The sequence below is a fragment of the Streptomyces sp. NPDC057424 genome (assembly GCF_042803315.1).
Taxonomy (GTDB): domain Bacteria; phylum Actinomycetota; class Actinomycetes; order Streptomycetales; family Streptomycetaceae; genus Streptomyces.
Genome location: NZ_JBHVCP010000028.1, coordinates 54664 through 97486, shown reverse-complemented (window position 1 = coordinate 97486; position 42823 = coordinate 54664). Strand labels below are relative to the sequence as shown.

Sequence of the window (42823 nt, the reverse complement as noted above, 5' to 3'; positions counted from 1 at the left end):
CCCGCAGCGGATGCCGGCCCAGGACCTCGTCCACCTCCGGCGTCAACGCCGCCGCGAACCGGGCCGCGGTGGGCAGCGAGTCGTCGCGCAGGGTCTTCGCCGCGGCGAGCAGCACACTGCGGCCGGCTTCCTTCGGCACGCCGGCCGCTGCCCGCTCGTACAGTTCCGCGCCCTCTTCCAGGACCAGGCCCGGATCGATGCCCGCCGGAATCTTTATGCCCGCCGTGTGGCGCCAGGTGGCCACCGGATCGCTCCAGGCCTCCACCCGGTACGACCAGTGGCCGACGGCGTTCGCGGTGACCTCGGCGCCCCAGCGGTCGCTGCCGGGAGCGAGCTCGCGCATCGGTGTCCACGGGCCGGGGCGGCCCTCCGGATCCTTCAGGACGACATGGGCGGCCACCGCGTCGTGCCCCTCCCGGAACACGGTGGCGGTGACCTCGAACGTCTCGCCCACGACCGCCTTCGCCGGCCGGTTGCCGCTCTCCACGGCCGGGCGGACGTCCCGTACCGGGATACGGCCGATGGCCCGGGTCCTCCTCATGGTCCTCACCTCCACCGTGCTCGAAAGCCGGGCCACGAGGCCCGGTTCAGGGGAATGGACAGGCGGGAAGGGCGCTACCTTCCCGCCGTTGATCTCCGCTCGGTGCCGGGGGATCTGCGCTCCGCCGCCGGTGGTCTTCGTCTGACCGCCGCGGCCGGACGAGGCCGCTCGTTCGGTTCCTGCACACAGGTGATGTGCTGCTCCTGCAGGCAGGTGATCTGCTGTTCCTGCAGATAGGCGACCTGGTTCGTGCGCAGGTACCGCTCGGCCGCGTCCGCCGCCTCCCGCGCGCACCGCTTGCCCATCAGCACGCAGAGCGTGTAGCCCGAGTCCTCGAACGTGGTCCGCACCGTGTGGTCGTTCGGCGCCGCGAGCATCACGCGTTCCCAGGCCCGGTAACGCCGCAACTGCCGGGCGACTTCGGCTTTGGCGGGTAGCAGCATGGCGCCGATCACCTTTCGGGGCTCGAGGGGCACGGTCTCCCGACGGTCGGACGGCGGCCGTGCGCACAGCGGCACGGACCCGTAACGGCGATCGAGTTCTTCACACATGGTGCACGCGCGGCGACCCAGCGTCCTGTTGGATCTTCAACCAGCGGCGGCTCTCCTGGGTCGTTCGGGCCACCTCTGCCCGCTCACTTGCGTGCTCCCCCACCTCAACCGTGCGCTCGTGTTGCACGAACGGGCTAGCGCCCTCAGGCTGAGGGTGACTCAGAAGCGATAGGCGCTCACGTTCCGTGTTCGGGGCTCGTCCCGCAGGACCGCGGGAGCGAGAAGGAGCTGAGCTTCGCGGTGAGGAGCCGACCGATGAAGACCGCAGTGCCCTGCTACTACCACCTCGACGTGGAAGTCAGCCCGGAACGGGTGGGACAGGTCAGCCGCATTCTGGCCGCTCACCTGAAGTTCTGGGACCTGGACAACCTGGTCCAGCCCGTCTGCGGCGGTGCCGAGATGCTGCTCAAGGCCATCGACGAGCACGCCACGGACAAGAACACGTCGATCGAGATGTGGTGGAACCGGCAGCACCTGATCACCGCCATCGGGGACAACGACCGTGCCCTGCGCCCCGACCAGGAGCTGCGAGGCTGCCTGGAGCACCTCGCGGCCATGAGCGACGGCTGGGGCTGTTGCGCGACCGAGACCGGCAGCAAGGTCATCTGGTTCTCGCAGCGCGCCCGTGCCGGCGAACGGGTCCCGCTGGTCCCGACCGCGCCCGCGCCGCGGGAGAGCGAGGGTCTCGAGGTGCCCCGCGAGGTACCCGTCACGCAGCTGGCCGGCCCGGCCGTCATTCCGGACGAGGTCCTGGAGGACGCCCGGTGACCCGCCGGCAGACTCGGAAAGGGGTGTCCGCCTGGAGCGGGCGCCCCTACCCGCTGGGTGCGGCCTATGACGGGGAGGGCACCAACTTCGCGCTCTTCAGCGAGGTCGCCGAACGTGTCGAGCTGGTCCTCGTCGACGACGACGGCACGCACACCCAGGTGCCGCTGAACGAGGTCGACGGCTTCGTGTGGCACGGCTACCTCCCCGGCGTCGGGCCCGGCCAGCGCTATGGCTACCGGGTGCACGGGCCATGGGCCCCGGCCGCGGGGCACCGCTGCAACCCGGCGAAACTGCTGCTCGACCCGTACGCCCGTGCGGTGGAGGGGCAGATCGACAACCACCCCTCGCTCTACGAGCGCAACCCCGACGGCCCCGACCCCGCCGACAGCGCCGGGCACACCATGCTCGGCGTGGTGACCGACCCGGCCTTCGACTGGGGCGACGACGCCCGGCCCTGCCGGCCCTACGCCGACACGGTGATCTACGAGGCGCACGTGAAGGGCATGAGCCGCACCCATCCCGAGGTGCCCGAGGAACTCCGGGGCACCTACGCCGGGCTGGCGCACCCCGCGGTCGTCGAGCACCTGACCTCCCTCGGTGTCACGGCCGTGGAGCTCATGCCGGTCCACCAGTTCGTCCACGACGGGGTGCTGCACGACCGGGGCCTGGCCAACTACTGGGGCTACAACACCATCGGCTTCTTCGCGCCGCACAACGGCTACGCCGCCCACGGCACGCGCGGGGGGCAGGTCGCCGAGTTCAAGCAGATGGTGAAGACCCTGCACGCGGCCGGCCTCGAAGTGATCCTCGACGTGGTCTACAACCACACCGCCGAGGGCAACGAGAGGGGCCCCACCCTGTCCTTCCGCGGCATCGACAACTCCTCGTACTACCGCCTGGTCGACGGCGACTGGGAGCACTACTACGACACCACCGGCACCGGCAACAGCCTGCTGATGCGGCACCCCTACGTCCTTCAGCTGATCATGGACTCGCTGCGGTACTGGGTGACCGAGATGCACGTCGACGGCTTCCGTTTCGACCTCGCGGCGACGCTCGCCCGGCAGTTCCACGAGGTGGACCGGCTGTCGGCGTTCTTCGACCTCATCCAGCAGGACCCGGTGATCAGCCGCGTCAAGCTGATCGCCGAGCCGTGGGACGTCGGGGAGGGCGGCTACCAGGTGGGCAACTTCCCGCCGCTGTGGTCGGAGTGGAACGGCATGTACCGCGACGCGGTCCGCGACTTCTGGCGCGGCGAGGACCACACGCTCGGCGAGCTCGCCTCCCGGCTCACGGGTTCCTCCGACCTGTACCAGCACAGCAGGCGCCGGCCCCGCGCCAGCGTCAACTTCGTCACCGCGCACGACGGCTTCACCCTGCGCGACCTCGTCTCGTACAACGACAAGCACAACGAGGACAACGGCGAGGACAACCAGGACGGCGAGAGCACCAACCGGTCCTGGAACTGCGGCGCCGAGGGCGCGACCCGCGACCCGGCGGTGCGGGAGCTGCGCATGCGTCAGCAGCGCAACCTCCTCGCCACGCTGCTGCTGTCCCAGGGCATCCCGATGCTCTCGCACGGCGACGAACTCGGCCGCACCCAGGGCGGCAACAACAACGCCTACTGCCAGGACAACGACATCTCCTGGATCGACTGGCGGCTCACCGAGGAACAGCGCGACCTGCTGGAGTTCACCCGGTACGTCATCCGGCTGCGCACGGGGCACCCCGTGCTGCGCCGGCGCCGCTTCTTCCTCGGCGAGACCCCGACCCGGGCGGACCAGCCGCTGCCCGACCTGGTGTGGCTGGCGCCAGACGCCCGCGAGATGACCGACGACGACTGGCAGCGCGGCGACGCGCACTCCGTCGGGGTCTTCCTCAACGGCGACGCCATCGCCGAACCCGACCCGTGGGGCCGCCCGGTCGTCGACGACTCGTTCCTGCTGCTCCTCAACAGCCACTGGGAGCCGGTCGACTTCCGCCTGCCGAAGGCCTCCTACGGCGAACGCTGGACGGCGCTCATCGACACGGCCGACCCGGAGGGCACGCCCGACGAGTCGGAGCACAAGGCCGGGACGGTGCTCACCGTCGGGTCCCGCAGCCTGGTCCTGCTGTCCCGGCCGTCACGGGCACCGCGCGAGAAGGGCTGACCCGGTCAGTGGTCGCGGCGCGCGGTCACCGTGAACTGCGCGCCGTCGTGGTCCCGCAGCACCGCCTCGTCGCCGCCCTTGGACAGGACGCTGCCGCCGTGGAGTTCCGCCGCGCGGGCGCAGGCCTCCACGTCGTCGACGGAGAAGTGCACCTGCCAGTGCGGCCGGATCGCGGGGTCGGGGGCCGCCCCCAGGGCGCCCGACTCGATCCGGGCCACCACATCCCCGCGGCTGCGCAGCACGACCTCGCCGCCCTCGTAGTGGACCTCGCAGCAGCCCGGCCGCTGCGTCGCCCAGTCGAGGACCTCGCCGTAGAAGATCGCCGCGTCGAAGGCGTCACGGGTGTGGAGCGTGATGAAGGCCGGTTGCGCGTTGCGCCAGGTCTCCCAGTCGGTGAAGAGGTCGCCCTCCCAGATGCCGAAGGTCGCACCGTCCCGGTCGGCCAGCAGCGCCGCCCGTCCCGGCGGCAGCGAGATCGGCCCGACCGCGACCGTGCCCATGCGCTCCTGCACCCGCGCCACCGCGTCGTCCGCGCTGCGCACCGCGAAGTACGGCGTCCACGCCACCGCCATCTGCCACATGGTCGCCACCCCCGCGATCCCGGCCACCGGCGATCCGTCCGCCAGCGCGATCCGGAACCGGTCGCCGAGCTTGGCCGGCCGCCACTGCCAGCCCAGCACGGCCCCGTAGAACTCCTCGGTCGCCTTGACGTCCCGGCTGGTCAGGCTCACCCAGCAGGGTGCGCCGAACACGGAGTGTGATGAGATGACGTCCTTCGTGCCGGAGGGGCTGGGCATGTCGTGGTTCATGGCAGTCGCGTCCTGATCTCGTCGGCCTGGCAGCCACCGGAGGATTGACACCAGTGTCCGGCCGGAACCGCTGTGGGCGCCTGCCGAGTACCCCGGCGGGGGCGCCGAAACGGCGTCGGGCCTGGTCCGCCCCGGTGGCACCGGGCGGGCCGAGTGACGACGATGGATGGGTCGGACACTGCGTCAAGGTACTCAAGCACCCGGTGGGACCTTGGCGGCAGCGGCGCACCGGACCCGGAGGTGACCATGCCCACGGACGGGGGCTCGGATCGGATCTTCGAGCTGCAGGAAGAGGTCCAGCAGCTGAAGGAGGCGGTTGTCTCCCATGCGGTTGTGGACCAGGCGATCGGGATGGTAGTGGCGCTCGGCCGGATCTCCCCCGACCAGGGGTGGGCCGTGCTGAAGGAGGTCTCCCAGCACACCAACATCAAGCTGCGCAACGTCGCGGATCTGATCCTCGTCTGGGGCCGCACGGGCGTGATGCCCGAGGAGATCCGGGCGGTCCTGGAAGACGCCCTCGACCGTGCCGGCCCTACGCAGATCCCCGGTTCGCCGCCGGAGGCGTGAGCCCCGGCGGCACCGGGAACCGGCTCTGCCGGCCTCACCGGGCCTCGGCCAGCAGCTCCTCACGCAGATGGGCGAAGCAGCTGCTGAGCAACCGGGAGACGTGCATCTGCGAGATACCGAGCTGCTCGGCGATGCGGCTCTGCGTCATGCCCTTGAAGAACCGCAGGTAGAGGATGATCCGTTCGCGCTCCGGCAGCGCCTCCAGGCAGGGCCTGACGGCCACGCGGTTGACGACGATGTCGAAGGCCGGGTCGGGCCCGCCCAGCGCGTCCCCCAGGGCGTAGCCGTCGGTTCCGGGCATCTCCGCCTCCAGCGACAGTGCGGAGAAGCACTCGAGAGCCTCCATGCCGGTACGCACCTCACCCTCGGTGAGCTGGGCGTACTCGGCGATCTCGGCGACCGTGGGGGAGCGGCCCGGGGTGGTCTGCGACAGTTCCTTGGCGGCGTGCCGCACCCGGTTGCGCAGGTCCTGGACCCGGCGGGGCACGTGCAGCGTCCACATGTGGTCACGGAAGTGGCGCTTGATCTCGCCGGTGACCGTCGGTACCGCATACGCCTCGAAGGCGTTGCCGCGGGCCGGGTCGTAGTGGTCGACGGCCTTCACGAGGCCGAGAGCCGCCACCTGGTACAGATCCTCGAGGGCCTCGCCACGGCCGCGGAAGCGGACGGCGATCCGTTCGGCCATGGGAAGCCAGGCCTCGACCAGCTCGTCCCGCAGGGCCTTGCGTTCGGGACCCTCGGACAGCCGCGCGAGACGTGCGAACGCCGCGGCGGTGTCGGGGGCGTCGTCGTGGGGGTGCGTTCGGGTGCTGCCGGCGATACGCATGGTGCGCACCTCCCTGAGCAGGTGCTGAGTAGGGACAGACACCGTGGGAAGCGCGGCCTCGGACTTCACGGGAAGCATCAGGGGTCCGGGCGGCCGGCTCCCCACACGCGTGCCTCCTGTCCGAAGCACTGACAATTCAGACAATACGGCATTTGGGGGACGTGGGCGCTCTCAAGGTCGCTGTCATTTCGAGTGCACGCCTTTGACCTCTCTTGACCCCCTCGACCTCGCCTTGGATCGATCAGCTCTGCTGCGGAGGTGATCTCGGCCGCATGGAGCCGGAGACCTCCCCCGAAGAGCCGGCCGACACACCCGTCGGCGTCCAGCGGCTGATCCGGAGGCGCCTGCGGCGGCAGATGCCCGACCCGCGGCTGCGCGGCACCGAGGCGGAGCTGCTGCGGCGGGTCGTGGCCCGGCACTGGCGCCTCCGACGCGGCCGAGGGTCTGGGCCTGGCCGCCAAGCCGGTGTCCACCCTGGTCAATCAGCCGGCAGGGGTGGGCTGCCTGGTCCGCGAGCACCGCCCGGCCGCCCGGTTGCTGCCCATCCCGGCCGCCCGGACGCGGTTGCGTGAAAGGCGCCGAGGCCGCGCCGAACTCGTATCGCCGCCCTGCCCGGCGTGGCTCCGCGGTGGAACCCGCTCGAACTGCTCGCCGTCGCCGCGGTCGTGGTCGCCGCCGCCTCGGCCCTGCCGAGGCGGCCGACCCGTTGATCTTCACTCGTGGAAGTGATGTGCGGCACGCCCGGGCAAGCGCTTTCTCCGACTGAATCCGGATAACTGCTGGGCACGGCTTGATCACCGATCAAAAAGGATGAACTGCCTGGCCACAGCGCATTCTGCTCATTTGACAGTGCGCTGAGACCACAGATAGGAAGCAGCTTCCAGAGGTCGAGAGGTGCAGCGTGTACGAGCCGAACGTGGTCGGGGACTGGCAGGAGTACGACGAGCATGCCGGTCTGCGCGTCCGCGTCCACCGTCTGGAACTGGCCGAGCCGCCCCGCGGCCGTGACGACGCCGCCGACGGGCTGACGTACTTCTGCCTCCGTGTGACGGTCGAGAACCGCGGCAGCCGCCATCTCGGCGTCCATCTCGAGGACGGCCAGATCGACGTCCGGCTCGGACCGGACGGGGAGAGCGCCTTCATCGACTGGCGCAACTCCCAGTTCATCGAGGGCTTCGACGTCTACCCGCTGCGCCGGGCCACCGCCGTGCTGTACGGGGCCGGCGCAGAGGCGGCCCTGAGCCTCGTGGACGTCCAGGTGCAGCTGCGCGTCGAGGAGGAGTGGACCGACCGCCGCCTGTGGTCGGGCGGCATCGGGGCGCACGAGGGTCCCGCAGGCGGCCAGCAGGGCGCGGTGCGGGACAGCCTGGCGTACCAGGTGAGCGTCTTCCTGAGGGATCAGGCGGAGGAAGGCACCGCCTGATCCGGCGTCAGGGCGTCGCGGAGGTCAGTGCGGGATGCCGTCGATGATCTCGCGGGCTCCCTGGCGCAGCAGGGCCACGGCGACCGAGGTGCCGAGCGTGGCGGGGTCGAGCCGGCCCGCCCACTCGTGGGCGTTGAGGCGCGTCTTGCCGTCCGGGGTGAACACACAGGCCCGCAGGGACAGTTCGCCACTGCGGTCCACCCGTGCGAACCCGGCGATGGGGCTGTTGCAGTGCCCCTGCAGCACATGCAGGAACATGCGCTCCGCGGTGGTCTCACGGTAGGTGTCCGGGTCGCCCAGACCGCTCACCGCGTCGATCAGCGCGGCGTCGTCCTCGCGGCACTGCAGCGCCAGCACGCCCGCGCCGATGGGCGGCATCATCGTCTCGGTCGAGAGGATCTCGCTGATCACGTCCTCGCGGCCGATGCGCTCCAGGCCGGAGACCGCGAGCAGCAGGGCGTCCGCCTCACCGGCGGCCAGCTTCGCCAAGCGGCGGTTGGCGTTGCCGCGGAACGGTACGCACTCCAAGTGGGGATGCGTCGCGGCCAGTTGCGCGACGCGGCGCACCGAGGAGGTGCCGATCCGGGTCCCGGCCGGCAGCTCGTCCAGGGTGAGCCCGCCCGGGTGGATCAGGGCGTCCCGGATGTCGTCCCGCTTCAGGAAGGCCGCGAACACCGTGCCCGCCGGGAGCGGCCGGTCGGCCGGCACGTCCTTCACGCAGTGCACGGCGAGGTCGGCCTCGCCGGCCAGCAGCGCCGCGTCGACCTCTTTGGTGAACGCGCCCTTGCCCTCGACCTGGGACAGATCGCCCATCCACTTGTCGCCGGTGGTCTTCACCGGCACGACCTCGGTGCGTACTCCAGGATGGGCGGCGGCCAACTCGGCCCGGACGCGCTCCACCTGGGCGAGCGCCATGGGAGAGTCGCGGGAGACGATGCGAATCAGTTCGGGGACGGACATGCGGACACGATAGACCCTCCCGAGGGATCGTTCGGCCCGTACCTCCTCCAACCGCCGGGCGTCGGACGTCAGTTCGGGACGAATGGATCGCTCTGTTCCGCCGCCCGCAGGGCCGCGGCGAGGGCCCGCCCGTCGCCGACGTCGAGGGCGGTGCCGGTGAGTTTGACGACGTGCTCGTCGCCGTGCGCGAGGGCGCGCTCCAGAGAACCTCCTGCGCGGTGGCGCGGGGGCGGGGGCGATGGCGGGGGCGACGGGCTCGGCGGTGGCGTACACGGCGGTGACCGCAGCGGACGCGGTCCATGCCGCGCGTAGGCTCGGCACCCACAGCGCGCGGGGGAGTGAACAGAGGGCGCGCAGGACGGCGTTGGGCGCGGTCGCCGCGTGGACCAGCATGGTCGCCTCGCCGTGGCCGTGGGGGCGTGACCGGTGAGCCGGCCTAGCCGCTCCGGCCTCGAGGCGTGGAGCCGTCCGAGGACTTTTTCGAGGGCCCCTGTCGTGTCGTGCGTGTCCATGCCGGGACGCTATGCGGCCGCCCCGCGCCGGGGGATCGGGCGCGGGGCGGAAACGGGACCCGGCCGGAGGCTCAGGGCCCTTGTGGCGGATCTCCGCGGCGTCGCGACGCCCGGCACGCACTCTTGTCCGGCACGCCGGGAGCACGCTCCCCCAAGCTCTCGGCTCCGCTCTGCCAAGGGGACCCCCATGGCAGAGCGGAGCCCGCCCGCCGGGCGGACGACGGGACTTCGCGCACACGACCTGCGCCCCGCGACCCGGTCCGGTGTCGTCAGGCGTACGGGTCGAAGGCGATGCCGGAGGGCTTGGCCGACGCCAGGTGGTCGGCGAAGCCGGTGTCCTTCAGGCCGAAGTTGGCGCTGCCGAAGTTGTACGAGGTCAGCTTGTCGCGCACCCCGGTGGGGTAGCCGTTCCAGCCGACCAGCGCCGGGTACTGCCAGGTGCCCTTGTGGTTCTCCGGTGGCTCGTCGCCCGAGTTCGCGAGGCGGAAGCAGTGGGTGCCGACCCCGTCCTTGTGGTAGACGATCTTCGGATGCGTGCCGTCGAAGCGGACCGAGGACGCCGCGTGCACGGAGAACGAGCCGTGGGCGGACGTCGAGACGTACTTGACCTGGCTGTCCTGCACGAACACCGCGACGTGCTCGAAGTCGTGCCGGTGGCCGCCGATGCTGCTCCCGGCCACGGCCTGGTCCTTCTCGAAGTACAGCGCGTACAGGATGGCGCACCAGCCGTTGTTGCACTTGGAGCGCGCGTAGCCGTTGGTGTTGTCGAGGTCCGAGGCGTCCCGGCAGTTGCCGTTCAGGGCGCCGGTCGGGTTCAGCCCGCCGTTCACGGTGCCGTCCGGCCCGATCGCGGGCGTGGAGTAGCAGCCGTCGGTGTCGTAGTCGTAGGCGGGCTGGTACGTCTGTTCCAGCGCGTCCGCGTTGGCGGGCAGCGCCGACGGCGGGGCGGCGAAGGCCGTGGCGGGGAAGGCGAGGACGAGGGCGGCGGCACCGGCCGCTCCGGTGAGCCATCTCCTGCGGTGCGTGAACGGGCGTGACGACACTGCGTCCTCCTTGGTCCGGGCGCAGCCCAACGGCTGTGGGGGAAAGGGAGGTTCAGCTTCCAGGTTGAACGCGTCCATGCCAAGAGGGGGGAAGGGTCCCAGGAGTGAATCACAGCCCAACAGTGGGGACCGGCAGCCGTTTCAGACCAGGTCGTCCGGGATGTCGGCCGCCGCCTCCTCGGGCACGAGGTCGGGCCGCAGCCGCAGCCAGGACGGCTGCCGCAGCAGCCCCTCCCGGGTCCGGGTGCTGTAACGGACCTCGCCGACCAGACGGGGTACGACCCAGTGCGCACCCGGAGCGCGCGGAGCGGGATCGAACGGGCAGATGCCGGTCGCGGCGGCCCGCAGCAGCCCTGCCAGCTCCGTGCGTTCGGCCTCGCTCCAGCCGGTGCCCACACTGCCGACGTAGCGCAGCCGCCCCGCGGCACGCTGCCCGACCAGCACCGCGCCGGGCAGGCCGGTGAGCCGTCCCCTGCCGGGCTGCCAGCCGCCGACCAGCACGTCCTCGGTGCGCATGTTGCGGATCTTGATCCAGGACCGGGAGCGCACTCCCGGTTCGTACACCGAGTCCAGCCGCTTGCAGACCAGGCCCTCCAGACCGTGCTCCCGGGTGGCGCGCAGGGCCTCGGCGCCGTGGCCGACGAGCGCGCGCGGGGTCGACCAGAAGGGCCCGGCGAGGCCGAGACCCTCGAGCGCCGCGCGGCGTCGTGTGTAGGGCAGCCGGACGAGGGAGTCGCCCTCCAGGTGCATCAGGTCGAACAGCACGAGATGGACCGGGACCTCCGCCGCCCGCCGCGCGGCCCGGGCGGGTGCGTGGGCCAGGCCCATCCGGGACTGCAGCAACTGGAAGCTGGCGCGGCCCTGGTGGTCCAGGGCCATGATCTCGCCGTCCAGTACGGCGGGTGCGGTGCCGAGGGCCGTGCCCAGCGGGAGCAGTTCGGGGTAGGCGGCCGTGATGTCGTCCCCCGAGCGGGCGCGCAGCAGTACACTGCCGTCCCCCGGCAGATAGACCACCACGCGCTGGCCGTCCTGTTTGGTCTCGTAGGCCCAGCGCGCGTCCTGTGCGGCGGGCGGCAGGGTGCCGGACGTGGCGAGCATGGGCGGGATCAGCGGCAGGTCCACGGGGGAGGTGTCGACGAGCCGACGGGCCGTCACGCGTGTTTTCCGCCCGTTTCCCCTGAACGGCGTCCAGGCCGGACCGGAACCCCGCTCCTGCCGGGGCCGGGCGGCATCGCGGTCGACGGAACGAATCGCCGATTCCCGAGCGGCACGCCCGCCAGGGCCATCGGCCGGCCTCGCCCGCACCGTCGAAGAGGAACACGAACCCCGGTCCGCCCCGGCCCGGCGAAGCCTGATCCCGGGTCACCGTGCGGCCGGATCGTGCGGATCCGCCCGCTCGACGACCGGCGCCGGCGGGGCTGCCGGCTCGAGCAGACCGCACAGCAGCAGTCGGCCCAGCGCGGGCAGTGCGATGAGGGGCAGCAGGGCCGTTCCCAGGGACGTCGCGTCGGCCAGCGCTCCGAGCGCGGGGGCCGCGAGCCCGCCGACGCTCACGGTCAGGCCCGGCGTGACCCCGCTCGCGGTTCCCGCGCGCCGGGGCAGAAGGTCCTGGCCCAGGGTGATGTGCAGCGAGAACGGCACATACAGGCCCGCCGACGTCAGCGCCACGAACAGGTACACCGGCGGCCCGGGCACCAGGACGAGACCGGCCACGGCCAGGACCGTCAGGGCGTACGACCGGCGCACCACCGCCATCCGCCCGTACCGCTCGGCCAGCCGGCCCTCGGCCAGCGTGCCGACCGCGCCGCCGGCGCAGAGCACGAACAGGGCCGCCGTACCGGCCGCCGCACCGTCACCGGTGCGCTCCCGCGCGTACAGCGAGACGAACGTGCTCAGGCCCGACGAACACCACGGACCGGCAGACCACGGCCCCGGACAGCCGCAGGAAGGACCCCCAGTCGTCCTCGCCGACGGCGGTGGGCGTACCGGCACTGCTGGCGCCGGACCCCGCCGAGCGCACCGCCGCAGCACACAGAGCCGCCCCTGCCAGGGCCGGGACGACCAGCAGCGGCGAGGCCCGCAGCCCGCCCGTGGTCACCACGGCGAAGACCAGCAGGGGCGCCAGGACGAAGCCGGCGTTGCCGCCGAAGGAGAACCAGCCCATGCCCGTGTGCCGGCCCTGCGCGACGGCCCGCGCCACCCGGGCGGCACGCCCATCGCGCCCACGGCCGGCTCGACCTGCGCCTGGTCGGCCTGCCCGCCGACGACAACCCCCTCGGCCTGGACCACCCGGCCGTCCTCGCCGTCAGCCCCCTGCTGCGCGAGCTGATCCTCGCCTACACCCCCGGCCCCGGCGACGACAGCCCCGAGCGCCGCCGGCTGCGCGCCGTCCTGCGCGACCAGCTGCCCCTCTCGCCCCAGCAGCCGCTGCGTCTGCCCACCCCCGCCGACCCGCGCCTGGCCGCCGTGTGCGCGCTCGTGCACGCCGACCCGGCCGACACGCGCACCCTCGCCGAACTCGGGGCGGCGACCGGGGTGGGGGAGCGGACCCTCAGCCGGCTCTTCCGCGGCGAGCTCGGGATGACCTTCCCCCAGTGGCGCACTCAGTCAGGCTCTACCACGCCCTGCGGATGCCGGCCGACGGCCTGCCCGTCACGACCGTGGCCCACCGCTGCGGCTGGTCCTCCGCCAGCGCGTTCATCGACGTCTTCCGCCGCTCCTTCGGCTACACACCCGGCAGCCGTCACCGCCGCTTCCGGGACCCGGTGAACTGACCCGTCTACCGTCCGGTAATAATGCGCGGCAGGCCTTCAGAGGAGGAACCGTGCCCCGGTCCGAACGCTCGCCCCTGCTGCTCGCCGGCCTGCTGGCCGCCGCGGGGGTCGCCCACTTCGCCACCCCACGCCCGTTCGACGCGACCATCCCGCGCGGTCTGCCCGGCACCCCGAGAACCTGGACCCACGCGAGCGGCGCCGCCGAGCTCGCGCTGGCCGCCGGCCTGGCGCTGCCGCGCACCCGCAGGCTCGCCGCGCTGGCCACGGCGGCCTTCTTCGTCGGGGTGTTCCCCGCCAACGTCAAGATGGCCGCCGACTGGCGCCACCGCCCCACCCCGCAGAAAGCCGCCGCCTTCGGGCGCCTGCCCCTGCAGGTGCCCCTCGTGCTCTGGGCCCGCGGCGTCGCCCGGAACGCGGGGGGCAGGTCATGAGCGCACGCGTGGAGACCGGGGACAAGGTCGAGGACTTCGCCCTGCCCGACGAGACCGGCACCGCCCGCAGCCTGTCCGGGCTGCTCGCGGAGGGCCCGGTCGTGCTCTTCTTCTACCCGGCCGCCCTGACCCCCGGCTGCACCGCCCAGGCCTGCCACTTCCGCGACCTCGCTGCCGAGTTCGCCGCCGTCGGAGCCCGCCCCGTCGGCATCAGCGGCGACGCCGTCGAGCGGCAGCAGGAGTTCGCCGGACGGCACGGCCTCGGCATGCCGTTGCTGTCCGACGCCGACGGCGCGGTCCGCGAGCGATTCGGGGTGAAGCGCGGCTTCTCCCTGGCGCCCACCAAGCGCACCACGTTCGTCATAGCGCAGGACCGCACCGTCCTCGACGTCGTACGCAGTGAGCTGCGCATGAACGCGCACGCCGACCGGGCACTCGCGGCACTGCGCGCCCACCGCGCCTGACACTGTCACGAATGCTGCGCTGCGGTTGATACAGGGCGGCACAGGGATGATCCTGGACGATATGGAGGATGCCTCCGCTGCTGCGATCATCGACGCCCGCGGCATTCTGACGGGGTGGAGCCAGGGTGCCCGGCAGCTGACCGGCTATCCGGCCGACGAGGTCGTGGGCCGGGCCGCACGGGAACTGCTCGCCGAGGACGTGCCCCCCGAGACGGTGTCCGCGCGGTCGGGCACCGTCATGGTGCGGCACCGCGACGGCTATCTCGTCGGGCTCCGTGTCAGAGCCTGCGCCGTGACGGGCCGGGACGGGGAAGCCGGCGGATACGTGATCACCGCCGCATCGCCCGGCCACGGGGAGACGTCCCTCGCGGGCCGCGCCTTCCAGCAGGCGTCCATGTCGATGTCCGTCTTCGACACCGGCCAGCGCTATCTGCGGCTCAACGACGCCGCCTGCCATGTGATGGGCGTGTCCGAGGAGACCCTGCTCGGCCGGCACTTCCCGGAGACCGTGGAAGAGGCCGAGCACGTGCGTGGCTTCAACTGGCATCTCCGGCATGTCGTGGAGACGGGCCGTCCGGTGCGCTACGAGAGCTACACCGGTGCGCCGGCCATGAACCGGGAGCACGCCTGGGTCACCGAGATGTGGCCGGTCCGGGACGCCGCCGGCGAGCTCGTCGGCACCGCCCTGGCCGCGTTCGACAGCACCGAGCAGTACTGGGCCCGCCAGCGGCTGGCCCTGCTCAACGAGGCCGCGGCCGCCATCGGCACCACCCTGGACGTGGTGCGCACGGCCGAGGAGCTCATCGGGGTCGTGGTGCCCCGGTTCGCGGACTTCGCGAGCGTGGACCTCTTCGACTGGGTCCTCGGCGCGGACGAGCAGCCGGCGGTCCCGGCCGACGAGGTCACCCTCAGGCGGGTCGCGCACGGTTCCGTCACCGAGGGCACCCCCGAAGCGGCCGTGCATCTGGGAGAAGTCGACGTCTACACCGCGTTCTCGCCGATCGCCCGGGCCATGCGGGAAGGCGGGGCCATCCTCAGCCAGGCAGGAGAGCCGGCGTTCATGCGCTGGGTCGCCGAGCGCAATTCCCGCGCCCCGGAAGGACGCCCCTACCGCTCAGGCGCCCATTCGATGCTGGCCGTACCGCTGCGGGCCCGCGGCACCACGCTGGGTGTCGCCGTGGCCGTCCGCGTGGCGCAGGCCGACGACTACGGCGCCGACGACGCCGTGTTCGCCGAGGAACTCGCCAGCCGGGCCGCGGTCTGCGTCGACAACGCCCGCCGCTTCGCCCGCGAACGCACCACCGCCCTCGCCCTCCAGCACAGCCTGCTGCCGAGGGGGCTGCCCGGCCAGGCCGCCGTCCAGGTCGCCCACCGCTATCTGCCCTCCGGCTCCGCGGCGGGCATCGGCGGCGACTGGTTCGACGTGATCCCGCTGTCCGGCAGCCGCGTCGCGCTGGTCGTCGGGGACGTCGTGGGGCACGGCATCCCCTCCACGGCGACCATGGGCCGGCTGGTCACGGCCGTCCGCACCCTCGCCGACGTGGACCTGCCCCCGGACGAGCTCCTGACCCACCTCGACGACCTGGTCACCCATCTCGCCTCGGACGACCAGGGTGGCGAGGTCGCCGAGCTCGGCGCGACCTGCCTGTACGCGGTCTACGACCCCGTCACACGCCGTCTGAACCTGGCCGCCGCCGGGCACCCCGCGCCGGCCCTGGTGCTGCCCGACGGATCGGCCCGGCTGATCCCCATGAGCGCGGGACCCCCGCTGGGTGTGGGAGGGCTGCCGTTCGAGGCGACGGAGCTCCAACTGCCCGAGGGCTCCGTCGTCGCCCTCTACACCGACGGGCTCATCGAGGACCGCGACCGTGACGTCGACCTCGCCACCGACGAGCTGTGCCGGGCTCTGACCGTGCCCGCCGAATCACTGGACGCCCTGTGCGACACCGTGCTGAAGGCCGTACTGCCGGAAGAGCCCAGCGACGACGTGGCCCTGCTGCTGGCCCGTACCCGGGCGCTGGGCGCCGATCAGGTCGCCACCTGGGACGTCACCCCCGACCCCGAGGAGGTGGCCGCCACGAGGCAGGCCGCCACCGATCAGCTCACCGCGTGGGGCCTGGACGAGACGGCCTTTGTCACCGAACTCGTCGTCAGTGAACTGGTCACCAACGCCATCCGGTACGGCGCCCCGCCCATCCAGCTCCGCCTGATCCGGGACCAGACCCTCATCTGCGAGGTGTCCGACGGCAGTTCGACCTCCCCGCACCTGCGGCGGGCGCACCAGGACGACGAGGGCGGCCGCGGTCTGCTGCTGGTCGCCCAGCTCACCCAGCGCTGGGGCAGCCGGCAGACCACACGGGGCAAGACCATCTGGTGCGAACAGTCGCTCACGCCGCTGTTCTGACGACCGCCCGGCCGAGCACGATCAGCGCGGGGCCCTGCGCGGCCAGGCGCGGGCAGCACCCTCTGAGCGAGCGGCCCCGTCCCCGCCTCGGGCCCGAGACCGTTCGGGGCCGGCCGGCGGCGGCCGGGCCACCCGGGCATCGTGCCGCGAGGGGACCCGCCATCACCCGCTCATTGCCCGGCCGCGTCCGAGGCGACCTGGGCGAGAGTCCGGCCGGACCTGGCCGAACGCGCCCGGCGCGGATCGGGAGCCCCGTGCGTACGGGCCGTGCCCCCGGCCCGCTTCACGAGCAGCCAGGCCTCCTCGCCGTCGCCGCCCTGACCGCCGCGGAACCGGGTCAGGGCGTACTCGCCGCGCAGTTTGGAGCCCCTCAGCCGGAACGTGGCGTGCCCGCGCTCCAGCGACCGCGCGAAGTCGACGGGACGGCCCTGGCGGTCATGGCTCAGCGGCTCGTACGTGCCGTGGTCCCAGACGATCACCGTGCCGCCGCCGTACTCGCCGCGGGGGATCACGCCCTCGAACTCCTCGTACTCCAGCGGATGGTCCTCCGTGGGCACGGCCAGCCGCTTGTCCTTCGGGTCCGCCGAGGGCCCCTTCGGGATCGACCAGGACTTCAGCACGTCGTCCACCTGCAACCGGAAGTCGAAGTGCATCGTGCTCGCGTCATGGATCTGCACCACGAACCGGGGCGTGTCCGCGGTGGACGCCCCGCGTCCCCGGGGCTCGGCGGTCCGGTCGAAGTCGCGCTTGCCGCGGTAGTCCCGCAGCCGGTCCCGCTCGGCCACCTGCGGCTCCTTCCCACGTCGGGCGCCCCGGGTACCCGTCAGAACTCCTCGTGCACCTCGGGATCCCCGCCGACCCGCCGGTGCCGCCGGTCCGAGACGGCCCGCATCTCGTCCTCGCTCAGCTCGAAGCCGAAGACGTCGAGGTTGGCGCGCTGCCGCTCCGGGTTCGCCGACTTCGGGATGGGCACCGCGCCCAGTTGCGTGTGCCAGCGCAGTACGACCTGCCCGGGCGACACCCCGTGCGTCTCGGCGATCCGCGTCACGGCCGGGTCCTGCAGCAGGGGCGTGCCCCGGCCCAGCGGGCTCCAGCTCTCCGTGACGATGTTCCTGCCCGCGTGGAAGGCGCGCAGGTCTTCCTGCGGCAGCAGAGGGTGCAGCTCGATCTGGTTGACCGAGGGCAGCACCCCGGTCTCCTTCTCCAGCCGCTCGATGTGCCCGGCCGTGAAGTTCGAAACGCCGATCGACCGGACGAGCCCCTCCTCGCGCAGCTTGATCATGGCCTTCCACGCGTCGACGTACCGGTCCACGCGCGGCAGCGGCCAGTGGATCAGGTACAGATCGACGTACTCCAGGCCGAGGCGGGCCCGGGACTCCTCGAACGAGGCGAGGGTCTCCTCGTAGCCGTGGTGCCGGCCCGGGAGCTTCGTCGTCACGACGATCTCCTCGCGCGGCACGATGCCGGAGGTCACACCGCGGCCGACCCCGGTCTCGTTGCGGTAGTTCGTCGCCGTGTCGATCAGACGGTAGCCCGCCTCCAGGGCCGAGAGAACGGCCTGCTGCGCCTCGTCGTCACCGAGCGGCCAGGTGCCCAGGCCCAGGGCGGGGAGCGTCGTACCGTCGTTGAGTGTGTGCGTCGGGATGCTGATCACCGTCGGACCTCCCGTTGACTGTGTCGTCTCTCCAGCGTCAGGGATGGGACGACCAATGATCAACCTGACAGGCGGGGATGAGGGCGGCGGACGGCGTGGGCAGCGCCGAGGAGAAGCCGGCGACGGGGTCGGCGCGTCCCGCCTCGCGGGTCGTCGCGCGGCTCGCCGCGCGGCGCACTCGGCCGTGTCTGTCGTGTTCAGCGGCCGCGCCGCCGGCGACCTCTCGCCCGCGGCCTGTGCCGCAGCGGTCCGGCCGTGATCGGCCTGGTCACCGACGAGATCGCCTCCTCACCGTTCGCGGGTCGAAGCATCGTCTGCGCCGCCATGTCCCTGCGCAGCGTCCGTGTCCCCGAGGAGCTGCGCAGCGCGCCGAGGGCATCACCGTCCCCCGGGACCGGGTCGTCGCATCGACGTGCGTCCTGAGCCGGTCGAGTGCCACCCCTGGTGGGGCATGCCCCCGCGCATGGCTCGTGAGGCGTGGTCGCCCTCTCCGGAGATCACTGTCACGATCTTCGGGAAGGAAGGACCACACCCACGACCAGCGGAGCACGCATGACGACGGACAGCCGGATGACGGACGAGGCGGTGCGGAAGGCCGGGGTGGAGGTGAAACCCGTCGCCGGGCACATCGGCGCCGAGATCAGCGGGCTCGACCTGGCGGCGGATCTCGATGACATCGTGGTCGCCGCGATCAGGGCGGCGGTGCTGCGGTGGAAGGTGGTGTTCTTCCGGGGGCAGCGGCTGGACCACGCCGGGCATGTGGCGTTCGCCCGCCGGTTCGGCGAGACCGTGGTGCTGCCCCGGCGGGGCAAGGCCTCACCCCCTGACTTCCCCGAGATCGAGACGACCGCCGACCGGCTGGAGCTGGGCGGGCGGTTCGGGATGGAGCACGACGAGTGGCTGCGGCGCCGACGCCACACCCTGCTGCGCGGCTGGCACTGCGACCACGGTGCCCGCGTGGACCCGCCCGCCGCGACGATCCTGCGCGCCGAGACCGTACCGCCCTACGGCGGCGACACCACCTGGTCGAACCTGGCGGCGGCGTACGCCGGACTCTCCGCGCCGCTGCGGGAGTTCGCCGACGGGCTGCGGGCCGAGCACCGGCTCGGCGTCGGTTACCAGCCCCGGCCCGGCGACGACGCGTACGTCCGGCACCTGCTGGACCGTCAGGTCGCCTCGCTGCACCCCCTGGTGCGCGTCCACCCCGAGACGGGGGAGCGGATCCTGTACGTCAACGGCTACTACGTCGAGCAGATCGCCGGCCTCTCTCGGCCCGAGAGCGGCGCCGTCCTGGAGATGCTGCTGGAGCAGGCGGTGCGGCCCGAGTACACGGTGCGCTTTCGCTGGGAGCCCGGCAGCGTGGCGTTCTGGGACAACCGGGCCACCATGCACCTGGCCCCCGGCGACACCGCCCACCTCGACCGTCCGCGGATCATGCACCGCGTGATGCTCGCGGGGGACGTGCCGGTCGGGGTGGACGGCACGGCGTCGGAACCGATCACCGGGACCGCGCCGGGCCGCTGGTGACACACGCCGGCCGGAGCCGGGCTGCGAGCGCTCTCGTCGGGTGACTCGGGCGGGACGGGGCGTGCTGGTGCCGCTCACCCAGGGGGAGCTGGGAAGGGGGCACCGTAGGCCGGCGCCGCCCCGGCCCGGGCCGGGGATGTGGCGGGTCACCGGGAGTGCCGGCTGTCCGGGGGCCGGACGGGTGCCGGGCCGTGCCGCGGATCCGGTGTGGCCGGCCAACGCGCCGGCGTCGTCGGTCAGCGACGCCAAGTCGGCGGCAGGCCGCATTCCCCGACTGGCTGGACTGGTACAACTACCACCGAACCCACACCGGAATCAGCGGCCACACCCCAGCCAGCCGCGTCACCAACCTGTCCGGACAGCACACCTAGGCCGGTCCGCCGTCACCGGTGGGGGCGCCTGACGGGCACGTGTCCTGGTCGGACTCCCTTCTCTCGGGCCGCCCAGCCGCCCGGAGCATCTGGCTCGCGGCCAGTTCGCGGTAGAGGGCGCTGCTGACCAGCAGTTCCTCGTGACGTCCGCCGGCGACCGTGCGGCCGTCCCGGAGCACCACGATGTGGTCGGCGTGCTGCACGGTGGACAGACGATGGGCGATGACCAGCAGGGCGCACTCCTGGGCGACGTCCTTCATGACGGTGGTGAGCGCAGACTCGTTGATCGCGTCGAGGTGCGAGGTCGGCTCGTCCAGCAGCAGCAGTGCGGGCCGGGCCAGCAACGCCCTTGCGAGGGCGACACGTTGGCGTTCGCCACCGGAGAGGTTGCAGCCGTGTTCACCGATGACGGCGGCCAGCCCCCCGGGCAGCCGGTCGACGACCTCTTCGAGCCGGGCCAGTTCGACGACGCGCCGGATCTCCGCCTCCGTGGCGTCGGGCACGGCGTAGGTGATGTTGTCACGCAGGGTGCCGTGCACCACATGGGTGTTCTGGTCGACCACGGCGATGCCTCGGCGGCAGTCCCCGCGAGTGAGTTCGGTCGCCGGCCGCCCCCTGAAGAGCAAGGTGCCCGCATCCGGTTCGTAGAACCTCGCGACCAGGGCGAACACCGTGCTCTTGCCGGCTCCGGACGGCCCGACCAGAGCCACGTGCCGACGCTGCGGGACGGCGAACGAAACACCGCGCAGGACCGGCAGCTCCGGTTCGTAGCCGAAGTGGACGTCGCGCAGGGCGAGGACGGGCTGTTCGCGGGTGCCGGACGGTCCGGCCGGCGGCGGTGCGGGGGCGCGGTCTGTCGCGCTCCGGGGTGCGGTGGGTTCCACAGGAAGGCGGAGCGCCTCGTCGATGCGCTGGTAGGCCCCCATCCCGCGCTGGACGAGGCCCACCGCGCGGAAGACGGAGGACAACGGCAGGACCAGGTACGAGGCGTACAGCAGGAACGCGACGAGGTCGCCGAGGGAGCCGGCGTGACCGCCGACGCGCAGGCCGCCGACGACCAGGACGATGAGGAAGGAGCCCTGCACGGCGAGTTCGACGGCGGAGCTCATCACGGAGGCGAGCTTCGCGGTGCGCACGCCCGCGCCGTAGGCCGCGTCCACGCGGGTGCCGATCCCGGCCGCCTCCCGCTCCTCGGCCCGGTGCACACGGACCATCGGCAGGGCGGACAGGGCGCGTTCGAGATCGGCGGCGACGGCACCGACCGAGCCCTGCATGTGTTCGGACGCGTTCCTGATGCCCGTGAGCAGTGAGGCGACCACAACGGCCGACGCCGCCACGGTCACGACGACAAGAAGCAGCAACAGGGGGTCCAGCCACGCCATGAGGGCGAGCGCCCCGGCCGCGACCAGGCTTCCCGTCACGAGATCGACCAGGGCCTGTGAGACGACCTCCCGCAGCAGGGTGGTGTCGGCGGTCACCCGGGAGATGAGGTCGCCGCTGCGGTGGCGGTCGTATTCCCTCATCTCCAGCCGGAGCAGCCGGCCCACCAGCCCGTGCCGGAGTTGGCGTACGACGCCTTCGCCCATCCGTTCCAGCAGGAAGCGCCCCGCCGCCCCCGTCGCCGCCTCGACGACGAACAGCGTGCCCAGGAGGGCCAGCAGCGGCCAGATGACCTGTCCGTGGCCACTGGCGTCCACGATCTGCTTGGCGACGAGCGGCTGGGCAAGTCCCAGGGCGGAGCCGACGAGGGTCAGCACGCTGGCGACGGCGATGGCGCTGCGATGCCCGGCGGTGAGCCGGTACATCGTGGCCACCGCCGCCAGGGTGGACTTGCCGGCTTCGGTCCCGGCGGCCGGGGCCCGGCCGCCGCGCGCAACCGCCGCGCCGGTCATCGGTCGGCAGGCCCCGGCAGCGGGGCCACGGTCACCAGGCGGGCGAAGTAGCCCTGCGGAACGCCCTCGCCCACGGGTCGGCCGTCAGCCTCGACCCAGGCGTGCGCGGTGAAGGGCGGGGTGACCCGTACGCCGGTGCACCAGGTCGGCCATGTTCCGCCGAGCCTGCACAGCAGTGCCGCTCCCAGGGAGCGCGGCAGGCACCCCTTCGGCCCGGCGCAGCGCAGGCTGACGACGCACATGGCGTCGCGTGCGCTCTGGGCCTGCCAGGTGGTCGCCGGTGCGGCGCCGCGCCGCAGGACGCCGAGCACGGTGCGGATGTGGCGGGGTGGCAGCAGAGCGAGGGCGACGGCGGGCAGCAGGACGAGGCGGGCCGTCAGGCGCCGGCCCAGGGGCACCCCGGTGGGCCGCTCCAGTGCGCTGGGCGTCGTCATGAGGCGAGCCCCGACTCGCGCAGGTCGCGGACGAGCGTCTCGACGTCCTGGAGGGCTTGCGCCTGGTCGATGTCGAACTCCCGGACCAGGGCGGCGGCCGCGTCCGCCTCCTCGCCGCCGTCCAGCAGCGTTCGCACCACCAGGGTGGCGGTCGGGTTCAACTCCCAGTAGGAGCCGATCCGTTCGTCCAGCAGGACGGTGCCGTAGTCGGTCTCGGCCGTGGAGACCTCGTCGCCGAACCGCAGGGGCATGTGGGGGCCTTTCTGACGTGTCTGACGGGGGTGCGGTCAGGGTTGTGGGACGTGGGCGCGGCGGCGGGTGAGCCCGCGCAGCCACACCTCCGCGGCGATCGTGGAGTAGAGGATGGCGTCGGAGAGCCCCGGGGAGGCGGGCCGCCGGGCGAGGCGGCGCAGCTCGGCGCCGTCCACCAGGCCCAGCTCCGCCAGCCGTGAGTCCTCCCACAGGGCCAGCAGGTCGGCTCGGTGTTCACGCAGCCCGTTGGAGGCATCCATGGAGGCCGTGGCCTTGTTGCTGCGTCGCAGGCACTCCTCGGGCACGATCCCGCGCATCGCGGTGCTCAGGACGGGCTTGTACCGCCAGGGTGTGACGCGCTCGCTCGGACGTACGGACAGGCACGCCTCGATGACGCGGTCGTCCAGGAAGGGGGAGGCCATCGGCAGGCCGGCGTGGGCCGCCATCCGGTCCCACTGCCGGATGACGCGGGCGCAGGAGCGGATCTGCTCCAGGTCGGTGTGCAGCCCACGGTCCGGATGCAGCGGCAAGGCCGTTGCCGCGGCATCGAGCAGTCCCCGGCGGGCCAGCCGCTCGGCCTCGGGAGTCACCCAGCCGAAGAGGCGCGGGGTCATCCCCCAGCCCAGGCCCGTCGTCACGGACTGGGGCAACGGGCCGCGCAGGTCACCGGCGGCGTCGGTGAGCCACCTCCGGTACGGCCGGGAGTCGGTGAGAGCGCGGAGTGTGCCGCCGAGCGGCCATTGCCACAGCGCCCTGAACCCGCGCAACTGGCGCAGGGCGAACAGCGGACGGGTGCGCAGCAGCCGGTGGTAGTACGCCTCGGAGCACCATGCCACGTGGTCGCCGCCGATGCCGGTCAGGTGCAACCGGCTGCCGCGCGCGGCGAGGCCGGGCAGGTGGTGCAGCACCCGGGAACGGTCCATGACGCCGATGGTGGGTTCGTCGAGGAGGTCGTCGATGCCGAGCAGATCCTCGTAGACCAGCGGAGAGGCGTCGGCGTCCCAGACCACGTGCTCGACGTCCGGCAGGTACCGCATCGCCCGCTCGGCCCAGGCCAGGTCGGTGTCCGCCGGATCCCGCCCGGGCCACGTACTGGCCACCACGCGGGCGGGGGAGCGGTCGGCCAGGAAGCAGACGGAGGTCGAGTCCAGGCCACCGGACAGATCGCAGCTCACCACGCCGCCCTGACGGGTACGCGCGCCGACGGCTTCCTCCAGTGCCGTCCGGATCAGGGGAGCCGCGTCGGCAAGCGGCCGGACGGGCTCCGGCGGCCTCCACCACCGGGTGTGCCGTACGGTGCGCCCGTCCGGGGCGACCACGACGGCGCTCTGTGGGGGCACGGCGGTGACCGCACGCCACATCGAGGTCTCGAACAGCGGGTACGGGGCTGGCCACAGCAGCCTGACGGCCAGTTCCCCCACGTCGGGCTCCGAGCCCAGGACGGTGGCCAGGGTGTCGGCGCGGGTCGCGGCCACGCGTACACCGTCGATCTCCGCGTGGAAGACGAGCCGCAGTCCGCAGGCCGTTCCCTGCACCCTGATCCGGCCGTCGAGGGCGCCGACGAGGTGGAAACTGCCGGGGAGGGACCGGGCCAGCGCGTCGAGCTCCGCGAGGTCACGCAACCGTTCGGCCCGGCGCCGCAGTTCGTCGGCGTCGATCGGGCAGCAGCCGACGACGGCGAGTGAGGCGCCGCGGACCCTCGCGCTGACGATCTCGTCGTCGTGCCAGTGGCCGACCAGCCAGGGCCGGCCCGACGCGTGCGCGAGGGTCCGGCTTCCGGGGCGGGCGAAGGAGCGGGCCGCGGCGGCCGCGTCCGCACGGTCCGTGAAGACCGCGAAGTGCGCGTCGCCGGGGCCCGTCCCCGCACTTTCGTGCAGTTCAGTCATGACGTCGGGTCAAGGACCGTCGGTCGTCAGTTCTTGCTCAGGATCAGCCGGTCGTTGCCGGAGCGCTGGAGCAGCCCCGTCTCCTTCCGGAACGTACCGAGCCGGACGAGCGTCGGTGCCTCGTATGCCTTCTTCATGACCACTCCTCACGTGCAGGTGTGCCGGCCGCCTCCCTGACCGGCGGCCCTGGGGACCAGCCCAGATGCCGCCGGTCGGCGCCGGGCTCATCGGGAACCCGGGCCGGGAAGCGGACACAGCAATAGCTAGCTGCAGAGCGTGAGATCGAGGCAAGAGCCTCTGAGAAGCTCGGATAATATGCAAAATCCGCAGCTATCGGGTTGTCCGCCGGCTCCCGTGCGGCCCGTGCGGGCGCGGACGGATGGCGCGGCTTGGGTGCGCAAGAGTTCGAAGGAGCGTTTTGACATGCGCCTCCGGCAGATGCTCGCAGCACCAGCCCGGACGGGTCCGGCGACGGTCCGGGTGGGCGCCGCCGGGGCGCGCTCCGCGCCTGCGACGTGCACCCCTCGGCCTGGAAGACCCCGAGCTCCTTCGCCGAATACGACAGACCTCAGACGCCCGGTCGCCACCCCAGGGCCGGGCCCAGCCTGGTCGCCATGTCGGTGAGGATCTGCACATGGTCCTCGTGCTCAGAGGTGAAGGGCAGGGCGAACGCCACCTCGTCCACCTCCCGGAACGCGGCGTGCGCGTGCGGCCGTTCGGCGATCTCCGCCGAGGTGCCCACCAGGTCCGGCGCGAACAGCAGCGGTGCCGGGCCCTGGGGTGAGGTGGTCCGGGGAGTCCGTTGTGCGGCGTGCTTCTCGTAGCGTGCGCGCTGCTCGGGCGAGGCGCCGTCCGTGGGGATGACGACCAGGCCCTGCGAGACCCGGGCGGCCTCGCCGTCGGGGTGGGCGGCCCGGAAGGCGCGGATCTGCGCGAGCTGGATCTCCGCGAAGCCGTAGGGGCCCTCGGGCTCTTCGGCCTTCACGACACTGCTGGTGAGGAGGTTCATGCCGAGCTCACCGCCGCACCGACCGCAGGCTGTCGCCGCCGTACCACAGGCGGTTCCCCAGCCCGGGGGAGTGCGGCTGCACCCGGTCCGAGAAGACCTCGAAGCCCTCGACCCCGCTGAAGTCCGTCGCCGGCCTGCCCCGCACGAAGTCCAGCAGCCGCTCCACCCGCCCGTGGCCGAAGTCCTCGGCGTCGGCCGTGTCCGGGTAGGGCGCGCCCTTGACCTGGTCGAAGTGCATCGACGGGCCCACGCTCACCCCCGGGTTGAGCCGTCCGCCCGACAGCAGATCCACGGTGGCCAGGTCCTCGGCCAGCCGCAGCGGGTTCTCCCAGCCGAGCGGGATGACCGCCGTGCGCAGCTCGATACGGCGGGTTCGCTGGGACGCCGCCGACGGGACGGCGACCGGGGAGGAGATGCCGTACTGCAGATGCCGGTGACGCACCCAGGCGCTGTCGAAGCCGAGCCGCTCGCCCAGCTCGTTGATCTCCAGCGTGGACTCGTGGCCCCGGCGCGGGTCCGTCGCGTCGAACAGCCCGATGGTCAGGAGATCCAGCTTGCGCAGCGGTCGCGGGGTCGTCGGCACGACTTCATCCTTGAACCTTCAATGGTCTACGGTGGTGCCGACCCGGCAGGGGCCCGTGCTGTTCCCGTTCCCGCCCGGTCAGCGCAGCGGGATCGTCACCTCGTCCTCGACCGGCGGGGCGAGTTCCTGGGCGCGGTTGCCGGTGGCCGCGTAGCAGCGCAGCCGGACCGACTCCGGGGAGACGTCCAGGCGCAGGAAACACTTGAAGAACGGCGGGCTGTACGTCGCCGAGCTCGGCGAGAACAACGACGTGTAGATCTTCCGCACGGGCAGCCGGAACCGCTTGGCCTTGTCCGGGCGGCGGCCGGTGCCGAGCAGCCCGGCGACCAGGCGGACGCGCCGGGTGACGCGGGTCGAGGCGCCCGGGGCGCGGGTGGGCTTGATGCCGAGGCGCTCGGCGATCACGGCGGTCGCCTCGCCCTCGGTGAGCGTGAAGAAGCGGCGCATCCACAGCCGGCGGCCGTAGAGCCGGCCGTAGAAGGCCAGGGAGTCGCCGCGCAGCGGGTAGCAGCGGAAGTCCTGCTCGGTGACGCCCGCGACGTCGACACGGGGGATCGTGTGGGTGGCGTGCATGAACGCGCCGCCCCCGCCCGCGACGACGTACTGGAGCGTGCGTCCGTCGTCCAGCCGGACCGGGTAGCGCTGGTAGTTGTGGATGTCGCCGCCGATCGCCGCCACATAGCGGTGGGCCGGGTCGCGGACGATGTCGTCGACGGTGCCGCCCCCTTCGATGGCGCACGGCTCGCGCCGGCCGTCCACGTACAGAGGTGAGCCGGTGACCAGGATCTTCGGGCGGGGCCCGCGGGAGACCTCGCGCAGCCAGGCGCCCTGCTCGGCGTCGAGGGTGCCGAGCAGACCCGTGTCGATGCCGATGATCCGCAGCGGGCCGGCGTCGATCGCCCAGTACGGGCCCGGCTGGACGGCCTGTTGCGCGGCGGTGCTGCGCGCCTTGCGTGCCTCGGCGAGGTGCCGGCCGTCGTCCGGGCCCGGCCGGTGCCACAGCAGCGTCCGCAGCCAGGCCCGGGTGAGCGGGCGCGGCCGGGGCTCGGGCGGCAGCGGCGGGGCGTCGTCGCAGAAGACGCGCATGAACCCGCCGAGGTCCTCGTACCAGTCGTGGTTGCCGGGTATCGCGTAGATCGGCGCCCGATAGTCCTGGTACGGGCGGAAGAACTTGGTGTCGTAGTCGTCCGCGCTGCCCACCGGATAGATCACGTCACTGGCCAGCACGGCGAAGCGGGTGTCCTGACCGGTCTTCAGAAAGCCCGGCACGACGGCGTACTGGGGGTCGTCGCCCTCGCCGGTGTCGCCGACGACCAGGAACGAGAACCGGTCCGGGTCGTCGCGCCGGATCACCTTGTCGGCCGGTGCGCCGGAGGCCGCCCGCTGCGCCACCCACCGGCTGCGGGTCCGGCCGGTCGGGTCCCCGAACCAGGAGGCCAGCACGCCGTTGCGGGCGACCCACAGCATCCGGGGGTTCAGCCAGGAGATCTTCTCGACCTTCGGCGGCATCAACTGCCGGTACGCGCCCCGTTCGGTGGTACCCCAGCCGGCGCCTTCGGCGGTATCGCGTGAGGAGTCAGACACCGGTGCACCGTAACAATCGATCTATGCCCCGTCCGCGGGCGGGCTGCTCACCGTTCGTGCGTGGACGAGGCCGTCGCGCGCCACGAAGGGCGCTGTGGAACCGCGGAGTTGCCGGCCGGGGCCTCCGGCCCGGCGGACGACGGCCGCTCGCCCAGCACCAGCAGCGGATCGAACATCACCACGACCCCGGCCAGCAGCAGGAACACCACCGGCCCCAGCAGCATCGGCAGCAGCAGGGACGTGGGCGAGTCTCCCGCCCATGTACCGCCGGTCGAGTCGTGCACATGGACGCTGACGGCGGCCATGCCCGTGTAGTGCATCCCGGACACCGCCACGCCCATGACCAGGCTCGCACCGAGGCTCGTCAGGAAGCCGCGGATGGTGACGGCCGACCACAGCGCGGCGGTCGCGGCGCCTATGGCGATCAGCACGGACAGTACGACCCCGACCGGGTCGTAGCCGATGTCGCCGTTCAGCCGCATGGCCGCCATGCCGAGGTAGTGCATGCCCGCCACGCCCAGTCCGGTGACCGTGCCCGCGACCGCCAGCGTGACACCGCTCGTGCCGCGGAGTCCGACGATGAACACGCCGATGCCCACCACGGCGACGGCCACGACGAGGCTGAGCACCGTCGTGGCCGCGTCGTACCGGACCCGGGTCTCCTCCACATGGAAGCCGATCATGGCGATGAAGTGCATCGTCCAGATGCCGCATCCGATGGAAGCGGCGCCTAACGCCAGCCAGCCCGCCTTCCACGACTGCGCGTCGAGCAGCGAGCGCACGATGCACCGCAGTCCCAGGGCCCCTCCCAGGCAGGCCATCAGATAGGCCGCCACCGGGGTCACCGCACCGTAGCGGAACCCGTCGACCGTGCCGTCCATGAGCCAACTCCCCCCAGAGTCGTGGCTGGTGTTCAGCAAGGTCTACGCGCAGGGATCGCGGTAGAGCAAGCCCTTACCGTCGGTAGGCCGCCAACTCCCGCCCTCCAGGGATCGATTGGGGTCAGAATGTGCGCTTCAGCAGGTCGAGCAGCGCCGACCAGTGCCGCTCGTCGCCCTCCTGGTGGTACGACGCGGTGTCGGCCTGCGTGAAACCGTGGGGCGCGCCCGCGTACACCTCGCAGCGGTGGCGCACGCCCGCCGCCGTCAGGGCCTCCTCCAGGCGCTCGATCTGCTCCTCGGGCAGGGAGGGGTCCTGATCGGCGTGGCCGAAGTACAGCTCGGCGGTGACCCTGTCCGCCACCAGATGGGGGCTGTCCGGGGTGCCGGGGGCCAGCCGCCCGCCGTGGAAGCCGGCCGCGGCCGCGACCCGCTCCGGGTAGGTGCCGGCGGTGAGCAGCGACAGGCGGGCGCCCATGCAGTAGCCGGTCAGCGCGACCGGGCCGTCTGCCACGGCCGGGGACCCGTCCAGCCAGCTCAGATACGCGCCGGCGTCCCGCATCGCCAGGTCGGGCGTCAGGGCCTGCATGACCGGCACGATGCGCTCGAATATCTCCGGACGCGCCCCCGGGTCGATGAACTCCGGCAGATCGAAAAGCGGGGCGCGACCGTGCCGGTGGAACACGTTCGGCACCAGCACCGTGTACCCCTCGGCAGCCAGCCGGTCGGCCATGGACCGCAGTTGCGGACGCAGGCCGAAGGCGTCCATGAAGACCAGGACCGCCGGATGGGCGACTCCGTCGGCCGGGTGGGCCAGATACGCGTCGGCGGTGCCGTCCTCGGTGGGGATGTCGACGGCGCTTCCCTGTACGGCGGTCATGGCTGGCTGCCTCTCTGCGGGGGTGGGGGCCAGGAACCCGTCCGCGTGACCGGGCGGATCGTGGTCATCGTGGCACGCCCCTTCCCGGGGCATTTCGCCCGCCCCCGGCACCCGGTTCAGCCGTGAACGGCCCTTGGCCCGCCCTTTACTCGAACCGTGAGGGGTCGCCGGCGCCGTGCCGCACGATCTCGGCCTCCCCGCCGGAGAAGTCGATGACCGTGGTCGGCTCGGTACCGCAGTCACCGGAGTCGACCACCCCGTCCAGCACGTGGTCGAGCAGGTCCTTGATCTCCCAGCCCTGCGTCATGGGCTCCTCCTCGCCGGGCAGCAGCAGGGTGCTGGACAGCAGCGGCTCACCGAGCTCGGCGAGCAGGGCCTGCGTGACGACGTGGTCGGGGATGCGCACACCGACCGTCTTCTTCTTCGGGTGCTGCAGCATGCGCGGCACCTCCTTCGTCGCGGGCAGGATGAAGGTGTAGCTGCCGGGTGTCGACGCCTTGATCGCGCGGAACACGTCGTTGTCGATCCGCACGAACTGCCCGAGCTGGGCGAAGTCCTGGCACACGAGGGTGAAGTGGTGCCGGTCGTCCAGCTTGCGGATCGTACGGATCCGGTCGATGCCGTCACGGCTGCCGAGGCGGCAGCCCAGTGCGTAGCAGGAGTCCGTGGGGTAGGCGACAAGAGCGTCGGCGCGGATGCTGTCGGCGATCTGGCCGATGGTGCGGGCCTGGGGGTTGTCGGGGTGCACGTCGTAGTACTTCGCCATCCGTCGAGCTTATGCCGCCGGCGCGGGCCGGCGGCGCAGGAGGGGGCCGGGCACGGGGACGCGGGCCCGCGCCGCCCGGCGTCCGGGCAGGGAGGAACGCCCCGCGCACGTGAGGTAACGTCCCCGACCGGTGTGCCGGAGGCGGCGCGAGGAGCGAGAGGAAGGCCGAGGTGGCTGGCCGAGAGGACGGGAACCGGCAGCGGGAGACGCGGGCCGGCACGGATCCGGTGTGGGCGGAGGAACTGCTCGAGCACCTGCGCCCGGCGGGGCGCGATGTCCGCAGAGTCGTCGCCTGGCTCTCCGGCGCCGTGGGCGCGACAGTGGCCCTGCAGGACGCCGCCGGGAACCTCGTCGCCGGAAACCGGATGCCCCTGGATGAGCACCTGGTCGCGGACATCACCGCCGGCCGGATCGCCTCCGCGGCCTGGGAGAGCCGGGAACGCCACCTGCGTCTGGTCAAGGTGGAGCACCCGTCCCACGCCTGCGTGCTGGCCGTCTCCCGGCAGGCCCCCTTCGACCGGCGGGCCTCCGACGTCATCACGCACACCGCCCAGGTGCTCGAGCTGCTGCTGACGGCGAGCGAGTCGACCGCGGCCGGGCTCCGGCTGCGCCGGGCCACCGCCGATCTGCGCCTGGCCATCCTGCAACTGCTCATGGTCGAGGACACCATCGCCGCCCGCCGCGTCGCTGCCGGACTCTGGCCCGGCCTGCTCGACGCCGACACGGCGTGCGTGTACGTCGTCGAGTCCGACCCGGCCGTACGCGACCGCGTCGCCGAGGAGTGCCTGGACAGCACCCGGGAGGACGCCCTGGTCGTGCGCTGCCCGGCCATGGACGGGCACGTGATCGTCGTCGGCCCCCGGGAGGCCACGGGCGACGCCCTGCGGTCCCTGGTCCGACGGCACCCCGACCTCTTTCTCGGCGGCAGCGTCCGGCAGAGCCTCGCCCGGACCGCCACCGCCTACGGGCAGGCCGTCAGCGCCCTCGCCGTCGCGCACTTCCGCACCGACAAGACGGCCGTCTACGCCGAGCGCACCCATCCGGAACGCCTCATGGACCCGGTGGCGCTGCGCGGCTGGACGTCCCGGGTGCTGCGCCCGCTCGACACCCTGGCGCACCACACCCGCGCCGAACTGCTCGCCACCAGCCGGCTCGGCCTGGAGTTCACCGCCGTCAACGCCGCCAAGGTCCTCGGCGTCAGCCGCAACACCGTCCGCGCCCGCATGGAACGCGTCGAGACCCTGCTCGGCACCGACTTCGCCGATCTCACGGTCCGAGCGGTCGTCCACCTGGCGCTCAACACCCAGATCGGCCTTTCCGACGCCCGGGCCGCCGAGGGTGCCGGGGACCCCGGGCTGCGGCTCGCCGACCTGCTGTCCGGTCCCGCCGTCCGCACCTGGGCGCAGGACCTGCTGGGCCGCCTGGACGCCGACGCCAGGAACCCGCGCCGGACGCTGCGCACCTGGATCGCCGCCGGAGGCAACGCCGAACGGGCCGCCCAGGCCCTGGGCGTGCACGCCCAGACCGTGCGCGAACACGTCCGCAGCGCCGAACCCGTCCTGGAACGCCAGCTGCTCGCCGCGGGCACCGACCTGTACGAGGTCGTGCTGGCGCACCTGGCCGTGGGCGACCTCGATCTGCCGGATCTCCAGCGCCCCGCGTGAGCCGGTTTGCCTCCGGGGCAACGGTTGGCCGGGTCCGGGCAGGGACGAAACCGGGCTATCCGGACTCGGCTGTGCACGGGTGAGCCCTGCTGAGCGTGCAGCGGGCATCGACACGGTTCACAAGGACTCGGCCGTGGACGTAGGTTCAACTCACCGCGGGGGCACGACCGGAACGGGGGACCGGTCGCGCTCCCGCGCGCTGTCCTGCCTCCGGTGGCGTCAGCCCCGCAGCCGCACCGGGATCTCCTGCCAGCCGAACGCGATGAACGACGGCACCTGCCGCAAGCCCTCGTCACCTTCGGCCAGGCTCAGGCCGGGGAACCGGTCGAACAGCGCCGGCAGCGCGGTCAGGGCCTCCAGCCGGGCCAGCGGGGCACCGATGCAGCGGTGCACGCCGATCCCGAACGCCAGATGGTCGTCGGCGGCGCGCGTGGCGTCGAAGTGGTCGGCGTCCGGCCCGTAGTGCTCGGGGTCGAGCCCCGCGGCGGCGTACGTCGTGATGATGGCGTCACCGGCCGGGATCGTCACACCGCCGACGGTGAGGTCGGAGACGGCGAAGCGCAGCGGCAGCGACGCGATCGACGGGTGGGCACGCAGCGTCTCGTCGACGACGGCGTCCCAGCCGATCTGCCCGGACCGGACGGCCGCCAGTTGCCCGGGACGGCGGAGCAGGGCGACGACCGCGTTGCCTATGAGGTTCACGGTGGTCTCGAAACCGGCGCCGATCACCAGCAGCAGCGTGTACAGCAGCTCCTCGTCGCTCAGCCGGTCACCGTCCTCGTCGCGGACCCGGATCAGCTCGGTCGTGATGTCGTCCCCGGGGTGTGCGGCCCGGTGGGCGATCAGCGCGGGCAGCACCGTCCCGATCCGCCGCTGCACGGACGCCGCGTGCTCCGGGCTCGGGTCGGAGGTGTCCATGATGGCCGCGATGAGCCGGCCGGTGTCCTCCCGCAACTCGTCCGGAACGCCCATCAGTTCGCAGATCATCCGCATAGGCAGCGGATGCGCGAGCCCCTCCTTGACGTCCACGACCTCGCCGTCGGCGGCTTCCAGCGCGGCCAGCAACTCCGCCGTGATCGCCTCCACCCGGGGCCGCATGGCCTCGGTGCGCCGGTGCGTGAAGCTGGGAGCGACCAGCTTGCGCAGCCGGGTGTGGTCCGGGCCGTACGTGGAGAGCATGTTGACCACACCGACCCAGCCCAGGATCCAGCCCCAGGACGGGTGCTCGCCGATCTCGGGCCACAGCCGCCAGTGCAGCCGCGGGTCCTTGCTGACCCGCGGGTCGAGGATGAGCTCCTTGAGCGTGTCGTACCGCGTGGGTGCCCAGGCGGGGATGCCGCCCGGCAGTTCGACGGGCACGATCGGGCCGAGGGCACGCAGCCGGGAGCTCTCGGCGGCGATGTCGGCGCCGAACGGGTCCAGAGCGATGCGGTCGGTGACGGTCACGGTCGTCCTCCTGGCTGGTCGGGGGAGCGGGGGCTGAAACGGACGGGCAGCGCCGTCAGAGAGCGGTGGAAGGGGCCGGGCCGCCACGTCAGGCGCTCGCGGGGCAGCACGGGGTCGAGGTCGGGCAGCCACTGGGTGAGCCGTTCGATCGCCTCGGTGGCGATGAGCAGGGTGTGCTGCTTGACCGGACAGGCGTGCGGGCCGGCCGACCAGGACAGGTGCGAGGCATCCGACGGGTGGCGGTCGGCGCCGCGCTCCCGCTCGGCCGTCTCGGCGAGCGCCCCGTAGGAGATCACCACCGGCACCGCGGCCCTGATCCACACACCGTGGAAGGTGACCGGCGTACGGGCGTAGTGGATGCCGTAGTTGGCGAGCGGCGTCTCGTGGTGCAGGACCTCCAGCACCGCGTCCGTCACCGGGCGGGCGCCACTGGTCAGCGTGGAGTAGTAGGCCGGGTTGCCGAGGATCCGCGACAGCGCGTTGGACACCAGGTTGGCCGTCGGCTCGTGGCCCGCGCCGAGTGTGAGGAACACCTGCCAGGTGACCTCCTCGGGGGTCAGTCCTGCCGGATGGTCCAGCAGCCAGCTCGGCAGGTCGTCGCCCCGTTGCTCGGTCTTGGCGGCGATCAGCTCCAGCACGTACCCGCCGAACTCGGCCTCGCCCTGCGCCGCCTGGGCGCCGCCCTCGATCAGCTTGCCCAGCGCGGCGTCGAGCCGGTCGCTCGCGCTGTCCGGCAGCCCGAACAGGCTGTTGAACACCAGCGCCATCAGCGGTCGCGTGAACTCGCCCACCAGATCGGCCTCGCCGCGCGGCCCGATCCGGCTCACCAGCAGATGCACCGCCCGGTGCACCCGGGCCCGCAGGTCGTGCGGTTCCACCAGGTCGAAGGCGTCGATCAGCGAGGTGCGGTAGCGCAGGTGGGCGCCGCCGTCGGCGAACAGGGTGTTGGGCCGCCAGCGCATCATGCCCAGTACCGGCGAGTCGTCGGGGACGGTCGCCTCCCACGGCCTGGGGTCATGGGAGAAGGTCTCCGTGTCGTGCAGCAGCTCCAGTGCCGCCCGCCGGTCCGTGACGACGTATGCCGGGACACCGGGCGCGAGTTCCGCCCAGCCCACGGGGCCGTGGGCGCGCAGGGCGGCGTAGTAGGGGTGGGGGTCGCGGGCGAAGCCGTCCTCCCACAGGCGGACGGGCGCCGCGAGGGAGAAGGCCTGCTCGGCGGGGGACGGATGGGTCACCTGGGCTCCGGGGGGTGGTGGTCGATCAGGTGCTGCACCAGCGCGAGCAGAGCGTCGACCGAGGAGTTCGCCTCCCGCGCGTCGCAGGTCACCATCGGGGTCGTGGGCTCCAGATCCAGGGCTGCGCGCAACTGCTCGGCCGTGTGGTGGCGGGGCGCGTCGGGGAAGGTGTTGAAGGCGACGGCGTACGGCAGTCCGGTCTCCTCCACCAGCCCGAGCACGTCGAACGAGGCGTCGATCCGGCGGGCGTCCACCAGGACGAGTGCGCCGAGCGCCCCGTAGGCGATGTCGTCCCACAGGGCCCGGAACCGCTCCTGGCCGGGCGTGCCGAACAGGTACAGCACGACGCCGCCCGGCAGGCTGATCCGGCCGAAGTCGATGGCGACCGTCGTGGTCGACTTGTCCCGTACGCCGGCGAGATCGTCGACCTGTGCGGACGCCTCGGTGAGCCGCTCCTCCGTGTGCAGCGGGCGGATCTCGGAGACGGAGCGGATCAGGGTGGTCTTGCCCACCCCGAACGGCCCCGTGATCAGGATCTTCACCAAGTCCTGGGCGGTGTCGGGGAGGTGGATGTCCGTACCGCCGGGCTGGGCGTCAACGGTGCTTGAGGTCGCGGAGGCCATCGGCCACTCTCTTCAGCAGGTCGGGGTCGAAGCGCCGGGCGGGCGGGATCGGCGCGCGGGCCAGTACCAGGTCGCGGTCCAGGAGGTCGGCGGCCAGCACGAGCACCGCGGAGACGGGCAGCCGCAGCAGGGCCGCGGCCTCCACCACCGTCAGCGAGCCGTATCCCAGCTCCTCCAGCAGGGCCGCCTGGGCGGCGGACAGGTCGACCGGGACCGGCTCACCGCTGCCGGTGAGGACCGACAGCCGCTCCAGATGCCCACGGCTGGGCCGCGCCACCCCGCCGGTCGACAGGTACGCGGGAACCAGGGGACGGCCGCCTCGGCGGCCCGTCATGCCGGTGCGTCGCCGTCGGCACCCCGGGGCCCGGCGGCCATCGCCTTCTCGCCCAGCCGCGCCACCTGCGAGTGCACCCGGTGGGCGAGCAGGTCCAGTCGCACCTCGGGATCGCCGTACGCGGCGACGCAGGTGCCGTGGTCCGTCGGCACGATGAGCACATAGCCGTGGTCCGACTCGATGACGACCTGCCGGATCTCGGCCCGGTCGGTGTCGGCGAACGCCGCCGCCGCGGTACGGCAGGCGCCCTGCACGGTGCTGGTGATGGCCGCGACCCGCTCGGCCGACGGCCGCGACAGCGCGTCGGTGTAGCCGGTGACGAGTCCGTCCCGGGTGAGCAGGGCGGCGGCCACGACGTGCGGCACCTCCAGGACCGGTTCGAGCACCCATGCCGTGTCCCCCGCTGCGCGGCTGGTCATCGAGCCGTTCCCCCTTCGTGGTCGTTGCTGTCGGTGTCGTCGGATGCCGAGTCGGCCGTGGTCGTGGCCGGGGCACCCTCAGATACGGCTGGGACGGCCCCGGTGTTCGATACGGCGGCGCCGCGCGCTGCCGCGGTGCCGGACTGGAGGGCGCCGAGGGCGGCTGCGGACTCCTCGGGGCGGCGGGGGCGGCGCTGGGGTGCGGGTTCGGCCGCGGCGGGGCCGGACGGGGGCGTGGCCCGGCCGCGACGCCGCCGCTGGGGGAGGTCGCCGCTCTCGCGCGGGCCGTGGTGGCCGGGGACCGGGGCGTCGGAGCCGGCGTCCTGCTCCGTGCCGTAGCCGTGATCGTGGCCGGCGTCGGCGGGCAGCGGTCCGGGCCTCGGGGGCTCGACGGCCGGCTCGGAGTTGCCGGACGAGGCGGCCGGGGCGGATTCGGCCTGCCGCGGCGGGGCGGCCGGGACCTGGCGGGGCGTGTGCGGCGGACCGGACGGGGCAGGGCCCGAACCGTGGGACGCACCGGAACCGCCGCCCACGTCCCACACCGCGGTCCTGCGGGTCGAACGCGGGGCGCTGGCCGCCGGAGGCACTTCCTCGGGGTCGATCCGCGTCAGCAGATGACTGTCGACCCGCAGCACCGCCCGCACCCCGCCGTACGGCGACAGGGAGGACAGGTCCACGCTCAGATCGAACTGCCGGGTCAGCTGGCCGATGGCCGCGAGCCCCATGCGCGGCGGGTCGCCGAGTTCTGTCAGCAGGATCGGATCCGAACCGGCGACCATCCGCTGCGCCCGGGCCCTCTCGTCCTGCGTCATGCCCAGACCGGCGTCGTCCACGGTGACGCAGACACCGTGGTGGACCGCCTCGAGACTCACCACGACGTCCGTGTCGGGCGCGGAGTGCCGCAGCGCGTTGTCGAGGAGCTCGGCGACGATGATGGCGACCGGCTCGACGGCGTGGGACACCAGGGCCGTACCGGTCGCCAGGTGGTTGTTGACCCGGACGCGCCGGTAACCCGCGAGACGGGCCTGACCGCCCGTCACCGCGTCCACGAGGTGGGACTCCTCCCGGGCCAGCCCCACCCACGCCCCGCACACCACCGCCGCGATCTGCGCACGCCGCAGCGACTGCTCGTTCTCATGGTCCAGCTCGAACAGAGTCTGCGCCAACTCGGGCTCGTCGTAGCGCTGTTGCAGCTGGCGCAGAGCGTCCTGCAGCCGGTACAGCGCCGCCTGGATCTCCCGGGTGGCCCCGCGTATCCCGGCCTGCGCGGCCGCGTCGATCCGGGTGCGCTGCGCGGCCAGCTCGGCGTGCAGCCCCTTCAGCACCTGCTCCAGGGCGACACCCAGGGGCGAACCGGCCAGCTGTGGGTTCAGCGGGCCGGGCACGGCGACGTGGGAATGTGCGGCCTGCCGGGCCGCGGCGGGCACCCGCCGCGCCGCCAGATGTTCGACCTCGGAAGTGAACGCCCTTGAAGTACCGTCGAGTTGAGCCCGCAATGCGGCCGTCTTCGCGCGCTGCGCGGCCAGTTGCCGCCGCGAGCGCAGCAGCCCGCCGCCTAGGGCGAACGCGGACAGCGTGCCGAGGGCGAGTGCGCCGACGGCCAGGTCCGGTACTTCGATCATCGAGTCGATTCCAGGAGGGAGTCGGGCAGGGCGGGGTTCGAGGTGCTCTGGCGAGCCACCCGCAGCACAGTACACACCGTCATCGACCGGTCTCGCACGGTGGAGCGCCACTTCGTTCCGAAAGTGACCGGTGTCTGTGGGCTTCCGGGGCAACTGTCGGAAATGCCGTACAGGAGGGTGGAGTTGGTGGTGCGTACGGATCTGGCCGGCCTGCCTCGCGCCCGTGACGGCGTGATCACTCCAAGACGGGTGCGGACTGTGCGCCCGACCGGAAAGCGGTTCCCGCCCGGCGCCCGAAGAGGCCCGCTCCGCGAGAAGGAGGCCCTCATGCCGGGGATCACCACGCAGGGGGCCGCCTTCACGTCGTGCCTTGCCGGCCGGCCACCGGTCCGAACACCCGGACGGCCTGCCGCCGCGGGCGCCGACTCGGTGGCGCATCCTCCACTGCGGCGGGAACGAAGGCCTGTGCGTCCTGGGGCTGCCGATCGGCGACCTCCGCGCGCGGGCCGTCATCGTCTTGCCGGGGACGGTCGGCGGCTGGGTCGCGGCGGCGCCGCCCCACATGTGACCCAGCGTAGCGGCGGTGCCGGTCCCGTGCCCGGGGGACGGCACCGCCGCCCGATGAGGTCCGTGGCACGTGAGTGACCCCGCCCTCCGGGTACCCGGCCCGTCCCGCCAGGACCGGCCGGGCGGCCGGGCGGCCGCTGACGGTGCCGCACCGGTCGGCCGCCGGTCACGAGCCGAAGGAGCCCACGCACATGACGGACGTATCCGGTACCGGCCCCGCTCCGGGCGACGACCGCAAGGTACTCACCAACCGCCAGGGCCATCCGGTCCACGACAACCAGAACCAGCGCACCGTCGGCCCCCGCGGCCCCGCCACGCTGGAGAACTACCAGTTCCTGGAGAAGATCAGCCACTTCGACCGGGAACGCATCCCCGAGCGCGTCGTGCACGCGCGCGGCGTCACGGCCTACGGCCACTTCGAGGCCTACGGAACCTGGGGCGAGGAGCCGATCAGCCGCTACACCCGCGCCAAGCTGTTCCAGGAGCGCGGCACACGCACGGATGTCGCCGTCCGCTTCTCCACGGTGATCGGCGGCCGCGACTCCTCCGAGGCGGCCCGCGACCCGCGTGGTTTCGCCGTGAAGTTCTACACCGAGGACGGAAACTGGGACCTGGTCGGCAACAACCTGGGCGTCTTCTTCATCCGCGACGCCATCAAGTTCCCGGACGTCATCCACGCCCTCAAGCCGGACCCGGTGACCTTCGAGCAGCAGCCGGGCCGCATCTTCGACTTCATGTCGCAGACCCCCGAGGCCATGCACATGCTGGTCAACCTGTTCAGCCCGCGCGGCATCCCCGCCGACTACCGCCACATGCAGGGCTTCGGCGTCAACACCTACAAGTGGGTCAACGCCGACGGTGAGACCAAGCTGGTCAAGTACCACTGGATGCCCAAGCAGGGCGTGCGCAGCATGACCGAGGAGGACGCAGCCAACGTCCAGGCCGACACCCTGGGCCACGCCACCAAGGACCTGTACGAGGCCGTCGCCCGCGGTGACCACCCGGAGTGGGAACTGCTCGTCCAGCTGATGGACGACCACGACCACCCGGAGCTCGACTTCGACCCGCTGGACGACACCAAGACCTGGCCCGAGCAGGACTTCCCGCCGAAGCCGGTGGGCCGGATGGTGCTCGACCGGATGCCGGAGAACTTCTTCGCCGAGAACGAGCAGATCTCCTTCGGCACCGGCGTCCTCGTCGACGGCCTGGACTTCTCCGATGACAAGATGCTCGTCGGCCGGACCTTCTCGTACAGCGACACCCAGCGCTACCGGGTCGGCCCGAACTACCTGCAACTCCCCGTCAACCAGGCCAGGAACGCGGACGTACACACCAACCAGCGCGACGGCCAGATGGCCTGCCACGTGGACGGCGGAGGAGAGAACCCGCAGGTCAACTACGAACCGTCCATCACCGGGGGCCTGCGCGAGGCCCGCTACCCGAACCACGACGAGCAAGGCCCCGAGATCCACGGCCGGGTGACCCGCAAGCGCATCCCCCGCACCAACGACTACCTCCAGGCCGGTCAGCGCTACCTGCTGCTGGAGGACTGGGAGCGTGACGACCTGGTGAAGAACTTCATCGGTCAACTGTCCCAGTGCGACCGGGCGATCCAGGAGCGCATGGTCTGGCACTTCCTGCTGGTCGAGAACGACCTCGGCCTGCGGGTCGGCGAAGGACTGGGCATCGGCCCGGAGGACGTGGCCTCTCTGGAGCCGCTGGCGAGCCAGGACCTCACGGACGACGACCGCGAACGCCTGGCCGGCCTCGGCAAGAACAAGCCGCGCGACGTCGAGGGCCTCACCATGACCCACTGCGTCCCCGACGAGCGGCACGTCGTGACCCGCTGACGGGTCACCCCTCCAGGGCCGAACGGGCCACCGCGACGGCCTGTTCCGCGTAGCCCCTGCCGAACAGCACGGCGTGCACCAGCAGCGGAAACAGCTGGTGCACGCCGACGCGTCCCACCCAGCCGTCCGCGAGCGGCGCCACTTCCTGGTACCCCTCCAGCACCCGCTCCAGGTGAGGGCAGCCGAACAGTCGCAGCATCGCCAGGTCCGTCTCCCGATGCCCGCCGTGCGCGGCCGGGTCGATCAGCCGCACCTGCCCGTCGGCCGCCCACAGCACGTTGCCGCTCCACAGATCGCCGTGCAGCCGCGCGGGCGGCTCGGCCGGCCCCGCCAGCCCCGGCAGTTGCTCGCACAGACGCTCCACGACGGCCGCCTCGCCGCCCCGGACCGTGCCCTGATCGACCGCTCGCCGCAAGTAGGGCAGCACGCGCCGCTCGGCGTACCAGCGCGGCCAGTCGGTACCCGGCTCGTTGCGCATCGGTGCGAGCCCGATGTACGCGTCCACCGGCCCGCCCGGCGGCGGCGCCCCGAACGCGGGCGCCCCGGCGGCGTGCAGCGCGGCGAGGTCCCGGCCGAACCGCACCGCCGCCTCCGGGCCCGGCCGCCCTTCCACCACCCGGTCGACGACCAGCCAGCCCTCGTCGCACCCGCGCACGACCGGCACCCGCACCTTCCCGGCGTCGGCCAGCCACCGCAACCCGGCCGCCTCGGCCCGCGCCGCCCCCGGCTTCTCGGACCGCTTGAGGACCACGACCCGCCGGTCGTCGAGAGTGACCTCGGTGAGTGCCCCCGACAGCTGCCTCTCACCGCTGACCGCCCGCCCGGTGAGCCGGGCCACGACCTCCGCACCGGCGGTCATCCGTACTTCCTCTCGACGCCGCTCTTGATCGCCTCCCAGCGTACGTGCGGGCGAAGCACCGGGCCCGGGCTCCCATCCGTCCTGCGGCGTGCTCACGTGGCGGACGTCCCGGCTCCGGACACTGCCGCACGCCGATCACGCGGGACGGTGAATTCCCGCCGCCGGCCGACAGAACCGGCCACCGGCGGGGGAGCAGTCGGGGCATGACGAGTTCACCGTTCCAGCGCACCATCGCCCTGCCCGCCCCTGTGTGCGAACAGGCCGCACAGCACCTGGAGCAGGCCGCGCACCGGGCCATCGACGGAGTCGCGATTCCCCTGAAGGCGTTCCGCACGGCCGCCGACAACGACTTCACCCTGCCCGCCTCGGTCGTCGAGCAGGCGGCGGCCTGCCTGCTGGTCCTCGCCACCGAGACCGCCCAGACCGTCCGCCCGTCCGCCCTGCGTGCCACCATCAGCGTCGCGCTGCGGCTGCGCGACGCCGTGCAACTGGCCCATCAGCCCGCCCTCAGCAGCAGGTTCTGGTGAGCCGGTTCCGGCCTCTCAGGCTCCGCCGAAGGCGGCCTCGACCTGCTTGTGGCGCAGCGCCTCCAGCGCGGCGTGCTGCCGCCGGACCCGCTCGATGAGCTCGCCGAGCCGACGCGGATCGAGACGGTCTTCCGTGGTGGCCGGTGGCCGGGGCGCGCCGGCGTCCGGCGAATCCGCTCGCTGTTCCGTCATGACGCGGTTCCTGGCGTGCTCCCGTCCTGTTCCACGGCCACCGTGGTGGTGACCCGCACGAGGCAGGGGTGGCGGGGTGTCGAGCCGGTCCCGAAGCGCACGGGGGGCTCGACCGGGGCGAGGGCGCCGAGGCTCTCGCCCTCGTAGGTGGCGGTGGCCGAGGTGACCGGGTGCAGATCCCGGGCGCCGTACCACTGGTGCCGTCCGGCCCGGGCACTGCCGTGGGTGCGTGCTCCCAGCAGCAGACGGGCCGGCCGGTCCCACAGCGCGATCCAGTCCGGGCGGGCGGCGAGCCGTCCCGGGACCGCCCGCAGCGCCAGGCCCGGCAGGTTCCGGCGGCCGGTGCTGAAGCGCAGGTCGAGCGGCGGGGCGGTGACGTTCCAGTGGTGACCGGCGTACCGCACCTCGACCGGTACGACCCGCACCTCGTCGAAGACGTACGTGGCGGCGACGAAGCCCGCCGTCTCGCCCGTGGGCGCCAGCAGCAGCCGATGGCCGTCGGCCCCCTCGATCATCACGTCGCTGAACGGGCCGAACGGCGACCGTGCCCAGTGCCCGAGCACCACGCGGACGCCGGACGCCGTGCCGATCCCCGCGATCCAGCCGTCGAAGCGCAGCGAGCGCACCGGCGAGCGGGCACCTGCACCCCGGGCCGGACCAGCGGATTCGGGGCCCTGAGACAGCACGCGCGCCGGGTGCCCGGCCCCGGTGCGGCGAAACGGGCGCCGTCGCTCCGCGCGGCGGCCCGGGGAGGCGGATGCCGGCGCGCCTCCCGCGGCCCCGCCGAGGAGGCCGGGGGACCGGCCGGACTCGCGCCCGTGGGCGATGTGGCCGAGGCCACGTCCCGGACGAGGTCCCCATCACGTCCGGGTGCGGGAAGCGGTGGTTACCGTCTACGACCAGATCCCCGCTCCCTTCCCTCGGACGGCCCGGCAGTGCAAGCAGATCTCTCCCCCGTCATCGCGGCGACCGCCCAGTGGCTGACCCGCGCCTTCCCCGCCTCGGGCGGCGCGCTGGCCTCAGCCCTGTGCGAGGTCCAGGCCCGGCAGGCCGTGACGGTCGCGGCCTGGCTCAGGTACCCGACGGCGATGGACGCCGCCCTGCTCGGCATGGCCGGCCCCGGCGGCTCCGGGCGGCTGGACTGGGTCACCGGCGCCGACGCGGCCCTCGGCGACGACGCGGACGCCCACGCCTGGCGCACCTGGGTGGACGAGGTCGTGGCCAGCTGGGCGGCCTGTCTGCTCACCGACCCCGAGCTGGCGGCCCGGGCCGTGGCCGCCCTCGCCGACGGCAGCCACGGCACCGGGTCTCGAGCCGAGTTCCGCCGGCTGACCGCCCCAGAAGACAGTGACCGGAAGGCCGCCGCGCTGCTGCGCCACCCCGACCTGCTGGCTCCCGTCGCCGGCCTGCACCAGGACCAGCTCCTCGACCGCCTGGAACCGGGCCGCACGCTGATCGGCTGACACCCCCTGCGGCCGTCTCGACGACCTGCGCGGAAGCCCGCCGGCCGCGCTCCTCACCCTCTGTGACTCACCGGTTTGCCGTA

The 42823-nt window shown here is 72.8% G+C and carries 39 protein-coding genes and 4 pseudogenes; 14 read left to right on the top strand and 29 right to left on the bottom strand.

What is annotated here, in order from left to right:
• The coding region (locus tag ACFU3E_RS22535) for a maltotransferase domain-containing protein (RefSeq protein ID WP_384160937.1) at positions 1 to 541 on the bottom strand (541 nt) is incomplete at its 3' end.
• 74 nt (positions 542 to 615) lie between these two features.
• Positions 616 to 984: a DUF5133 domain-containing protein gene (locus tag ACFU3E_RS22530; protein ID WP_384160934.1), complete on the bottom strand. Its 369-nt coding sequence runs from the start codon at positions 982 to 984 to the stop codon at positions 616 to 618.
• Between the two features lie 363 nt (positions 985 to 1347).
• Here ACFU3E_RS22530 and ACFU3E_RS22525 point away from each other — a divergent pair, with 363 nt between their 5' ends.
• The gene (locus ACFU3E_RS22525; RefSeq protein ID WP_384160931.1) at positions 1348 to 1860 is read left to right on the top strand and encodes a pep a2; all 513 of its coding nucleotides are present in this window, start codon (positions 1348 to 1350) and stop codon (positions 1858 to 1860) included.
• Positions 1857 to 4010 (top strand): glycogen debranching protein GlgX, encoded by a 2154-nt coding sequence (gene glgX, locus ACFU3E_RS22520; protein ID WP_384160928.1) that lies wholly within the window; start codon positions 1857 to 1859, stop codon positions 4008 to 4010. Before ACFU3E_RS22525 ends, glgX begins: the two co-directional genes overlap by 4 nt.
• 5 nt (positions 4011 to 4015) lie before the next feature.
• On the opposite strand, the gene ACFU3E_RS22515 is transcribed toward glgX, so the two are convergent.
• Positions 4016 to 4819, bottom strand: a complete 804-nt coding sequence (locus tag ACFU3E_RS22515) for a VOC family protein (protein ID WP_384160924.1) — start codon at positions 4817 to 4819, stop codon at positions 4016 to 4018.
• Positions 4820 to 5065: 246 nt separating this feature from the next.
• On the opposite strand from ACFU3E_RS22515, the gene ACFU3E_RS22510 reads away from it, so the two are divergent.
• Positions 5066 to 5386: an ANTAR domain-containing protein gene (locus ACFU3E_RS22510; RefSeq protein WP_384160922.1), complete on the top strand. Its 321-nt coding sequence runs from the start codon at positions 5066 to 5068 to the stop codon at positions 5384 to 5386.
• Positions 5387 to 5420: 34 nt separating this feature from the next.
• Here the strand turns inward: ACFU3E_RS22510 and ACFU3E_RS22505 are convergent, their stop codons facing one another.
• Positions 5421 to 6212 carry an RNA polymerase sigma factor SigF gene (locus ACFU3E_RS22505; RefSeq protein WP_384160919.1) on the bottom strand — a complete coding sequence of 264 codons (792 nt, stop codon included), beginning with the start codon at positions 6210 to 6212 and terminating at the stop codon, positions 5421 to 5423.
• Positions 6213 to 7113: 901 nt separating this feature from the next.
• Between ACFU3E_RS22505 and ACFU3E_RS22500 the strand changes: the two genes are divergently transcribed.
• Positions 7114 to 7635: a hypothetical protein gene (locus tag ACFU3E_RS22500; protein ID WP_384160916.1), complete on the top strand. Its 522-nt coding sequence runs from the start codon at positions 7114 to 7116 to the stop codon at positions 7633 to 7635.
• A gap of 24 nt (positions 7636 to 7659) precedes the next feature.
• On the opposite strand, the gene hemC is transcribed toward ACFU3E_RS22500, so the two are convergent.
• The 4 genes and pseudogenes from hemC to ACFU3E_RS22480 all read right to left on the bottom strand — a co-directional run.
• Positions 7660 to 8595 carry a hydroxymethylbilane synthase gene (gene hemC / locus ACFU3E_RS22495; protein ID WP_365255943.1) on the bottom strand — a complete coding sequence of 312 codons (936 nt, stop codon included), beginning with the start codon at positions 8593 to 8595 and terminating at the stop codon, positions 7660 to 7662.
• Between the two features lie 781 nt (positions 8596 to 9376).
• Complete coding sequence (locus ACFU3E_RS22490) at positions 9377 to 10150, bottom strand: NPP1 family protein (protein WP_384160912.1); 774 nt, start codon at positions 10148 to 10150, stop codon at positions 9377 to 9379.
• A 141-nt stretch (positions 10151 to 10291) separates the two neighbouring features.
• Complete coding sequence (gene ligD / locus ACFU3E_RS22485) at positions 10292 to 11272, bottom strand: non-homologous end-joining DNA ligase (protein WP_384160953.1); 981 nt, start codon at positions 11270 to 11272, stop codon at positions 10292 to 10294.
• A 240-nt stretch (positions 11273 to 11512) separates the two neighbouring features.
• A pseudogene (locus tag ACFU3E_RS22480) lies at positions 11513 to 12359 on the bottom strand (MFS transporter); the annotation flags it as partial.
• On the opposite strand from ACFU3E_RS22480, the pseudogene ACFU3E_RS22475 reads away from it, so the two are divergent.
• The 4 genes and pseudogenes from ACFU3E_RS22475 to ACFU3E_RS22460 all read left to right on the top strand — a co-directional run.
• Positions 12359 to 12924 (top strand): annotated as a pseudogene (locus ACFU3E_RS22475) (helix-turn-helix transcriptional regulator); the annotation flags it as partial. The pseudogenes ACFU3E_RS22480 and ACFU3E_RS22475 sit on opposite strands and share 1 nt — an antisense overlap.
• Before the next feature lie 50 nt (positions 12925 to 12974).
• Positions 12975 to 13355 (top strand): DoxX family protein, encoded by a 381-nt coding sequence (locus ACFU3E_RS22470; RefSeq protein WP_384160909.1) that lies wholly within the window; start codon positions 12975 to 12977, stop codon positions 13353 to 13355.
• Positions 13352 to 13819, top strand: a complete 468-nt coding sequence (locus ACFU3E_RS22465) for a peroxiredoxin (RefSeq protein ID WP_384160906.1) — start codon at positions 13352 to 13354, stop codon at positions 13817 to 13819. Before ACFU3E_RS22470 ends, ACFU3E_RS22465 begins: the two co-directional genes overlap by 4 nt.
• Before the next feature lie 61 nt (positions 13820 to 13880).
• Positions 13881 to 16223 (top strand): SpoIIE family protein phosphatase, encoded by a 2343-nt coding sequence (locus ACFU3E_RS22460; protein WP_384160903.1) that lies wholly within the window; start codon positions 13881 to 13883, stop codon positions 16221 to 16223.
• Between the two features lie 170 nt (positions 16224 to 16393).
• Here ACFU3E_RS22460 and ACFU3E_RS22455 read toward each other — a convergent pair whose 3' ends face one another.
• On the bottom strand, positions 16394 to 17008 hold the full coding sequence (locus tag ACFU3E_RS22455) for a DNA polymerase ligase N-terminal domain-containing protein (protein WP_384160900.1): 615 nt from the start codon (positions 17006 to 17008) through the stop codon (positions 16394 to 16396).
• A gap of 38 nt (positions 17009 to 17046) precedes the next feature.
• A complete protein-coding gene (locus ACFU3E_RS22450) occupies positions 17047 to 17877 on the bottom strand; it encodes an aldo/keto reductase (RefSeq protein ID WP_384160898.1) in 831 nt (276 codons plus the stop codon).
• Between the two features lie 552 nt (positions 17878 to 18429).
• Between ACFU3E_RS22450 and ACFU3E_RS22445 the strand changes: the two genes are divergently transcribed.
• Both ACFU3E_RS22445 and ACFU3E_RS22440 read left to right on the top strand, forming a co-directional pair.
• On the top strand, positions 18430 to 19404 hold the full coding sequence (locus ACFU3E_RS22445) for a TauD/TfdA dioxygenase family protein (protein ID WP_384160895.1): 975 nt from the start codon (positions 18430 to 18432) through the stop codon (positions 19402 to 19404).
• 269 nt (positions 19405 to 19673) lie between these two features.
• Positions 19674 to 19775: pseudogene (locus ACFU3E_RS22440) on the top strand (IS481 family transposase); the annotation flags it as partial.
• On the opposite strand, the gene ACFU3E_RS22435 reads toward ACFU3E_RS22440, so the two are convergent.
• The 10 genes and pseudogenes from ACFU3E_RS22435 to ACFU3E_RS22390 all read right to left on the bottom strand — a co-directional run bounded on the left by ACFU3E_RS22435 (position 19772) and on the right by ACFU3E_RS22390 (position 29939).
• Positions 19772 to 21667 carry an ABC transporter ATP-binding protein gene (locus ACFU3E_RS22435; protein ID WP_384160892.1) on the bottom strand — a complete coding sequence of 632 codons (1896 nt, stop codon included), beginning with the start codon at positions 21665 to 21667 and terminating at the stop codon, positions 19772 to 19774. The pseudogene ACFU3E_RS22440 and the gene ACFU3E_RS22435 overlap by 4 nt on opposite strands.
• The gene (locus ACFU3E_RS22430) at positions 21664 to 22101 is read right to left on the bottom strand and encodes a lasso peptide biosynthesis B2 protein (RefSeq protein WP_384160889.1); all 438 of its coding nucleotides are present in this window, start codon (positions 22099 to 22101) and stop codon (positions 21664 to 21666) included. The genes ACFU3E_RS22435 and ACFU3E_RS22430 overlap by 4 nt, the downstream gene beginning before the upstream one ends.
• Complete coding sequence (locus ACFU3E_RS22425; protein ID WP_384160886.1) at positions 22098 to 22352, bottom strand: lasso peptide biosynthesis PqqD family chaperone; 255 nt, start codon at positions 22350 to 22352, stop codon at positions 22098 to 22100. The genes ACFU3E_RS22430 and ACFU3E_RS22425 overlap by 4 nt, the downstream gene beginning before the upstream one ends.
• A gap of 36 nt (positions 22353 to 22388) precedes the next feature.
• Positions 22389 to 24239 carry a lasso peptide isopeptide bond-forming cyclase gene (locus ACFU3E_RS22420; RefSeq protein WP_384160883.1) on the bottom strand — a complete coding sequence of 617 codons (1851 nt, stop codon included), beginning with the start codon at positions 24237 to 24239 and terminating at the stop codon, positions 22389 to 22391.
• 26 nt (positions 24240 to 24265) lie between these two features.
• Positions 24266 to 24376: a keywimysin-related RiPP gene (locus ACFU3E_RS22415; protein ID WP_107047813.1), complete on the bottom strand. Its 111-nt coding sequence runs from the start codon at positions 24374 to 24376 to the stop codon at positions 24266 to 24268.
• A gap of 431 nt (positions 24377 to 24807) precedes the next feature.
• A pseudogene (locus ACFU3E_RS22410) lies at positions 24808 to 25831 on the bottom strand (LLM class flavin-dependent oxidoreductase).
• A 78-nt stretch (positions 25832 to 25909) separates the two neighbouring features.
• The gene (locus ACFU3E_RS22405) at positions 25910 to 27415 is read right to left on the bottom strand and encodes a metallophosphoesterase family protein (protein WP_384160880.1); all 1506 of its coding nucleotides are present in this window, start codon (positions 27413 to 27415) and stop codon (positions 25910 to 25912) included.
• A gap of 47 nt (positions 27416 to 27462) precedes the next feature.
• The gene (locus ACFU3E_RS22400) at positions 27463 to 28296 is read right to left on the bottom strand and encodes an MHYT domain-containing protein (RefSeq protein WP_384160877.1); all 834 of its coding nucleotides are present in this window, start codon (positions 28294 to 28296) and stop codon (positions 27463 to 27465) included.
• 121 nt (positions 28297 to 28417) lie between these two features.
• Entirely contained in the window at positions 28418 to 29173 is a 756-nt protein-coding gene (locus ACFU3E_RS22395) for a dienelactone hydrolase family protein (RefSeq protein ID WP_384160874.1), read from the bottom strand.
• Between the two features lie 145 nt (positions 29174 to 29318).
• A complete protein-coding gene (locus ACFU3E_RS22390; RefSeq protein ID WP_384160871.1) occupies positions 29319 to 29939 on the bottom strand; it encodes an L-threonylcarbamoyladenylate synthase in 621 nt (206 codons plus the stop codon).
• 170 nt (positions 29940 to 30109) lie between these two features.
• Between ACFU3E_RS22390 and ACFU3E_RS22385 the strand changes: the two genes are divergently transcribed.
• Positions 30110 to 31603, top strand: a complete 1494-nt coding sequence (locus tag ACFU3E_RS22385) for a helix-turn-helix domain-containing protein (RefSeq protein WP_384160868.1) — start codon at positions 30110 to 30112, stop codon at positions 31601 to 31603.
• A gap of 219 nt (positions 31604 to 31822) precedes the next feature.
• On the opposite strand, the gene ACFU3E_RS22380 is transcribed toward ACFU3E_RS22385, so the two are convergent.
• From ACFU3E_RS22380 to ACFU3E_RS22355, 6 genes are read right to left on the bottom strand one after another with little or no spacing between them, the layout of a single operon-like run.
• Positions 31823 to 33049: a cytochrome P450 gene (locus ACFU3E_RS22380; protein WP_384160865.1), complete on the bottom strand. Its 1227-nt coding sequence runs from the start codon at positions 33047 to 33049 to the stop codon at positions 31823 to 31825.
• On the bottom strand, positions 33046 to 34284 hold the full coding sequence (locus ACFU3E_RS22375) for a cytochrome P450 (RefSeq protein WP_384160862.1): 1239 nt from the start codon (positions 34282 to 34284) through the stop codon (positions 33046 to 33048). The genes ACFU3E_RS22380 and ACFU3E_RS22375 overlap by 4 nt, the downstream gene beginning before the upstream one ends.
• Positions 34281 to 34907, bottom strand: a complete 627-nt coding sequence (locus ACFU3E_RS22370) for an ATP/GTP-binding protein (protein WP_384160859.1) — start codon at positions 34905 to 34907, stop codon at positions 34281 to 34283. Before ACFU3E_RS22370 ends, ACFU3E_RS22375 begins: the two co-directional genes overlap by 4 nt.
• Entirely contained in the window at positions 34879 to 35241 is a 363-nt protein-coding gene (locus ACFU3E_RS22365; RefSeq protein WP_384160856.1) for a DUF742 domain-containing protein, read from the bottom strand. The genes ACFU3E_RS22370 and ACFU3E_RS22365 overlap by 29 nt, the downstream gene beginning before the upstream one ends.
• Positions 35238 to 35660, bottom strand: coding sequence for a roadblock/LC7 domain-containing protein (locus tag ACFU3E_RS22360; RefSeq protein WP_384160852.1), 423 nt, complete (start codon positions 35658 to 35660; stop codon positions 35238 to 35240). Before ACFU3E_RS22360 ends, ACFU3E_RS22365 begins: the two co-directional genes overlap by 4 nt.
• Positions 35657 to 37282 carry an ATP-binding protein gene (locus ACFU3E_RS22355; RefSeq protein ID WP_384160849.1) on the bottom strand — a complete coding sequence of 542 codons (1626 nt, stop codon included), beginning with the start codon at positions 37280 to 37282 and terminating at the stop codon, positions 35657 to 35659. Before ACFU3E_RS22355 ends, ACFU3E_RS22360 begins: the two co-directional genes overlap by 4 nt.
• Positions 37283 to 38040: 758 nt before the next feature.
• On the opposite strand from ACFU3E_RS22355, the gene ACFU3E_RS22350 reads away from it, so the two are divergent.
• Positions 38041 to 39699 (top strand): catalase, encoded by a 1659-nt coding sequence (locus ACFU3E_RS22350; protein ID WP_384160846.1) that lies wholly within the window; start codon positions 38041 to 38043, stop codon positions 39697 to 39699.
• A gap of 4 nt (positions 39700 to 39703) precedes the next feature.
• Here ACFU3E_RS22350 and ACFU3E_RS22345 read toward each other — a convergent pair whose 3' ends face one another.
• Positions 39704 to 40558 (bottom strand): fructosamine kinase family protein, encoded by an 855-nt coding sequence (locus ACFU3E_RS22345; protein WP_384160843.1) that lies wholly within the window; start codon positions 40556 to 40558, stop codon positions 39704 to 39706.
• Positions 40559 to 40761: 203 nt separating this feature from the next.
• On the opposite strand from ACFU3E_RS22345, the gene ACFU3E_RS22340 reads away from it, so the two are divergent.
• A complete protein-coding gene (locus ACFU3E_RS22340) occupies positions 40762 to 41085 on the top strand; it encodes a hypothetical protein (protein WP_384160840.1) in 324 nt (107 codons plus the stop codon).
• A gap of 15 nt (positions 41086 to 41100) precedes the next feature.
• On the opposite strand, the gene ACFU3E_RS22335 is transcribed toward ACFU3E_RS22340, so the two are convergent.
• The gene (locus ACFU3E_RS22335) at positions 41101 to 41277 is read right to left on the bottom strand and encodes a hypothetical protein (RefSeq protein WP_384160837.1); all 177 of its coding nucleotides are present in this window, start codon (positions 41275 to 41277) and stop codon (positions 41101 to 41103) included.
• Positions 41274 to 41903, bottom strand: coding sequence for a hypothetical protein (locus ACFU3E_RS22330; RefSeq protein ID WP_384160834.1), 630 nt, complete (start codon positions 41901 to 41903; stop codon positions 41274 to 41276). The genes ACFU3E_RS22335 and ACFU3E_RS22330 overlap by 4 nt, the downstream gene beginning before the upstream one ends.
• Before the next feature lie 309 nt (positions 41904 to 42212).
• On the opposite strand from ACFU3E_RS22330, the gene ACFU3E_RS22325 reads away from it, so the two are divergent.
• Positions 42213 to 42740, top strand: a complete 528-nt coding sequence (locus tag ACFU3E_RS22325; protein ID WP_384160831.1) for a hypothetical protein — start codon at positions 42213 to 42215, stop codon at positions 42738 to 42740.
• Positions 42741 to 42823 lie beyond the last annotated feature (83 nt).

Excerpts from the sequence above, each read along its gene's own strand:
- ACFU3E_RS22365 (WP_384160856.1), bottom strand. The coding sequence starts at position 35,241 with ATGACGGGCCGCCGAGGCGGCCGTCCCCTGGTTCCCGCGTACCTGTCG.
- ACFU3E_RS22350 (WP_384160846.1), top strand. The coding sequence starts at position 38,041 with ATGACGGACGTATCCGGTACCGGCCCCGCTCCGGGCGACGACCGCAAG.
- hemC (WP_365255943.1), bottom strand. The coding sequence starts at position 8,595 with ATGTCCGTCCCCGAACTGATTCGCATCGTCTCCCGCGACTCTCCCATG.
- ACFU3E_RS22530 (WP_384160934.1), bottom strand. The coding sequence starts at position 984 with ATGCTGCTACCCGCCAAAGCCGAAGTCGCCCGGCAGTTGCGGCGTTAC.
- ACFU3E_RS22435 (WP_384160892.1), bottom strand. The coding sequence starts at position 21,667 with ATGACCGGCGCGGCGGTTGCGCGCGGCGGCCGGGCCCCGGCCGCCGGG.
- ACFU3E_RS22510 (WP_384160922.1), top strand. The coding sequence starts at position 5,066 with ATGCCCACGGACGGGGGCTCGGATCGGATCTTCGAGCTGCAGGAAGAG.
- ACFU3E_RS22505 (WP_384160919.1), bottom strand. The coding sequence starts at position 6,212 with ATGCGTATCGCCGGCAGCACCCGAACGCACCCCCACGACGACGCCCCC.
- ACFU3E_RS22415 (WP_107047813.1), bottom strand. The coding sequence starts at position 24,376 with ATGAAGAAGGCATACGAGGCACCGACGCTCGTCCGGCTCGGTACGTTC.
- ACFU3E_RS22345 (WP_384160843.1), bottom strand. The coding sequence starts at position 40,558 with ATGACCGCCGGTGCGGAGGTCGTGGCCCGGCTCACCGGGCGGGCGGTC.
- ACFU3E_RS22515 (WP_384160924.1), bottom strand. The coding sequence starts at position 4,819 with ATGAACCACGACATGCCCAGCCCCTCCGGCACGAAGGACGTCATCTCA.
- ACFU3E_RS22395 (WP_384160874.1), bottom strand. The coding sequence starts at position 29,173 with ATGACCGCCGTACAGGGAAGCGCCGTCGACATCCCCACCGAGGACGGC.
- ACFU3E_RS22445 (WP_384160895.1), top strand. The coding sequence starts at position 18,430 with ATGACGACGGACAGCCGGATGACGGACGAGGCGGTGCGGAAGGCCGGG.
- ACFU3E_RS22465 (WP_384160906.1), top strand. The coding sequence starts at position 13,352 with ATGAGCGCACGCGTGGAGACCGGGGACAAGGTCGAGGACTTCGCCCTG.
- ACFU3E_RS22340 (WP_384160840.1), top strand. The coding sequence starts at position 40,762 with ATGACGAGTTCACCGTTCCAGCGCACCATCGCCCTGCCCGCCCCTGTG.
- ACFU3E_RS22400 (WP_384160877.1), bottom strand. The coding sequence starts at position 28,296 with ATGGACGGCACGGTCGACGGGTTCCGCTACGGTGCGGTGACCCCGGTG.
- ACFU3E_RS22360 (WP_384160852.1), bottom strand. The coding sequence starts at position 35,660 with ATGACCAGCCGCGCAGCGGGGGACACGGCATGGGTGCTCGAACCGGTC.
- ACFU3E_RS22420 (WP_384160883.1), bottom strand. The coding sequence starts at position 24,239 with ATGACTGAACTGCACGAAAGTGCGGGGACGGGCCCCGGCGACGCGCAC.
- ACFU3E_RS22525 (WP_384160931.1), top strand. The coding sequence starts at position 1,348 with ATGAAGACCGCAGTGCCCTGCTACTACCACCTCGACGTGGAAGTCAGC.
- ACFU3E_RS22390 (WP_384160871.1), bottom strand. The coding sequence starts at position 29,939 with ATGGCGAAGTACTACGACGTGCACCCCGACAACCCCCAGGCCCGCACC.
- ACFU3E_RS22425 (WP_384160886.1), bottom strand. The coding sequence starts at position 22,352 with ATGCCCCTGCGGTTCGGCGACGAGGTCTCCACGGCCGAGACCGACTAC.
- ACFU3E_RS22335 (WP_384160837.1), bottom strand. The coding sequence starts at position 41,277 with ATGACGGAACAGCGAGCGGATTCGCCGGACGCCGGCGCGCCCCGGCCA.
- ACFU3E_RS22430 (WP_384160889.1), bottom strand. The coding sequence starts at position 22,101 with ATGACGACGCCCAGCGCACTGGAGCGGCCCACCGGGGTGCCCCTGGGC.
- ACFU3E_RS22460 (WP_384160903.1), top strand. The coding sequence starts at position 13,881 with ATGGAGGATGCCTCCGCTGCTGCGATCATCGACGCCCGCGGCATTCTG.
- ACFU3E_RS22355 (WP_384160849.1), bottom strand. The coding sequence starts at position 37,282 with ATGATCGAAGTACCGGACCTGGCCGTCGGCGCACTCGCCCTCGGCACG.
- ACFU3E_RS22370 (WP_384160859.1), bottom strand. The coding sequence starts at position 34,907 with ATGGCCTCCGCGACCTCAAGCACCGTTGACGCCCAGCCCGGCGGTACG.